This is a genomic window from Brevibacterium salitolerans (genome assembly GCF_039531405.1).
GTDB lineage: Bacteria > Actinomycetota > Actinomycetes > Actinomycetales > Brevibacteriaceae > Brevibacterium > Brevibacterium salitolerans.
Genome location: NZ_BAAAPZ010000012.1, coordinates 1 through 51,328, shown reverse-complemented (window position 1 = coordinate 51,328; position 51,328 = coordinate 1). Strand labels below are relative to the sequence as shown.

The 51,328-nt window shown below is 71.4% G+C and carries 41 protein-coding genes; 23 read left to right on the top strand and 18 right to left on the bottom strand.

Translation table 11 applies throughout. From position 1 onward, the window contains the following. Positions 1-63 precede the first annotated feature (63 nt). The 6 genes from ABD240_RS12670 to ABD240_RS12645 all read right to left on the bottom strand — a co-directional run bounded on the left by ABD240_RS12670 (position 64) and on the right by ABD240_RS12645 (position 7,341). Entirely contained in the window at positions 64-1,023 is a 960-nt protein-coding gene (locus ABD240_RS12670; RefSeq protein ID WP_344337689.1) for a 2-hydroxyacid dehydrogenase, read from the bottom strand. Then, positions 1,020-2,219, bottom strand: coding sequence for a pyridoxal phosphate-dependent aminotransferase (locus ABD240_RS12665; RefSeq protein WP_344337636.1), 1,200 nt, complete (start codon positions 2,217-2,219; stop codon positions 1,020-1,022). The genes ABD240_RS12670 and ABD240_RS12665 overlap by 4 nt, the downstream gene beginning before the upstream one ends. Before the next feature lie 159 nt (positions 2,220-2,378). Next, positions 2,379-4,169: an ABC transporter permease subunit gene (locus ABD240_RS12660; protein ID WP_425547020.1), complete on the bottom strand. Its 1,791-nt coding sequence runs from the start codon at positions 4,167-4,169 to the stop codon at positions 2,379-2,381. Positions 4,170-4,175: 6 nt separating this feature from the next. After that, positions 4,176-5,639, bottom strand: a complete 1,464-nt coding sequence (locus ABD240_RS12655) for an ABC transporter substrate-binding protein (RefSeq protein WP_344337632.1) — start codon at positions 5,637-5,639, stop codon at positions 4,176-4,178. A gap of 122 nt (positions 5,640-5,761) precedes the next feature. Next, on the bottom strand, positions 5,762-6,541 hold the full coding sequence (locus ABD240_RS12650) for an ABC transporter ATP-binding protein (protein ID WP_344337631.1): 780 nt from the start codon (positions 6,539-6,541) through the stop codon (positions 5,762-5,764). After that, entirely contained in the window at positions 6,541-7,341 is an 801-nt protein-coding gene (locus tag ABD240_RS12645; RefSeq protein WP_344337629.1) for an ATP-binding cassette domain-containing protein, read from the bottom strand. Before ABD240_RS12645 ends, ABD240_RS12650 begins: the two co-directional genes overlap by 1 nt. Positions 7,342-7,373: 32 nt before the next feature. Here ABD240_RS12645 and ABD240_RS12640 point away from each other — a divergent pair, with 32 nt between their 5' ends. Next, entirely contained in the window at positions 7,374-8,972 is a 1,599-nt protein-coding gene (locus ABD240_RS12640; protein WP_344337627.1) for an MFS transporter, read from the top strand. Positions 8,973-9,146: 174 nt separating this feature from the next. Here the strand turns inward: ABD240_RS12640 and ABD240_RS12635 are convergent, their stop codons facing one another. The 3 genes from ABD240_RS12635 to ABD240_RS12625 form a co-directional block, all read right to left on the bottom strand. Beyond that, a complete protein-coding gene (locus ABD240_RS12635) occupies positions 9,147-9,626 on the bottom strand; it encodes an SRPBCC family protein (RefSeq protein ID WP_344337625.1) in 480 nt (159 codons plus the stop codon). Beyond that, positions 9,623-10,006, bottom strand: coding sequence for an ArsR/SmtB family transcription factor (locus tag ABD240_RS12630; protein ID WP_291796223.1), 384 nt, complete (start codon positions 10,004-10,006; stop codon positions 9,623-9,625). Before ABD240_RS12630 ends, ABD240_RS12635 begins: the two co-directional genes overlap by 4 nt. A gap of 234 nt (positions 10,007-10,240) precedes the next feature. Continuing rightward, positions 10,241-11,206 (bottom strand): GTP-binding protein, encoded by a 966-nt coding sequence (locus tag ABD240_RS12625; protein ID WP_291796219.1) that lies wholly within the window; start codon positions 11,204-11,206, stop codon positions 10,241-10,243. Between the two features lie 299 nt (positions 11,207-11,505). On the opposite strand from ABD240_RS12625, the gene ykgO reads away from it, so the two are divergent. The 6 genes from ykgO (at position 11,506) to ABD240_RS12595 (ending at position 17,419) form a co-directional block, all read left to right on the top strand. Further along, positions 11,506-11,628, top strand: a complete 123-nt coding sequence (gene ykgO / locus ABD240_RS12620; protein ID WP_291796217.1) for a type B 50S ribosomal protein L36 — start codon at positions 11,506-11,508, stop codon at positions 11,626-11,628. Between the two features lie 202 nt (positions 11,629-11,830). Next, positions 11,831-13,459 (top strand): class I adenylate-forming enzyme family protein, encoded by a 1,629-nt coding sequence (locus ABD240_RS12615; RefSeq protein WP_344337621.1) that lies wholly within the window; start codon positions 11,831-11,833, stop codon positions 13,457-13,459. A gap of 117 nt (positions 13,460-13,576) precedes the next feature. After that, positions 13,577-13,786, top strand: coding sequence for a type II toxin-antitoxin system VapB family antitoxin (locus ABD240_RS12610; RefSeq protein WP_344337619.1), 210 nt, complete (start codon positions 13,577-13,579; stop codon positions 13,784-13,786). 160 nt (positions 13,787-13,946) lie between these two features. Continuing rightward, complete coding sequence (locus tag ABD240_RS12605) at positions 13,947-15,347, top strand: beta-ketoacyl-[acyl-carrier-protein] synthase family protein (RefSeq protein WP_344337617.1); 1,401 nt, start codon at positions 13,947-13,949, stop codon at positions 15,345-15,347. 247 nt (positions 15,348-15,594) lie between these two features. Continuing rightward, positions 15,595-16,869 carry an acyl-CoA dehydrogenase family protein gene (locus ABD240_RS12600; protein ID WP_344337688.1) on the top strand — a complete coding sequence of 425 codons (1,275 nt, stop codon included), beginning with the start codon at positions 15,595-15,597 and terminating at the stop codon, positions 16,867-16,869. A 112-nt stretch (positions 16,870-16,981) separates the two neighbouring features. Continuing rightward, positions 16,982-17,419, top strand: coding sequence for a nuclear transport factor 2 family protein (locus tag ABD240_RS12595; protein ID WP_291796207.1), 438 nt, complete (start codon positions 16,982-16,984; stop codon positions 17,417-17,419). 199 nt (positions 17,420-17,618) lie between these two features. Here ABD240_RS12595 and ABD240_RS12590 read toward each other — a convergent pair whose 3' ends face one another. Then, the gene (locus ABD240_RS12590; protein ID WP_344337614.1) at positions 17,619-18,977 is read right to left on the bottom strand and encodes an MFS transporter; all 1,359 of its coding nucleotides are present in this window, start codon (positions 18,975-18,977) and stop codon (positions 17,619-17,621) included. A gap of 155 nt (positions 18,978-19,132) precedes the next feature. Between ABD240_RS12590 and ABD240_RS12585 the strand changes: the two genes are divergently transcribed. Together ABD240_RS12585 and ABD240_RS12580 are read left to right on the top strand one after the other, a co-directional pair. Then, positions 19,133-19,969: a 3-hydroxybutyrate dehydrogenase gene (locus ABD240_RS12585; RefSeq protein WP_291796201.1), complete on the top strand. Its 837-nt coding sequence runs from the start codon at positions 19,133-19,135 to the stop codon at positions 19,967-19,969. A 227-nt stretch (positions 19,970-20,196) separates the two neighbouring features. Then, the gene (locus ABD240_RS12580) at positions 20,197-20,976 is read left to right on the top strand and encodes a class I SAM-dependent methyltransferase (RefSeq protein ID WP_344337611.1); all 780 of its coding nucleotides are present in this window, start codon (positions 20,197-20,199) and stop codon (positions 20,974-20,976) included. A 154-nt stretch (positions 20,977-21,130) separates the two neighbouring features. Here ABD240_RS12580 and ABD240_RS12575 read toward each other — a convergent pair whose 3' ends face one another. Then, positions 21,131-23,032 carry an acyl-CoA dehydrogenase gene (locus ABD240_RS12575; protein ID WP_344337609.1) on the bottom strand — a complete coding sequence of 634 codons (1,902 nt, stop codon included), beginning with the start codon at positions 23,030-23,032 and terminating at the stop codon, positions 21,131-21,133. Between the two features lie 237 nt (positions 23,033-23,269). Further along, on the bottom strand, positions 23,270-24,166 hold the full coding sequence (locus ABD240_RS12570; RefSeq protein WP_291796193.1) for a LysR family transcriptional regulator: 897 nt from the start codon (positions 24,164-24,166) through the stop codon (positions 23,270-23,272). 323 nt (positions 24,167-24,489) lie between these two features. Here ABD240_RS12570 and mmsB point away from each other — a divergent pair, with 323 nt between their 5' ends. From mmsB to ABD240_RS12555, 3 genes are all read left to right on the top strand, one after another. Next, entirely contained in the window at positions 24,490-25,401 is a 912-nt protein-coding gene (gene mmsB, locus ABD240_RS12565; RefSeq protein ID WP_344337606.1) for a 3-hydroxyisobutyrate dehydrogenase, read from the top strand. A gap of 250 nt (positions 25,402-25,651) precedes the next feature. Beyond that, entirely contained in the window at positions 25,652-26,749 is a 1,098-nt protein-coding gene (locus ABD240_RS12560; RefSeq protein WP_291796189.1) for an NAD(P)-dependent alcohol dehydrogenase, read from the top strand. 191 nt (positions 26,750-26,940) lie between these two features. After that, positions 26,941-28,296: an aldehyde dehydrogenase family protein gene (locus ABD240_RS12555; RefSeq protein WP_344337604.1), complete on the top strand. Its 1,356-nt coding sequence runs from the start codon at positions 26,941-26,943 to the stop codon at positions 28,294-28,296. A 117-nt stretch (positions 28,297-28,413) separates the two neighbouring features. On the opposite strand, the gene ABD240_RS12550 is transcribed toward ABD240_RS12555, so the two are convergent. The 3 genes from ABD240_RS12550 to ABD240_RS12540 all read right to left on the bottom strand — a co-directional run bounded on the left by ABD240_RS12550 (position 28,414) and on the right by ABD240_RS12540 (position 33,135). Continuing rightward, the gene (locus ABD240_RS12550; protein ID WP_344337602.1) at positions 28,414-30,117 is read right to left on the bottom strand and encodes a class I adenylate-forming enzyme family protein; all 1,704 of its coding nucleotides are present in this window, start codon (positions 30,115-30,117) and stop codon (positions 28,414-28,416) included. 82 nt (positions 30,118-30,199) lie between these two features. Further along, positions 30,200-31,366: an acyl-CoA dehydrogenase family protein gene (locus ABD240_RS12545; RefSeq protein ID WP_344337600.1), complete on the bottom strand. Its 1,167-nt coding sequence runs from the start codon at positions 31,364-31,366 to the stop codon at positions 30,200-30,202. Positions 31,367-31,482: 116 nt separating this feature from the next. Continuing rightward, positions 31,483-33,135 (bottom strand): acyl-CoA synthetase, encoded by a 1,653-nt coding sequence (locus tag ABD240_RS12540; protein ID WP_344337598.1) that lies wholly within the window; start codon positions 33,133-33,135, stop codon positions 31,483-31,485. A gap of 292 nt (positions 33,136-33,427) precedes the next feature. Between ABD240_RS12540 and ABD240_RS12535 the strand changes: the two genes are divergently transcribed. The 8 genes from ABD240_RS12535 to ABD240_RS12500 all read left to right on the top strand — a co-directional run bounded on the left by ABD240_RS12535 (position 33,428) and on the right by ABD240_RS12500 (position 44,971). Next, positions 33,428-34,243: a TIGR03084 family metal-binding protein gene (locus tag ABD240_RS12535; RefSeq protein WP_344337596.1), complete on the top strand. Its 816-nt coding sequence runs from the start codon at positions 33,428-33,430 to the stop codon at positions 34,241-34,243. Beyond that, the gene (locus tag ABD240_RS12530; protein WP_344337594.1) at positions 34,240-36,258 is read left to right on the top strand and encodes an acyclic terpene utilization AtuA family protein; all 2,019 of its coding nucleotides are present in this window, start codon (positions 34,240-34,242) and stop codon (positions 36,256-36,258) included. The genes ABD240_RS12535 and ABD240_RS12530 overlap by 4 nt, the downstream gene beginning before the upstream one ends. Further along, positions 36,255-37,511 carry an acyl-CoA dehydrogenase family protein gene (locus ABD240_RS12525; protein ID WP_344337592.1) on the top strand — a complete coding sequence of 419 codons (1,257 nt, stop codon included), beginning with the start codon at positions 36,255-36,257 and terminating at the stop codon, positions 37,509-37,511. The genes ABD240_RS12530 and ABD240_RS12525 overlap by 4 nt, the downstream gene beginning before the upstream one ends. Positions 37,512-37,647: 136 nt before the next feature. Next, positions 37,648-39,243 carry an acyl-CoA carboxylase subunit beta gene (locus ABD240_RS12520; protein ID WP_291797824.1) on the top strand — a complete coding sequence of 532 codons (1,596 nt, stop codon included), beginning with the start codon at positions 37,648-37,650 and terminating at the stop codon, positions 39,241-39,243. An 8-nt stretch (positions 39,244-39,251) separates the two neighbouring features. Then, positions 39,252-41,489, top strand: coding sequence for an ATP-binding protein (locus tag ABD240_RS12515; RefSeq protein ID WP_344337589.1), 2,238 nt, complete (start codon positions 39,252-39,254; stop codon positions 41,487-41,489). Further along, positions 41,486-42,406, top strand: coding sequence for an enoyl-CoA hydratase-related protein (locus tag ABD240_RS12510; protein WP_344337587.1), 921 nt, complete (start codon positions 41,486-41,488; stop codon positions 42,404-42,406). The genes ABD240_RS12515 and ABD240_RS12510 overlap by 4 nt, the downstream gene beginning before the upstream one ends. Before the next feature lie 22 nt (positions 42,407-42,428). Next, positions 42,429-43,316 (top strand): TetR/AcrR family transcriptional regulator, encoded by an 888-nt coding sequence (locus ABD240_RS12505; RefSeq protein WP_291797833.1) that lies wholly within the window; start codon positions 42,429-42,431, stop codon positions 43,314-43,316. Positions 43,317-43,378: 62 nt separating this feature from the next. Next, complete coding sequence (locus ABD240_RS12500) at positions 43,379-44,971, top strand: class I adenylate-forming enzyme family protein (protein ID WP_291797835.1); 1,593 nt, start codon at positions 43,379-43,381, stop codon at positions 44,969-44,971. 130 nt (positions 44,972-45,101) lie between these two features. On the opposite strand, the gene ABD240_RS12495 is transcribed toward ABD240_RS12500, so the two are convergent. From ABD240_RS12495 to ABD240_RS12485, 3 genes are all read right to left on the bottom strand, one after another. Beyond that, the gene (locus tag ABD240_RS12495) at positions 45,102-45,983 is read right to left on the bottom strand and encodes a YggS family pyridoxal phosphate enzyme (protein ID WP_344337585.1); all 882 of its coding nucleotides are present in this window, start codon (positions 45,981-45,983) and stop codon (positions 45,102-45,104) included. A gap of 52 nt (positions 45,984-46,035) precedes the next feature. Further along, positions 46,036-46,725, bottom strand: a complete 690-nt coding sequence (locus tag ABD240_RS12490) for a Fic family protein (protein WP_291797841.1) — start codon at positions 46,723-46,725, stop codon at positions 46,036-46,038. Between the two features lie 199 nt (positions 46,726-46,924). Then, complete coding sequence (locus ABD240_RS12485; protein WP_291797844.1) at positions 46,925-47,914, bottom strand: LLM class flavin-dependent oxidoreductase; 990 nt, start codon at positions 47,912-47,914, stop codon at positions 46,925-46,927. A 291-nt stretch (positions 47,915-48,205) separates the two neighbouring features. On the opposite strand from ABD240_RS12485, the gene ABD240_RS12480 reads away from it, so the two are divergent. The 3 genes from ABD240_RS12480 to ABD240_RS12475 all read left to right on the top strand — a co-directional run bounded on the left by ABD240_RS12480 (position 48,206) and on the right by ABD240_RS12475 (position 51,201). Further along, positions 48,206-50,377: an NHL domain-containing thioredoxin family protein gene (locus tag ABD240_RS12480; protein WP_344337582.1), complete on the top strand. Its 2,172-nt coding sequence runs from the start codon at positions 48,206-48,208 to the stop codon at positions 50,375-50,377. A gap of 201 nt (positions 50,378-50,578) precedes the next feature. Further along, entirely contained in the window at positions 50,579-50,809 is a 231-nt protein-coding gene (locus ABD240_RS17130) for a FitA-like ribbon-helix-helix domain-containing protein (RefSeq protein ID WP_425547018.1), read from the top strand. Further along, the gene (locus tag ABD240_RS12475; RefSeq protein WP_291796964.1) at positions 50,806-51,201 is read left to right on the top strand and encodes a type II toxin-antitoxin system VapC family toxin; all 396 of its coding nucleotides are present in this window, start codon (positions 50,806-50,808) and stop codon (positions 51,199-51,201) included. The genes ABD240_RS17130 and ABD240_RS12475 overlap by 4 nt, the downstream gene beginning before the upstream one ends. Positions 51,202-51,328: the final 127 nt, after the last annotated feature.

The following is a 51,328-nucleotide window of genomic DNA, read 5'->3' as shown; positions in this document are numbered from 1 at the left end:
CGGCGGGTGCCCTCAGCCGCGGGCTCCGTCAGCTGCGGAGCCCGCGTCGGCAGCCGGTGGGCTTCACCGGATGGGCGAGGGCGGCTCCTGTCCGCTGAGGACAGCGAGCGCATTGTCCGCGGCGAGCACCGCCATCGCGGTCCGTGTCTCCACGGTGGCCGAACCCAGGTGCGGCACCAGTGTGACGTTCTCGAGCTCCAGCAGACCGGGGTGGACCTCGGGCTCGTGCTCGAAGACGTCGAGGCCGGCGCCGGCGATGGTGCCTGCGCGCAGTGCGGAGGCCAGTGCCGCCTCGTCGACGACCGGACCTCGGGCGGTGTTGACGAGATGCGCCGAGGGCTTCATCGACTCCAGCTGCTCCGCGCCGATGAGGTGGTGTGTGGCCGGGCCGTAGGGGCAGTGCAGCGACACGACATCGGAGACGGACAGCAGCTCGTCGAGCTCGACCCGCCGGGCGCCCAGCTCCGCGGCGACCGCCGGGTCGAGCTCGCTGCGCGACTGGTAGACGATCTCCATCCCGAAGGCCTTCGCCCGCCGTGCAGTGGCCTGTCCGATGCCGCCCATGCCCACGATGCCGAGGGTCTTGCCCTGCAGGCTGCTGCCGAGCAGGAAGAACATGCCCCACTTCCACGGCCGGCCGGAGCGGATCGTCCGCTCGCCCTCGCCCAGCCGGCGCGTGGACATGAGGATGAGGCTGAGCGCGATGTCCGCCGTGGCGTCCGTGAGCACGCCGGGAGTGTTGGTCGCGGTCACTGAACGCTGGGCGCAGGCCGCTACATCGATGTTGTCGTAGCCGACGGCCACGTTCGCCACCACTCTGAGCTGCGATCCTGCCGCGTCGAGCAGTTCGGCGTCGATCTTCTCGGTGAGCAGGGACACGACGGCGTCGGCACCGGCGACGCGGCGCAGGAGCTCCGCGCGGGGGATGGAGCCCGGCTCCTGCCAGTCGTCGACCTCGTGCTCGGCGCGGAGCGCTGCGAGTGCTGCCTCGGGAATCCGTCCCGTGACGACGACCCGGCTCACGCCGTCTCGATCCACTGCCGCAGGCTGCTGAGGCCCTCGCCGATGTCCTCGACGTCGATGCCGGAGTAGGCGAGCCGGATGTACTGGCGGTCCTCGCCGGGCTGGCGCCTGCCGAAGTGCTCGCGCGTGCAGAACGAGACGCCGGTCTCGTACAGGGCTGCCGAGGCGAAGTCGCCCACGGCTGAGTAGCCCAGGCGTTCCATCGCCTCCGTGACGTCGGGGAACAGGTAGAAGGTCGACTGCGGCACTGCGACGTCCATGCCGGGGACCCCGTTCAGCAGTTCACAGGCGGCGTCGCGGCGCTCACGCAGGACGTCGAGCATCTGCGCCACGGGCTCCTGGGTGCCGCGCAGCGCCTCCACGCCCGCCCACTGCACGTAGTGCGTGGTGCAGGACTCGTCATTGGTGTTGAGGGTGCTGAACACCTCCGCGACCTCGCGCGGTGCGACCGCGCAGCCCAGGCGGGAGCCGGTCATGGCGAACTTCTTGCTGAAGGTGTAGAGGATGACCGTGCGCTCCGCCATTCCGGGCAGCGCGGCGATCGAGCTCGAGACGCCCTCGTAGCGGGTCTCGAAGTAGGCCTCGTCGGAGAGGACCCAGAGGTCGTGCTCCTGGGCGAGCTGGGCGATGGCCTCGCGCTCTGCGGCCGTCGATTCGGCGGAGATGGGATTCTGCAGGTCGTTGTAGATGATGGCTGCCGTGTTCGGGGTGATCACGGCCCGCACCTGGTCGAGGTCGATGGCGAAGCCGTCCTCCGTGGGGAGGTAGCGGTAGGGCACCGCCGTGCCGCCCAGGTACTCGATCTGCGATTCGTAGATGGGGAACCCGGGATTCGGGTAGAGGACCTCCTGCCCGGGATCCATGACCGTCTGCAGGAACTTCGTGATGACGGGCTTGCCGCCGGTCATGACGACGACGTTGTCCGGGGTGAGCTCCATGCCGCGGCGGGTGCCGATGTCCTCGGCGAGGGCCTCGCGCAGCTGCGGGATGCCGGGTCCGGGGCAGTAGCCGGTGTAGCCGTCGGCGATCGCCCTGTTCATCGCCTCGATGATGTTGGGTGCGGTCGGGATGTTGATGTCGCCGAGGTGGAAGGGGTAGACGCGGTTCCCCTTCGCCTTCCAGGCGGCCGCGGCCTGGGCCACGCTGAAGGCGGTCTCCGTGCCCAGGTTGTCGAGCCGGCGTGCGAGCTGCTGCATGATGCCCCACTTCTCATCGGGTTCTGTCTGTGCGGTGCGGGCCCCAGCCTAGTGTGAAGCTGATATATCACGCTAGCCCTCTCCTGGCCCTCACTCCATCCTCTGCGTGCACTGCTCCGTGGCGCCGCCGGTGCGGGCCTCACCCCGGCAGCGCAGTCCTCACACCGGCAGCGCGGCATCCTCTGCGGCCGCGGCGGTGTCGAGCCTCCCTCCGCGGGCACGTGCAGAGCGGTTCCGGCGCCGCCTGCGCAGGCCCGCCATCGCGACGGCGAACACGGAAGTGAGGATGAGTGCGGTGGCCGGCGCCACCGTGGTCCACGGACCGCGCTCCACGTAGTCGATGCCCTCGGAGAGCAGCAGTCCCCATTCCGGCAGCGGCGGCTGTGCGCCCAGGCCCAGGAAGCCCAGGGCCGCGAGCGCCAGCGCCACACCGGGCAGCCGCAGCATCCCGTGGCGCAGCAGGGCGGGCAGTGTGGACGGGAGGATGTGGCGCACCCAGATCTCGAACGGGGAGACGCCGGCCAGCGGCAGCCATCTGATGTGCGGCATCGCCCTGGCCTCGTCGATGAGCGCGGCCGCGTGTGTGGTGAGCGGCGGCCACGTCACCCACAGCACCGCGAGCGCGGCGCCGCCCACGGACGGACCCATGAGCGCGGCGATGATGACGCCGGCGAGGATGGGCGGGGTCGCATTCGCGATCTCCGCGGGACCGCGCGCCACCTCGCCCAACACCGCCAGCAGCAGGCCGATGACGATGGCCAGGCCGACGATCGCGAACGAGGGCGTGAGCGTGCCGATGGTGCCGTGCGCCACCCGGGCGAGCAGATCCCGCCCGCTCGCGTCCGCGCCGAAGGGCAGCTCCATGCTCGGCGCGGCGAGGCGCTCGTGCACGATGGCGTACGGATCCCGCGGCAGGCCGGTGACGAGGATGAGCAGGAGGCCGCCCAGTGCGAGCCCCGCCGTCCAGCGGGCGGCGCGGCCGTCGCCGCGGGCCTCGGGCGGAGGCGGCAGCGCCCCGGGCGGCAGGGGCCCTCCGCGCAGGAGCCTGCGCGCCACGCTCGTGAGCACGCCCACGAGCGCCGCCGCGGCGGCCATGAGCAGGACCCCTGCCTGGAGGGCCGGGAGATCCTGCGAGTTCGCCGCGCCCAGCAGATAGCGGCCGAGGCCGGGGATCGCGAAGACCTGCTCCACCGCGACGGCTCCGCCCAGCAGGCCGATGAACACGAGTCCCAGCTGGTCGATGACCGCGGCCGCTGCCCGGCGGAGCACGCCGCCCAGGATCACGGCGCCGCGCGCGCCGGCGAGCCGCCAGACATTCACCCAGCGCTCCTCCGCGACCCCGCCCACGGCGTCCGTGAGCAGACGGCCCAGCAGTCCGCCGGCCGGCACGCCCAGGGACAGCGCGGGCAGGATGACGGTGGAGAAGCCGGACCAGCCGTAGGGCGGCAGCCACTGCAGCTGCACCGCCACCACCACGAGGAGTGCGCTCGCGAGCAGGAACTCCGGCAGCGAGGTGAGCGCCACGCCGACGGGACCGGAACCGCGCTGCGGCTTGTCGCGCAGGATGCGCAGCGCCGCGGGCGTCACGAGGGCGGCGGCGATGACGAGCGCCACGACGATCGCGCACATCGTCAGCGTCGCGGAGACGCCCAGGGCGTTCCACACGCCGGGGCCGATGGGCGCACGGCTGATCCACGACTCACCCAGGTCCCCGCGGAGCAGCCCGCCCCACCAGCGCAGGGCGGTGGGCAGCGGGCCGCCCTCGAGGCCGAGCTCGGCGCGGACCGAGGCCAGCGCCTCGGGCGTGGGCTCCAGCTCGGCATAGCGGGCCCGGAGCACCGAGGCGGCGGGATCGCGCAGCGAGAGCCACGGCAGCGCACCGGCGATGAGCAGCAGGGCGACGCCGCTCACGATCCGGGAGAGGGTGCCCAGGAGGGCGCTGTTGCGCAGCACGGGTCAGTCCGCGGCGGTGAGGTGGGTCTCCGCGGTCACGAGGATGCGCTCGCGCGGGTCCCGGGCGGCCCCGGCGAGCGTGGTCTGCTCACCCTGGATGACGCGCTCGTGGAGCATGGGGATGGCCGAATCCGTCGCGAGGATGTGCGCCTCGGCGAGCATGGTGGCCCGCTGCCGCTCCTCGCCCGCGGGAGTGGCGGTCGCGGCGTTGACGGCCCGGTCCACCGGCTCCTCGCACAGCTGGGAGATGTTGAAGCCGCCGTCGCAGGTGAAGTCCGCAGCGTAGTAGGCCACCGGATCTCCGGAGTCCAGGACGGTGGCGCGGGAGAGGATGAACGCGTCGAAGGCGCCGTCGAGGGCATCGGCCTCGATGTACTGGTACTCGCGGACGTCCTGCTGGACCTCGAAGCCCACGGCCTCGAGCTGCTGTTCGAGGAGGGTGGCGACCTCCGGCAGCTCGGCCCGGTCCGTGAAGGCGCCCAGCGTGATCTCCACCCCGTCCACCTGGGCCGGGGCCTCGCGCTCGTCGAGGATCGCCTGGTAGTCCGCGTTCTCGCGCAGTCCTGCCGCCCACGGCACCGCGGGTCCCAGCAGGCCCTCGGCGACGTCCGCGCGGCCCTCGTAGACGGACTCGATGATCGCGGTCCGGTCGATGGCCTCGCGCGCCGCGGCGCGCACCGCAGGGTCCGCGAACGGCCCGGATTCCGAGTTGAGGTAGAGGGTGTTGGTGCGCGGCATCGGCACCTCGTGGATGAGCTCCGCCTCGACCGAGGCGGCCTGGCCCACCGGGATCGCCTCGGCGACATCGGCCTCGCCGGTGCGCAGGGCCGCGGCCCGGGCGGTGCCGTCGGGGACGAACTTCGCGTCGATGCCCGAGGCCTGAGCAGGCTCGCCCCAGTAGTCCTCGTAGCGCTCCAGGGTCACGCCCACGATGCCGTTGACGTCCGTGAGCTCGAAGGGGCCGGTGCCGTATCCCTGGGGGGTGATGACATCGCCGTAGGCGGCCTCGTCGAGGATCGCCAGCTGCGGGCTGGAGAGGCGGTTGGGCAGCAGCGGATCGGGCTCGTGGGTGGTGAGGGTCACCTCGTTCTCGCCGGTGGCCTCGACCGTCAGGTCTGTGCCGTCGAGGATGCGGGGGACGGGGGAGGCGTCGATCGCGTGCTGGAGGGAGTTGACCACGTGCCCGGCCGTCAGGGTCTCGCCGGAGTGGAAGGTGACGCCCTCGCGGATCGCGAAGGTCCACGTGTGCTCGTCGGTCTGCTCCCATCCGGTCGCGAGCGAGGGCAGCGCGTTGCCGTCGGCGTCGAGGATCACGAGGGTCTCCGCGGTGGAGAGGCGGGAGAGCTTGAACGCGTCGTCGCTGAGCGGGTTGAGCCCGGAGCGGGGCGGCTGCATGAACGCGACGGAGATGCGCTCGTCGGTGGCCTCGGCGCTGCCGCCGGGTGAGCCGAAGCAGCCGGCGAGCATGAGGAGCGAGGCGGGGGCGGCGCCGAGTGCGAGGAGGCGCCGGCGATTCCGGGCGGGGCGAGCTGCGGGGCGGCCGGATGCAGACCGCCGAGGTGCGGGTCGTCCAGGTGCGGGGGAGTGTGTCATCGGGTGGTGCCTTTCATCGGTGCGAGAAGGTCGTCCGCGGGCGCGGTGATCTCCACGGTGCGCGTGCAGCGGGCGGCGAACTCGGGGTCGTGGGTGACGAGGAGCAGGGCGATGCCCTCGGCCTCGACGAGGGAGAGGAGCGTTGCCGAGACCTCTGCCGAGGTGCGCGGATCGAGGGCGCTCGTGGGCTCGTCCGCGACGAGAACCGTGGGGCCGACGGCGAGAGCCCGCGCGATGGACGCACGCTGGGCCTGACCGCCGGAGATCTCGGAGGCGCGCTTGTCCAGGAGCGAGGGCTCGAGGTGTGCGAGTTCCGCGGCTCTGCTGATGCGGGCCTCGGTGTCCAGCGAGTGGTCACCGAGGCGGTTCTGGTCAGCGGGGTGGGCGCCGGGGCCGTCAGGGGCGCTGCGGCTCAGGCTGCGGATGGCGCGCTCGATCGACTGCCGGACGGTCCAGCGGGGGACGAAGGCGGCCACCGGATCCTGAGGGATCCCCTGCACCAGACCGCGCAGGCGTGTGGCTGGTCTGCGTGTGGCGGAGCACCAGTGCTCGCCGCAGACCGTGACCGCTCCGCTCGCAGGCAGGCGCAGGCCCAGGACGACGTCCGCGAGCGTCGACTTGCCCGCACCCGAGCGGCCCACCACGGCGAGCGATTCCCCGTGGTGGACGGTGAGGCTGGTGGGAGCGAGCGTCGTCCGTGACTGTCGGCCGGTGCCGTGTACGACGCTCACCTGTGCGACGGTGACGGCGGGCGTGAGCTCCGGTGCGACCGTCATCAGCCGGCCCTGCGCTCGGAGCCACCGGTGGGCCCGGCGAGGTGCGCAGGCTCGTTCCCGGGCGCCTGTGCCTCGGGGAACTCGGCCTCGGGAGCCTGCGCTCCGGTGCGGGAGGCCTCGGGCGCGGGAGCCTGCGCGGGACCGCACTGTTCCGGACGGGTCCGCTCAGCGACCTTCCCGGCCTCCACGCCGATGCGGCGCGCTCCCAGCACGTCCGCGACGACGGGGTCGTGGGTGGTGACGACCAGGGTCCGGCTCTCGCCCAGCAGGGCGAGGAGCAGGCGGAGCATGAGATCGCGCGATTCGTGGTCGAGGGCGCTGGTGGGCTCGTCGGCGAGGACGAGCGGGGCATCCGTGAGGGCGGCCAGTGCGACTGCCGCGCGCTGGGCCTGGCCGCCGGAGAGCTCCGTGGGCCTGCGCCTGCGCAGTTCGGGGTCTCCCAGCCCCACGGCATCCAGCACCTCGGCGACGCGGGCGGGGTCTGCGCCGGAGACGCGGGCGAGCTGCCGCCCCAGAGGCAGGAGGGGGTGGAGTGCGTCGAGGCCGCGCTGCGGCACGAAGCCGATGCGGGTGAGCGTGGTCGTCCGGGTGCCGGTGAAGGACACGCCCACCGGCCAGCGTCCGGTGAAGGTGCTGAGCAGGAGGGACTTGCCGCTGCCGGAGGGGCCGGTGACGGCCACGCGCTCTCCGGGGCGCAGATCAAGGGCCGGGACGTCGAGGAGACGGCGGCCGTCCGCATCGGCGAGGATCACGGCATCGCGGAGCGAGAGGAGCGGTGCGGGAGTGGTAGCGTGGAGCATGATGGAAAACGATAATGACTCGCATTAAACGTATGCAACGACGCATACATCGCGCGGAGGCTTCCGCCGGGGCGGCCTCGGGACCGGCCTCACACGCGGCAGGAGCGGTTCCCCGGGTGCCCGTGCTGCTGGGCACGCAGCTTCTCTTCAACGTGGGCTTCTATGCCGTGGTGCCGTTCCTCGCCGTCGTGCTCTCCGAGGACTTCGCCCTGGGAGGGGCCGCGGTGGGGGTGGTGCTGGGCGTGCGCACCGCCGCGCAACAGGGGATGTTCCTCCTGGGCGGGGTGCTGGCGGATCGCTGGGGCGCGCGTGCGGTGATCCTCGCCGGGTGCGTTGTGCGGATCGCGGGCTTCCTGGCGCTAGCCGGATCGCTGTGGACGGAGGTGCCGCAGCGGTGGCTGTTCCTCGTCGGCACGGTGCTCACCGGTCTGGGCGGAGCCCTGTTCTCCCCGGGCGTGAACACGCTGGTGGCGCAGGCCGAGGAACGGCGGAGTGGTGCCGCGGTGGTGCCCGAGGCCGGTGCTTCTCCTGGAGCAGGCGCGCGGGTGCGGGGCGAGGCCGATGACGGAGGCGGACGGCGCAGGCCGAGGGCGCCTCGGGCCACGCTCTTCGCCTGGCTGGGGCTGGCGGGTGAGATGGGTGCCGTGCTGGGACCGCTGCTGGGTGCCGTGCTGCTGGGCTGGGGCTTTCCGGTGGTCGCCGCCGGCGGTGCTGTGCTGTTCGTGTGCATCGCGGTCTTCCTGTGGATCGCGCTGCCGGGGCGAGGTCGCCGGCAGGAGCGGCGGCGTGTCGAGTCATCCGCAGGGCGAGGAGCTCGCAGGGACGGGGTGGCTGCATCCGAGCTCGGGAGTGAGGCACCAGCGGCCAGGGCGGCGGACCGCCGTCGAAGGGAAGCAGGCTCGAGCCGCCGTCGCGGGGGAGTGGTCGCGGATCGTCGGTTCCTCGCCTTCGCGGGCCTGCATGCCGTGGACCTCATCGCCTACAACCAGCTGTACCTCACGCTCCCGCTGGAGCTGCGGCGCGTGGGCGGGGGAGCGGCGGAGATCGGGCTGATGTTCGCCGCGGTCTCGGTGCTGACGCTGGCGCTGCAGCTGCCTGTGGCCAGACTGTTCGCCGGCACGCGGCCGGGTGTGGCGCTGCGCTGCGGCTACGCGGCGAGTGCGCTCGGCTTCGGGGTGCTGGCTGCGGGTGCACTTCTGGGCTCGGGCGGCCCGGGTGGACCGGATGAACGCGGCGATTCGGGTGGTTCGGGCGGGCTGGGCGCCCTGCTCGGCCTCGGCGGCTCCGGTGCGTTCGAGAGCATGCCCGGCACACCCGTGGACGGGCAGATGCTGGCGGTGTTCCTGGCCGTGGGGTGCCTCACGCTCGGTCACCTCATCGCCAATCCCATTGCGCTCAGCACAGTTCCCCGATTCGCCGGTCGCCGCCCCGCGGGCGCGTACTTCGGCCTGCTCTCGACGACGGGCGGCATCGGGGTGCTGGCGGGCAATGTCGTGGCCGGGCGGCTCATGGGCGATGGTGCGGCCGGTTCGTGTGCGGTGTGGGTGTTCCTGGCGGTGCTGCCGCTGGTCTCGGCCCTTCTCATCGTGAAGGTGGCGAACGGGCGGGCGGGTCGGAAGGTGCCGGACTGACAGCTCGGGCCTGCGCGCCGAGGCCGGCCTCCTCACGGCATGTGCGTGTGCGCTGTGAGGAGGCCGGCGTCTCTGCGGCGGGGAATCGCCCCGCAGGTCGTTCCGGCATGGGCCGTAGCGGAACCGGCACCCGGTGGCGGGAGAATGCCTCTGCCGCCGGGCGGAGGCAGGCCCTCAGCGGGCCGGCTGGTTTCCGAGGTGTGCGGCGAGGTTGCGCAGCGCCTCGTCCCAGCCGTCGTAGACGTATCCGTCGCCGGGGGTGCCTGCGAATCCGCGCTGGTGGAAGACCATCTCCGTCTGCTCGCCGTGTTCGGTGAAGGTGAGCGTGATGACGGACTGGGCCTCCTCCGCGCGATCGTCCGGGTCGCCCCAGGTGAAGACGAGGCGGTCCTGAGGTGCGACCTCGAGGAAGACGCCGCCGGTCGGATACTTCTCACCGGTCTCCTCGTTGGTCATGGTGTAGCGGTAGAGGCCGCCTTCGCGGACGTCGTAGGAGATCGAGTCCGTCGTGACCCCGAAGGGGTGGAGCCAGCCGGCGAGGTGCTCCTCCTCCGTCCATGCGCGCCAGACGAGGTCGCGCGGGGCGTCGAAGGTGCGGGTGATCGTGAACTCCGGGGTGGTGGGCGAGGCCGAGGCGTCTGTCTTCGTGCTCATGGCGATTCCTCCTGGGGCGTGTTCGGGGCTGGGCGGGGCGTCGGTGCCCCGGCGGCTTCTGTCTTCATGGACGCGAGGTGCGCGTCGAGTGCGTCGAGGCGCTCATTCCACTCACGGCGGTGCTTCTCGACCCAGGCCGAGGCCTCGTCGAGGGGCTCTGCCTGCAGTGAGAGGGTGCGCCACTGCGCGTGCGCGGTCCGGGTGACCAGGCCTGCGCGCTCGAGCGCCTTCAGGTGCTGGGAGATCGCCGGTGCGCTCATCTCGAACGGTTCCGCGATCTCACTGACGGTGGCCGGTCCCTGTGCCAGGCGCGTGAGGATCTGTCTGCGCGTGGGGTCTGCGAGAGCGGCGAACACCATGCTCAATGGGTCCTTCGCCACTGATGAACCATCTCCTTAATTAGTGGATACCTTAAGTATGACTGGGGATCCGGTGCTGTCAAGGGTCGAAGTTCCGGTCCTGCGAAGTTCCGGCTCCGCGAAGTTCCGGTCCTGCGGGGCCCTTTCTCGCGCGGAGGAGGGCCCGCAGAATGACCGTTGCGCGAACGCAGGTGTGCGAGTGCTGTCCGGAGGCCGGCGGTGTCCTCGGGCGCGGGAGCACCACCGGCTCGGATGTCACCGCTGGTCCGCGCCTCTCCACGCAGGGAACGGGTCCGGGTAGGTGCGCCAGGCCTCGGGGCCGGCGAGGAGCTCTGCGTCGGTGAGTGCGGCGGCATCCAGGGCCTCGGCCAGCTGACGGAGATCCAGGTCGAGGCCGATGAGCGCGAGATCCTGGCCGAGGGCGAGCGGCTCGTCGGCGGCGGTCAGCCGGCTGTCCAGGGCTGCGGGTGTGAGCGAGAAGCTGCCGCCCACCTGCCCCCACTGGGCGGTGATGTGCGGGCGCGAGCACAGCCGGCAGAAGCCGACCGAGCGCAGGAGCCGGCCTCGGCCGAGGGCCTCGTGGCTCTGCAGTGCGCGGGCGAGGCGCCTCGGGTGGAAGGGTCTCATCTGCTCGTAGCGCAGTGCGCTCACTCTGCTGTGGCGATGCTGTGGTGCGAACTCGTCGTTGAGGAGGGCGATCCATCCCGGCCGCGTCTGCTCCCGGGTGTACGGCGCTGTCGCATACCCGGCTCCGGGGTTCGGGTAGTCCGCCCGCCGCGTGACGCTCGCCAGCTCCACGTGCGCCTCGGGGCTCAGGTGGCTGGTGAGGGACCGGAGCGCGTCCTGCTCCTCGCGGCGGAGGAGGCTGCAGTTGGTGAGCACGACGGTCGAGGCGAACTCGATCTGCGTGACGATCAGCTCAGCGCGCGGAGCCGTGAGAGGCGTCCCCTCGGCGTCGCTGCGGCCGAGGGGCACGTGTGCCGTGGTGGTGAGGTCGGCGAGGAGGTGCGCGGCGTCGACGATGCAGATCAGCTCGCGCAGGCGGGTGGGGCTTCCCTCGTGGGTGTGGTCCGCGACGATGCTGCGCGCGGAGGTCTCCACGGGGTACTCCAGGACGAGGCCGGTCGAGCCGGGGACGCGGGTGTTGAGCGCGAGTGCGGAGCGGAGGGTCTCGTCCGGGTCTGCGGGGCCGGCCAGCTGACCGGCGGGGACGAGCGTCATGTGGCGGGAGGCAGCCAGGCGGCGCGCATATTCGCGGCGCTCGGGGGTGCATGCTCCGACGACGGCGATCACGTCTGTGCCACTGGTGGCGGGGACCCCGAGGTGCGGGTCCCTTGTCTCTCCCGTGTGGACCGTGGTCGGCTGCTCGGTCTCGACGTGCCTTCCTTTTCGGAGGCGCCGTCCGCTTCGGGGGTCGTCTCTGAGGGGGTTCTCGCCTGCTGCTGCCATGTGGCTCGGTTCCTTCGCCTGGAGTGTGTATTCTGAGTGATGTTGATAATCATTCCACATAGGAGGTCGAGATGAAGGTCCGCAACTCCCTGCGTTCGCTCAAGAAGCAGCCCGGAGCGCAGGTGGTGCGGCGCAAGGGGCGCACCTACGTCATCAACAAGCTCAACCCGCGCTTCAAGGGGCGGCAGGGGTGACGTTCTCGCGCTGACTCGCACCTGTTGACGCTGTGCGCACGTGTGCTCGGGTGAATGACGCCAATGGGTGCGAAGTGTCGTGACGCGACTCCGCGCGGCAGCCCGCGCAACAGAGCGTCCGTCGCAGCACGCCCGCCGCTGCTCCTTAGACTGAACACGGTCTGTTGCCGCAGGCCGCCGCACAGTCCTCGGGAGGTTGAGAGTGCCCATCACCCACGTCGTTCTGCAGACCGCGGAACAGCATCCGGACAGGATCGCGATTGCGGGTGAGGACGGACGCCTCACCTATGCGGAGCTGGTCGAGGACTCCCGGCACATGTTCGCCGCGGTCGAGTCCCTCCACCGTGCCCAGCCGGAGCCTCCTGCGCCTGCCCCGGAGACTCGCGGCATCCCCATCACGGCCGTCAGCGTGGAGTCCGCATTCCACACCTCCCGCATCGTCGCCGGACTCGCCGGGTACCGGGCGGTCTCCGCGACCCTCGACCCGCGCTGGCCCATCGAACACCGTGTGGGGGTGGTGCTCTCCACCGACATCGGCGTCATCGTCAGTGATTCCGCGGATCTCGCGGAGGCTCTCGCCGCCCGGGGCTGGACCGGCACGGTCGTCTCGCTGCAGGAGTTCCGGGAGCTCGAGGGCGGAGCCGTGCCCGCGCCGATGCCTGCCGTGCGCGGCGGCGAGGAGCCGTTCCTCATGCTGTTCTCCTCCGGCACCACCAGCAATCCCAAGGCCTTCCTCAAGACGCGCGAGCAGTACCGGGCGAACGTCGCCGTCTCCAGCGCCCACCTCGAGCCGCTGCCCGGCGTCGCGACACTGGCGCCCGGCCCCGTCTCCTACAGCCTCACGCTCTACGCGCTCATCGAGTGCATGGCGACCGGCGGCAGCGCGCACATGGCAGATCAGTTCGATGCGATCGACGCCGGTCGCCGGATCGCAGCCGTTGGCATCACCCGCGTGGTCGCCGTCCCCGCCGTCGCTCAGGGCCTCGCCGTCGCTGCTCGCCGTGACCCCGAGCGCTTCGCCTCCCTGGAGCTCGTGGTCACCGGCGGCGCGAACCTGCCGGAGTCCATCCGCACCGGCCTGGCCGAGGCGCTGCCCGGAGTGCGCCTCATCAGCTACTACGGTGCCGCGGAGATCGGCTTCATCGGTGACAGCCGTGACGGCGACGGTACGCTCATCAGCCTCTACGACGGCATCGAGGCGAGCATCCGCGACGACGCCGGGAACCCCGTGCCGGACGGTGAGCTGGGCACGCTGTGGATCCGCGCCGATGCGTGTTCGGACGGCTACCTCGCCGGAACCACGACGGAGGTGCTGCGCGGTGCGGACGGCTGGGCCACCGTCCACGACCAGGGCAGGCTGGTGCCGGCGGAGGGTGGGCAGTCTGCCGCCGAGGCCGGCCCCGGTACCGGAGGCGCCTCCACCGGAGGGGTCGCTTCAGCCGAGGCCGGAGCGGCAGGCTCCCCGGCACCTCGGCCGCGGCTGCAGCTGGTGGGACGCAGGGGCGACATCGCCGTGACCGGCGGGCACAAGGTCGCCCTGCCCGAGGTGGAGCGCGCCTTCGACGGCATGCCCGGGCTGGGAGCGGTGTGCGCGGTGGCGCTGCCGGATGCCGCGCTGGGCACCGTCGTGGCTCTCGTGGTGGAGCCGGAGAGTGCGGCCGGTGTGCCAGGAAAGGCGCAGCTGCAGGAGTGGGCGCACGCCCGCCTCGCCCCGCAGTTCGTACCGCGGCGCTGGTACGCGGTGGATCGCCTACCCCGCACGGTGGGTCAGAAGATCAGGCGTCCGGCCACTGCGGAGCTCGTGCAGGAAGGACGTGCGAGACGGCTGTGAGGCACGTCGTCCTCGCGCTTGCTGTCGCTCTGGTGCAGAGGACCAAGGGGAGAACGGCGGTGAAGAACGCAGTCATGTAATCGCTCATATGGCGAGTGAAGGGAGCAGGCGATGGTCATGACGAGTGTTGACCTGGATCCACAGCTGATCGAACGCGCGAGGGCATTGACGGGTGAGCGCTCGAACCGGGCGGTCCTCGACCTCGCACTGCGTCGCCTCATCGCGTCGAAGCAGAAGGACGCGATGATCGACGGCATCGCGGAGCTCACCGATCTGCCGGACGAACTGAATGCACCAGTCGCGAGGCCGTCCCCTCCCGCGACATGACTTCTGTCGCATCGCGAGGGTGTCCGCACTGCAGCACGAGTGCATAGAGCCGTCTCGCTGACGCACCTCGTGACTTCGCAGGGCTGGACATGGTTAGCCTGAGCTGTGCACGTGCGTGGTGCACAGGGCAGAGCGGAATCCGGACCGGCAGGAGGCGGCGATGACTGAGCGGCGACGAGTGGTCGTGACCGGCATGGGTGCGGTGACACCCAGCGGCACCAGTGCGCAGGCGCTGTGGGACTCGGTGGCCGCCGGCCGCAGCGCGATCCGCGAGCTCGAGGGCGAGCAGTACGCGGACCTGGCGGTGCGGATCGGCGGCCAGGTGCGCGACTTCGACGCCGCCGCGTACTTCCCCCGCTCCCTGGCCCGCCGGCTGAGCCCCGTGCAGCACTGGGCCGTGGCGGCCGGTGACGAGGCGCTGGCACAGGCGTGCGCCTCGGCGGCGGATTCTGCTGCAGAGAGCGCAGCGAGGTCACCGCAGGTCACCACCGTGCCCGAGGCCGGGGCCGGGAACCCGCCCGCGGTCCCGGAGGAGCTCCCCTGGGACCCGGTGCGCATCGCCGTCATCGCCGCGACCGGTTCCGGGCCCGTCGACGCCATGCAGGCCGCCACGCGTGCGCTGGACTCCGGCGGCCCGCGCGCCGTCCCGCTCACACTCGCCATCTACGGTGCCCCTGACTCCGCCGCCGCACTGCTCAGCCAGCGGCACGGGATCCTCGGCCCGGGCCAGGGGGTCTCCGCCACCTGCGCCTCGGGGGCCATCGGCCTGGGGGAGGGCCTGCGGCGCATCCGCCACGGCTATGCCGATGCCGTCCTGGTGGTCGGGATGGAGGACTGCCTCGGCGGGGTGAACCTGGCGTCGAACGCGAACATGCGCGCGCTCGCGGCGGGCTATGAGGGCGACCCGGCGGCGGCCAGCCGGCCCTTCGACGCCGCACGGTCCGGCTTCGTCATGTCCCAGGGGGCGGCGGCCGTCCTGCTGGAGTCCGAGGACTCCGCCCGCGCCCGAGGCGCCCGCATCCTCGCAGAGCTCGCCGGCTTCGGTGCCTCCTCCGATGCCCACCACCCCACCGCACCGCATCCGGAGGGCCGGGGCGCCGCAGCCGCGGTGCGCGAGTGCCTGGCGGACGCGGCAGCGATGAGCGCGGGGGACTCAGCGGGCCCGGGCGCTGGGGCTTCGCACACCGGTGCGGACGCGGGCGCCGCCTCGGTGGTCGTCGACCACATCAACGCCCACGGCACCGGCACGCCGGCCGGCGACGAGGCTGAGCTGCGCGCGCTCGAGGCGGCGCTGGGCCAGGAAGCCCGCACGGTGCCCATCAGCGCCACCAAGTCCAGCACCGGACACCTGCTCGGGGCCTCGGGCGTGGTGGAAGCGGTGATTGCAGTGCACACGCTGCGCGCGGGGCTGCTGCCGCCCACCCTCAATCTGGACGAGCCGGCGTTCGAAGGCTGGGACTTCGTGCGTGGAGCCGCGCGCAGTCAGTCGGTGCGCAGCGTGCTCTCCACCTCGTTCGGGTTCGGCGGGCACAACGGGGCGCTGCTGTTCCGGTCCGAGTGAATCTCGATGTGGACGATGAGTGGTGAAGGCTCAGGCTCTGGGCGCGAGTCTGCCGTGACGGCCGCAACCACCAGGCCGCTGATGACGGTTGCGACGATGGTTTCAACGGTGTTGCCGAGGAGTGGCATCTCCTTGTTCATGCAGGCCGTGTCGGAGGACGCGTCAGGTGGGCGGAGGTACGGGCGCGGGCGGGGCGGAGAGTAGCGTGAGCAGTGACACCACGGGCGGCGAGAGCGAGGGGACGAGGATGACGGATCGGGAGCAGCGGCACGCGGAGCTCGCGGAGCAGTACCTGCCGGAGGAGCTGTTGCAGCGCTTCCGCGAGCGTGCGGCGGTGTACGACGCGGAGAACCGCTTCTTCGACGAGGACCTCGAGGAGCTGCGTGAGCGCGGCTATCTCACCCTCTTCGTGCCCACCGCACACGGCGGTCCCGGACTGAGCCTCAACCAGGTCTCCCGGCTGCAGCAGCGCCTGGCGACGGCCGCTCCGGCCACTGCGCTCGCCGTCAACATGCACCTCATGTGCACCGGTGTGGTCAAGGCGCTGGACGACCGCGGTGACGACTCGCTGAACTGGGTGTTCGACGAGGTCATGGCGGGGGAGATCTTCGCCTTCGGGATCAGCGAGCCCTCCAATGACTGGGTCATGCAGGGCTCCACCACCACAGCGGTGCCGGACGGCGAAGGTGGGTACCGGCTCAGCGGCGTGAAGATCTTCACCTCGCTCTCCCCGGTGTGGACGCGTCTCATCGCGCACGGTCTGGACGAGACGACGGACCCCGAGGCGCCCGCGCTGGTCTACGGCTTCCTCGAGCGGACGCCGGAGGAGGCACGGGCGCAGTACGCGGCGGCGCGGGGCGTCGGGGAGAATGCGAGCGGAACGGACGGGGCCGGCGCGGCTGCCGGTGAGCCCGGCCCCGGCGACGGCATCACGGTGTCCGGCGACTGGGACGTCATGGGCATGCGCGCCTCGCAGAGCCGCGCCACGATCCTCGACGGTGCGCGGATGCCTGCACACCGGGTGGCGCGGCGGATCGAGCCCGGTCCGGTGCCGGACCTCCTCACCTTCGCCATCACGAGCGGCTTCCAGCTGCTCATCGCCTCCGTCTATGCCGGTGTGGCGAGGCGGGCGCTGGAGCTGGGTGCGGAAGGGCTGAAGGCGCGCCGCTCGCTGAAGAAGGACATGACGTATGCGGAGGTGCCGGAGTCACGCGTGCGGCTGGCGGATGCGCACCTGGAGTTCATGGCCGTCCCCGCACAGCTGGAGACGTACACGCGTGAGTTCGACGAGCTCACGGATCACGGAGCCGGCTGGCCGCTGCGGCTGGTGAGTGCCCGCATCAACGCTTCGACGGCTGCGCGCCGGTGCGCGGAGACCGCGCTCATGTGCACGAGCGGGCGAGGGTTCGGCAACGCCCACGAGCTCAGCCGCCTGTTCCGCGACGCGACCGCCGGGCTCTTCCACCCGCCCAGCGAGGATGCCGCCCGCCCCATGTACGCGGCGGCACTGCTCGACGACTGAGGCGGTGTGCCGCCGCTCCGGCGGAGCCGGGGGCGCGGTGTGCCGGCGGAGCCGGTGCGCCGGAGGACACGGTGCGCTGGAGACCGTGAGGTGCCGGAGGAGAGGGAGAGACATGGTGGGAACGGATCGTGTGGGAGCGGATCGTTCTGCAGTGCCGGAGGGGCCGGGGGACGCGGTGGACGCCTCGACTTCCGCTGGTACCCCGACCCCCGCGGAGGCGCTCGTGGAGCGGCACGTCAGCGCGTTCAACGCGAAGGACCTCGACGCACTGCTCGCGGACTTCACGGAGGACGCCCGCTGGGTCACTGGCGACTATGCGGTCCCGGCCGGAGGTCTGCGGGACTTCTTCGGGCAGGCGATGAGCGCTGTCCTTCCCACGCTCACCGTGGTGCGTGTGATCGACGGCGGGGAATCGGTGGTCGCGGAGATGACCGAGGAATGGACCTACGAGGGAGTGGTGAAGAGTGCGGCGCTCCTTGCGGTGTTCGACCTGGAGGAAGGGCGGATCGCACGCGCCAAGATCTACCGCGAGGGTTCGGCGGACGCCTGAGGGAAGGCGGCCTCGGGCGCTGCGGCTCTTCAGGGGGACCGAGCGCGCACTCGCGGGCGGGGACCGCACCTGCTGGTGGGGACCGCACCCGCTTTGTCTCCAGGACACCCGCTTCTCGGCGGAGAGAGGCGGGTGTCCTGAGGGAGAAGCGGGTGTCATCTGGTGATTAGGCGAATGCCCGTGCACGCACCCGCGAGCGTCACTCGTCCGCAGCGACAGAGACCCGCGCAGCGGAGGCCCGCGTGGCGGAGGCCTCGGCGGTGTCTGCATGTCCGGTGAGGAACCAGTTCGCGGCACCCGCGAGCACCACGACGGAGGCCGCGCACACCGGCGCCCAGAGCGCGGTGCCGGTGCCGAGCGCCTCGGCCACCTGGCCGGTGCCCGCAGCCGCGAGCGACTGCCCCACGATGACGCCGGAGCCCAGCATCGTCATGACGGTGGCCGAACGGCCCAGCGGGCTCCGGTCCGCGCCGAGCCCGTACAGCGTGACGAGCACGGGGCCCACACCGGTGCCCATGAGCGCCAGCGCGACGACGACGGCAGCCAGCGCGGTGGCGTTCGCGAGCAGGAGGCTGCCGCCCAGCAGGAGCAGGCCGAAGGTGAGCCAGCGCGCACGGAGGGAGAACCGTGCGGGCAGCCACGCCATGCCGAGAGCGAGTACGGCGGAGCCGATGCCCATGATCCCGTAGAACAGCCCTGCCCTCTCGGACTCGCCCAGGTCCGCCATGAAGGAGGTGAGCGAGGTGAGCACTGAGCCGAAGAACAGCCCCACACCGAAGATGCCCACGACCACCGTGAGCAGGACGGGACGGAAGAGCTCGCGTGCCGACGACGGTGCGGAGCCGTCCTCGCTCCGGGCGGCGGAGACGGCACGGCCGGTGGGGTGCAGGGCGAAGGCGATGACGAAGACCGCGGAGAGCGCGGCGGCGATGGCCAGCGGCGCCCACGGGGTGAGGGCGGAGGCGAGGATGCCGACCAGGAAGGGACCGAACACGAACACCATCTCGTCCGCGGCGGACTCGTAGGACATGGTCGCGGAGAGCGCCTTGGGCCTGCGAGCGGGTGCCATGCGCTCCGCGATGAGCGTCACGAGGCGCGACCGCGACATGGGTGCGACCTGCGGTGCCGTCGCACCGATCCCGAACGCCGCGAGGAGCAGCAGCGCCGGCGACGCCTGGCTGTACACGACCGCGCAGAAGACGAGGAGCAGGACGCTGTTGACCGGCGCGATGAGCAGCAGCACGCGGCGCTGGCCGAACCTGTCCGCAGCCGCCCCCAGCAGCGGACCCACCACCGCCGTGCCGACGCCCACGAAGGCGGAGGTGAGGCCGCCGAGGGAGAGGGAGCCTCGGGCGGAGACGGCCACGGTGAGCACACCCACGACCATCATCGCGAAGGGAAGGCGCGCGATGAAGGCGATGGGGAAGTAGGGGAGGCCCGCGAGGCTGAGCACGCTGGGCTGCGCTGCGCCGTTCCGGGCGGCGTCACTCAGTGCGGCACCGCCGCCTGCCGGATCGTTCGGGGCAGTGCCGACGGAGGAGGTGTGCGTCTGTGTCATGGCTCTTCGGGGGTCGGGGACGCGGTGAGAATGGTGCCGCCGCTGTCCGCCGGAATGCCGACGGCCGGTAGATACACAACTGCACCGGATTCTAGCAGGGCGGTTCGCGGCAGGGGAACGCCTCCGCGTCCGTGCCCCGGCGTATCGTTGCTCACATGACTGATCTGCTGAAGAACCGCCGTGCCCTCGTCACCGGTGCCGCCTCCGGGATCGGCCGCGCCACCGCGCTCGCCTTCGCCGCGGAGGGTGCGCACGTGATCGTCGCGGACAGGGATGCCGCCGGAGCCGAGGCCGTGGTCGCGGAGATCGCCGCGGCGGCCTCGGGTGCGGGTTCTGCAGCGACCGGGGAGGCCTCTGCTGCGGGGCCGGCCTCGGGTGCGGGTTCTGCGGAGGCCTGGGAGGTGGACCTCGCGGACACGGACGCCCTCGAGGCGCGGTTCGCCGCAGAGCCGCTCGAGGTGGACGTCCTCGTCAACAATGCCGGCATCCAGCGCATCCACCCGGTCGAGGGCTTCCCGCTGGAGGAGTGGCGGCTCATCCAGCGGCTCATGCTGGAGTCACCGTTCGTCCTCACGAAGGCGGCGCTGCCGGGCATGTACGCGCGCGGCTGGGGCCGGATCATCAACCTCTCGTCCGTCCACGGGCTGCGGGCCTCGGCGAACAAGTCCGCCTACGTCGCCGCCAAGCACGGGATCATGGGACTGACCAAGACGACGGCGCTGGAGGGCGGCCCCAAGGGCGTGACCTGCAACGCGATCAACCCCGGCTACGTCATGACGCCCCTGGTGCAGAACCAGGTGGCGGACCTCGCCGCTCAGCGTGGCATCAGCGAGGACGCGGTGCTGGACGAGGTCTTCCTCGAACACTCAGCGGTCCCGTCGCTGCCGGTGCCCGACGACGTCGCCGCGATCGCCGTGCTGCTCGCCTCCGAGGCCGGCCGCGCCATCAACGGAGCCGCGCACTCGATCGACGGCGGCTGGTCCGCTGCGTGAGCGAACGCGCCGGGGGTGCGAGCGGGAGAGCCACCGGTGCGCATCCCTCCGCCGAGGGGCCGGTCAGCGCGGACACCGGTGCGGTGAGTGCGTCACGTGCCCCAGTGCAGGCTGCCGCAGCGTGCTCGGCAGCTGAGGGGTCTGAAGGGGAGAGCTTCTCCGCAGATCTTCCTGCGGAGAATGCCTACGACCGCAGAGCCGAGGAGTACACGCAGCTCCTGGGATCCATGGATGCGACCGCAGAGGCCGATCGCGCGCTCGTGGGCCGCTGGGCGGACTCCTTGCGCAGGATTGTGCCCACCTCACGTGACGTCTGTGTACCGGACGTGGTGGGCGTCCGGTGCGCAGACGTCACTTCCGACGGCCGGCAGGACGAGGACGGCGCGCCGCTGCTTCTCGATGTGGGCTGCGGCCCCGGGCACTGGACTGCGTGGCTGGATGCGCGGCTTGCTGATGGGTGTGAGCGCTCGGCGGGCGCAGCCGACCACCGTGCCGGTCCGGCCGAGGCCCCGGCCGGCAGGGTTGATCATCCCGCCTCTGCGGTCGCAGACGTGCCTCTGCTGCGCACCGGCGAGCCCGAGAGGCAGGGCTCGCCGAGGATCCATGTCGTCGGCATCGATCCTGCGCCCGCCTTCCTCGCCCTCGCGCGGAGCAGGTTTCCCTCCACTGCATTCCGCCTCGGGCGGGCTGAGGAGCTGGGAGAGTCGGACGCGAGCGTGCAGGGGATCCTCGCCTGGTACTCCCTCATCCACACCGCTCCCGAGGCCCTGCCCGCCGCTCTCACCGAGTTCGCCCGAGTGCTGGTGCCCGGGGGCAGCCTGCTCATGGGCTTCTTCGAGGGGCCGCGGTGCGAGCCTTTCGACCACGCGGTGACGACGGCCTGGTTCTGGCCGGTCGGGGAGCTCTCCACCGTGGTCGCGGAAGCTGGTTTCGTCGTGGAGGAGCCCCATACCCGGCATGACGCGGGAGCGCGGCCGCACGGAGCACTCCTGGCCCGGCGGCGCTGAGCGCACCACCCTGAACGCACCGCACCGCCCCCGGCCCCCGAGAGCCTCGAAGTTACGTCTGCGTAGCGGCCGTGGTGGGCGGCCGCTACGCAGACGTAACCTGAGGGTTTGGGTGTGAGCCCTTCCGGGCTCGGAAGCGTGACGTGCCGGGTGCTCAGAGGACGGCGTCGTCGAGGTCCGCGAAGGTCCGGTCCAGGCTCTCCAGCAGATCGAACTGCGGGTGCACCCGCGGCAGCTCGTGGCTGAAGAAGTACCGGGCAGCGGCGCGCTTGCCGGCGTAGAAGGCGGTGTCATCGGCACCGGATGCACGGCTGGCCGCGCTCCCCGCAGACGAGTCCGCACCGCTCGCGGTGGCACCCGCATCGGTGCCACCGGAGGTTGCGCTGTCACCCGTGCGGGCCTCGGCGGCGTCCGCCGCGAGCGCCTGCTCCAGCCACAGCCAGGCCATGACGGTGTGGCCCACGGCCTCGAGGTATTCCCACGAGTTCGACTGCGCCTGCAGCGGATCCCCGTCCGCCCACAGCGTCGCGGTGACGGACTCCGTGCGCGCCAGTGCGGTCTCCAGTGCGGCGGCCTGCTCTGCCCAGGCGGTCCCCTCCGCCTTCGCGGTCGTCGCGCGGATCGTCTCGGCCAGCAGCCGCAGTCCGGCGCCGCCCTTCATGCGGACCTTGCGGCCCAGCAGGTCGAGGGACTGGATGCCGTCCGTACCCTCGTGGATGGGGTTGAGTCGGTTGTCGCGATAGAGCTGCTCCACGTCGTGGTCGCGCGTGTACCCGGCGCCGCCCAGCACCTGGATCGCGAGGTCGTTGGCCTTGAGGCACCAGCGCGAGGGCCACGTCTTCACGAGCGGAGTGAGCACGTCGAGGAGGAGGTCGGCGCGCTCGCGGTCGGCGGCCTCGGGCGCGGTCTGGGACTCGTCCAGCAGCCTGGCCGCGTAGAGGACGAGGGCCATGCCGCCCTCCACGTAGGACTTCGAGGCCAGGAGCATCCGGCGGATGTCCGGGTGGCGCACGAGGTGCACGGGCGGAGCCGCCGGATCCTTGTCCTCGAGCGGGCGGCCCTGGATGCGGTCACGGGCGTACTCCAGGGCGGCGAGGTAGCCGCGATAGCCCAGCGCCACAGCGCCGGAGCCCACACCGATCCGCGCGCCGTTCATCATGTGGAACATGTACGCGAGGCCCTTGCCGCGCTCGCCCACGAGATGCCCTACGGCACCGCTCTTGCCGCCGGGCGTGAACGCGCCCTCTCCGAAGTTCAGCAGCGTGTTGGTGGTCCCGCGCCAGCCCATCTTGTGGTTGAGCCCGCTGAGCACCACGTCATTGCGCTGGCCCACGCTGCCGTCGTCATTCACCAGCTTCTTGGGCACGATGAACAGCGAGAGGCCCTTGACGCCCGGCGCATCGCCCTCAGCGCGGGCGAGGACGAGGTGCACGATGTTCTCGCTGAGCTCGTGCTCGCCGCCGGAGATCCACATCTTCTGGCCGTGCACGCGGTAGGTGCCGTCGTCCTGGGGGACGGCACGGGTGGAGACGTCGCTCAGCGAGGAGCCCACCTCCGGCTCGGAGAGGCACATGGTGCCCGTGAAGCGGCCCTCCAGCTCCGGGACGACATAGCGCTCGATCTGCTCCGGCGTGCCGTGGGCCAGGAGGAGGGCGGCATTGCCCATCGAGAGCATCGCGTAGCTGGAGGTGGCGATGTTCGCAGCCTGGAACCAGGCGAAGCAGGCGCGGGAGACGGTGTGGGGCAGCTGGATGCCTCCGTACTCCTCGTCGACGGCACCCGTGAGCAGGCCGGACTCCGCGAACGTGTCCAGAGCGGCCTTGACCTCCGGGATGATGTGGACCGTCTCGCCGTCGAACGTGGGCTCGTTGAGGTCGTTCTTGCGGTAGTGCGGGGCGAAGTGCTCGCGTGCGATGTCCTCGGAGACCTCGAGGAGCGAGTCGAAGGTCTCGCGGGAGTGGTCCGCGAAGCGCTCCCGCTCCGTGAGCGCGGAGACGTCGAGCCAGTCGTGGAGCAGGAAGCGCAGGTCGCGGCGGGACAGGATCGATTCGGTCATAGGGGCATCAGCCTTTCGCGGACGAACAGCATTGGTCGGTCACGCCTATCGAATGAGCGTTAAGTACCACTGTAGCGGGAGGGTGCGGCGGATTCGGCGGGGTGGAAGCGGCGGTGGGGCGTCCTGGCACCGGCTGTGTGCTCAGCCGCCCGCGTATGGGTGGGTGGCTGTGAGGGTTCACGGGTTCACGGAGCGCGAGAGGCGAGCACAGCAGCACAGCACCGCCGCGCCGCATCCTCAGCGCAGTGCGGCGAGGACGTGCTCCACCACCGGGCTGCGCAGCGCCTCCGGCCGCACCGACGCCCAGTACTCCATGACCTTGTCGAACTCCGGCAGCACGCGGACCAGGGAGTCGTCGCCCTGCGCGGCGTACACCGGCAGGAGGCCGATCCCCACGCCCATCTGCGTGGCCTGCAGCTGCGCATTCACCGAGTTGGAGCGGAAGTAGCCGGCCGTCTCCGGCAGCGACTCCGCCGCGTTGAGGAGACCGTCGACCTCCAGCGAGTGCTCCGGATAGTAGATGAGCCGGCGGTCCGCCAGCGCCTCCTCCGTCTCCGGCTCCCCGTGGCGGGCGAGGTAGGACGGCGCGGCGAAGAGGCCCAGGGAGTACGAGCGCAGGTAGTGGGCGGTGGAGTGGCGCGTGTCCGGACGGCCCACCACGATCTCGATGTCCATCCCGGAGCGGTAGCGGCGGGCGCGCTGCGTGGCGGTCTGGAGCTCCACCTGCAGGCCCGGGTGGTTGCGCTGCAGGCGGCTGAGCGCCGGCATGGCGAAGGTGCGGACGAAGCCCTCCGGCGCGGCGATGCGCACGGTCCCGGACAGGCGGCGTCCCGCGCCGCCCTCCTCCGGGGCGGGCCCGGCGACGGAGGCGAGGGCGGTCTCCACGGCCTCCGCGGCGGGCAGCAGCTGCCTGCCGCGCGCGGTGAGCTCCCAGCCCTCGGGGGCCTGGGTGAGCACGCGGTCCGCCACCGCCTTCTCCAGGGAGGCGATGCGGCGGGAGACCGTCGTGTGGTTGACGCCGAGGCTGTGGGCGGCCGCCGTGTACTTGCCCAGCCGGGCGACGGCGAGGAGGGTGAGGAGGTCATCCGGCGCGATGCGGGGGCCGGAGGCCGACGGCACGTGCGAGCTGGTCATGGAGGCATCGTATCCGTGGGGCCGCGGTGGGTCTGCGCTGACGCACCGGCGCAGGGGCTCGCGGAAGGATGCGCAGACGCCGGCCGCCGCACGCGCGTGCCGGACGGAGGCGGGCCTGCTGCGAGGCTCCGGCACGGCACGAGGCCGGCGGCTCATCTGCACCGGTGCACACCTCCGGTGCGGAAGCGGATCCTCCTGACGGCCGCCCGGGCCGCGCGCAGGGGCGCGGTGTGTGACGGCGGGCATATTCTGGGGGTGTCAGCCGCACGGCCCGGAGCCGAGCCGGAGCGGCACGGAGGAACAGGCGAGTGCAAGGAGGCATCATGGCGAACATCGGCTGGATCGGACTGGGCAACATGGGCCGCCCGATGACGAAGAACCTCATCGCGGCAGGTCACACGGTCAAGGGCTTCGACGTCGTCCCGGCGGCGGTGGAGGCGGCAGCCGCGGACGGCGTGCAGGCGGCGGGATCCATCGCCGAGGCCGTGGCCGGCGCGGACTTCGTCTTCAGCATGCTGCCCAAGGGCGAGCACGCCCGCAGCGTGTACTTCGACGCCGGCGGCGTCTTCGACTCCGCGTCCACGGACACGCTGCTGGTGGACGACTCGACGATCGACGTCGACACCGCGCGGGCCCTGCACGCCGGTGCCCGCGAGCGCGGCTTCCGGTTCATCGACGGGCCGGTCTCCGGCGGTGTGGGCGGCGCGCAGGCGGGGACGCTCACCTTCATGCTCGGCGGCGCGGATGCGGACGTGGAGGCGGTGCGCCCCGTGGTCGAGGCGATGGCCGGCAACATCTTCCACGCCGGCGGCGACGGAGCCGGGCAGGCCGCCAAGATCGTCAACAACATGCAGCTGGCCATCAGCCTCCAGGGCGTGGTCGAGGGCGCCGTGCTGGCCCAGCGCTTCGGACTCGACCCCAAGGTCTTCTTCGACATCGCGAAGGTGTCCTCCGGCGACTCCTGGCCGCTGCGCAACTGGTACCCCGTCCCCGGAGTGGTCGACATCTCCCCGGCGGAGAGGGAGTTCACCGCCGGCTTCTCCACCATGCTCATGCACAAGGACGTGGGCCTGGCGCTCGCCGGCGCGGAGTCCGAGGGCCTGGACCTGCCCGCCGCGAGCCTCGTCCACGAGAAGCTGCAGAAGCTCATCGACGAGGGCTGGGGGGACCGGGACACCTCCGTCCTCATCCGCAACATCGACGAGAACGCGAAGGGCCTGCCCGAGGCGCCCTGAGCGAGCGCTTCTGACGAGAGGGTGCGCCCCGCGCGGTTCCACGGCGAACTGCGCGGGGCGCACTTCTGTGCACTGCGCGGGGCCGGGGAGTGGGGCAGGGAGTTGGCCGGCACTCCCGCAGGTGAGGAACGAGACAGCCGCGAGCCCTGCCCGCGGACCGCGCCGAGGTCTAGAGTCATGCACGCAGACGAATACGACGATCCGCACGCCGACCGCGGATTCCCGAGCCGGTGTGCTTGAGGAGGCGGAGATGAAGACGCGTGCAGCCGTGGTGGTCGAAGGCGGCAAGGACCTGGAGATCCGCGAGGTCGAGCTCGACGATCCCCGTCCGGATGAGATCCGCGTGAAGATGGTGGCGTCCGGCATCTGCCACACGGATGCGATCTTCCGTGACCAGTGGCACCCCATCGAGCTCCCCGCCGTGCTGGGGCACGAGGGCTCGGGCATCGTCGAGGAGGTCGGCAGCGCGGTCACGGACCTTGCTCCCGGCGACCGCGTGGTGCTGGGGCCGGCGTTCTGCGGCCAGTGCGCGCAGTGCTTCGCAGGGCACCCCATGTACTGCGAGAAGTTCGGCGAGCGGAACTTCGCCGGTGTGCGCGGAGACGGCTCCCGGGCCTTCAGCGACGAGAACGGCCCGGTGGGCTCGCACTTCTTCGGCCAGTCCTCCTTCGCGGAGCACTCCAACGTCGTGGCCAGCGGTGCGATCAAGGTCGACGAGGAGGTGCCGCTCGAACTGCTCGGACCCCTGGGCTGCGGCATCATGACCGGTGCGGGCTCCGTGCTCAACGTCCTGGACGTGAAGGCGGGCGACTCGCTCGCCGTGTTCGGCACCGGCGCGGTCGGCATGGCCGGCGTGCTCGCCGCGAAGGCGGCCGGCGTCTCCACCATCATCGTCGTCGACATCGTCGAGTCCCGCCTCGAGTTCGCCCGGGAGCTCGGTGCCACCCACACCGTGAACTCGAAGGAGCAGGACCCGGTGGAGGCGATCATGGAGATCACCGGCACCGGCGTCCAGCACGCGCTCGACACCACCGGTGTGCCCGCGGTCTTCAACCAGATGACCAACTCGCTGCGCATCCTCGGGCACGGTGTGCTCGTAGGGGCCTCCAAGGTGGGCACGCAGGCCTCCATCGACGTGGGCACTCGCCTGGCCTCCGGCATCCGGGTGAGCCTGGTGATCGAGGGCGATGCCGTCCCGCAGGAGTTCATCCCGCGGCTCATCGCGCTCCACAAGACCGGCGTCTTCCCGTTCGAGAAGCTCACCCGCACGTATCCGCTCGAGGAGATCAACCGCGCGTTCGCGGACTCCGCGGAGGGGACCACGCTCAAGCCCATCGTCGTCTACTGAGCGACGCCGCGGCCGGCGGCTGAGCGCACAGCCGCCGGCTCCCGAGGCGCCGGCCCGCTCGCAGACCCGCTCACCGGGCGCGCACCGGCCCCCGGCGAGTGGGAACCACCCTGTGAGAAGGGGGCCGAGGCCGGTGTCCTCCCGGTGTAGTGTCGGCCCCAGCTATCGCATCACATGGAGGTGATCCGCCTATGTCCGCATGGGACCCGAACGAGATCCGACGAGTCCACGAACTCCAGCAGCGCAGCAAGTGGAGGGTGGGGAACACCACCGCGGAGCAGCGGGTGGAGAAGCTGGGGAGGCTCCGCGAGGTGCTCCTCAGCCGCGCCGACGACGTCGATGAGGCCCTGCACCGGGACCTGCGCCGCACCAAGGAGAAGTTCGCGGACGGCTTCACCGGCGCCGGGACGGAGCTGGGCGGTGTGCTCGCGGAGATCGACGGGATCATCGCGCACCTCGCGGAGTGGATGGAGCCGCAGGCCGTGCCCGTCTCATACCCCGGCACCGAGGCGTTCGTCCAGTACGAGGCCCGCGGCCAGGTGCTCCTGTACGGTCCGTGGAACTACCCCTTCCTGCTGACCTTCCAGCCGCTGGCGGCGATCATCGGTGCCGGCAACGTCGCGATCGTCAAGCCCAACGAGCTCGCCCCGGCCACCTCCGCGCTCGCGGCGGAGATCATCCGGGCGGCGTTCTCCGAGGACGAGGTGGCGGTCTTCGAGGGCGGAGTGGACCTCGCGAACGCGCTCTCCGAGCTCCCCGTCGACCACGTCTTCTTCACCGGCAGCCCTGCTGTGGGCAAGGTCGTCATGGCCGCCGCGGCGAAGCACCTGGCCTCCGTCACGCTGGAGCTGGGCGGCAAGTGCCCCGCGGTCATCGACGGCACCACGGACCTCGACGCGGCCGCGCAGGCGCTCATGATCGGCAAGATGTCCAACGCCGGCCAGATCTGCCTGGCGCCGGACCACGTGTACGTGAAGCGGGCGCTGCGCGACGAGTTCGTGGACCGCTTCATGGGCGCGGTGCAGGACCGCGTCTACAACGGCGACGAGATCAACCTCGACCGCTTCTCCCGCATCGTCGACGAACGGAACTTCGACCGGGTCGCAGGCTACATCGACGATGCCGTGGAGCGCGGTGCCAAGCTGATCGGCAGCGGCCGGCGCGACCGCGAGACGCTGACGGTGGAGCCCTGCGTCCTCCTCGACGTGCCCGAGGACGCCGCCGTCATGCAGGACGAGATCTTCGGCCCGGTGCTGCCGGTGTTCGCCTACGACGAGCTGGGCGAGGTGATCGACGGCATCCGCAGCCGCACCAAGCCGCTCACCATGCACGTCTTCACGGCGGACCCCGAGGCCGAGGCCCGGGTGCTCGCGGAGACCTCCTCCGGCGGAGTGAGCATCAACGGCTGGGCGGGCAACTACCTCGAGCCCAATCTGCCCTTCGGCGGTGCCAACCACAGCGGGATCGGCGCCTACCACTCGATCCACGGCTTCCGGGAGCTCTCCCACGCCCGTGCCGTGGCGAAGCGCCCGATCGTCCAGGACTGAGCGGACGCACGAGGCCGCACGGATCGCTGAGATCCGCGCGGCCTTTCCGCCGGTGCTCCGGCCCCTGCTCCCGCCGGTGCTCCGAACCATGCTCCTCAGGCGCTCCGGCCGGCCCCCTCAGAACTGCTGGCGCAGCACGTTCTTCCTGATCTTCCCGGTGGTGGTCTTGGGCAGCGCGTCCACGAACTCCACCCGCTTGGGCGTCTCGAAGCCGCTGAGCTTCTCCCGCACGTGGGCGAGGATCTCCTCCTCCACCTGTGCCGCGCGCCGGCTGCGCTCCTGAGCACTCACGCTCCCATCCGCCACCGAGCCCTCGCCCTCCAGGGGCGGCACGCGGTCGCTGAGCACCACGGCCGTGACGGCCTCGCCCCAGTGCGCGTGCTCGGTCCCGATCACGCAGCACTCGACGACTCCCGGCGCATCCGCGACGATGCGCTCGACCTTCATCGAGGACACGTTCTCCCCGCCGGTCTTGATGATGTCCTTGACCCGGTCCGTGAACCAGACGACGCCCTCCTCGTCCAGGTGCCCGAGGTCCCCGGAGTGGAACCAGCCGTGCCGGAAGGACTCCTCGTTGGCGTCGGGCCGGTTCCAGTAGCCGAGCGTGACGTGGCCGCCCCGGTAGACGATCTCACCGGTCTCGCCGGTGGGCAGGAGCTCGCCGTCGGGGCCCATGATCTGCACGCGCACGGTGGGCATGGGCATGCCCCACGAGCCGTTCTTCCCGTGCCGGTGCTCGGGCCGCTGGAAGGTCGTCGCGGGGATCACCTCCGTCTGCCCGGAGCCCAGCACGATCTTGGCGTTGGGCATCATCGCGTCCATGCCCGCGAGGATCCGCTCCGGCATCTGTGCCATCGCGTACATGGCGGTGTCCATCGCACTGAGGTCGCGCGGCCGCTTGGCGTGTTCGGCCACGAGCGCGCCCCACATCATCGGCAGGCCGGTGAAGGTCGTCACGCGCTCGCGCTCCAGCGCGTCGATCGCGGCGACGGGATCGAAGCCCTGCTGGATGACGAGCGTGCCGCCGGTGAACAGGACGGGCTTGGCCAGGGTGTTGAGTGCGGTCACGTGGAACATCGGGAGGACGAGGAGCATGGTTCCCGGCGTGCGTCCCCAGTCCCCGCCGAGCAGGAGCGCGTTCGTCATCGCGCCCATGACGACAGCACTGTGTGCAGCCAGCGCGCCCTTGGGGTTCGCGGTGGTCCCGGAGGTGTAGAGGCACTGGACGACGTCGTCGCTGCCGATGAGGATCCGCAGTTCCTCGCCCACCTCGGCGGCGAACAGCTCCGCGAGGTCGACGGTCCGGGCTCCGGGGAGGCCGGAGTCGAGCGGGGAGGCGCCCGAGGCCTCGGCCGCCTCCGCCGCGCCCGCCGTCCGCCGCACCACGACGGTTTCCACCTCCGCACCGGCCGCCGCAGCCGCGGTCAGCAGGGGCAGCAGGGCCTCGTCGATGACGACGGTGCGGGCCTGGGCGTCCGTGAGTATCCAGGCGATGTCCTCCGGCGCGAGGCCGTAGTTGACGGGCAGGGCCACCCGCCCGGACTTCGCGATGCCGAAGTAGACGGGGAGGAACTCGTAGCAGTTCGTCATGAGCACGGCGACGGGCTCGCCCTGTTCCGGCGCGTGGGGGAGCGCGAGGATGCCGCGGGCCACGGCCTCGGAGTCGTGCTCGAGCGTGGCGTAGTCGATGCGGCGCTCGCCGTCCACCACGGCGATGTTGTGCGGCAGTCTGTCCGCCGTGCGGGTGAGGGCGTCGCCCACGGTGTTGCGGCGTGCGAGGTTGAGGTCCTGGGGGTCGACTCTGCTGGTGTCCGCGCGCATGGAGGGTCCTTTCCTGGGAGGGGGAGTCCTGGTCCTGGGAGGGGGAGTCCTGGAGGGATGAGTCCCTGAAGGGGTGGTGGGTTCAGAGGTCGTAGCCGTCGAGCTTCGCCAGCACCTGCAGCATGACCTCGTCGGCGCCGCCGCCGATCGAGACGAGACGGCTGTCGCGGTAGAAGCGGCTGGTCCAGTTCTCCTCCATGTAGCCGAGGCCGCCGTGGTACTGGACGGCCGCGTCCGCGACCTCGCGGAGCAGCCTGCCCGCGGTGAGTTTGCCGACGGTCGCCTCGCGGGTGATGTCCTCACCGGCGCCCAGCTTGCGGCACATCTTCTCGTTGAGCGCCCGGAGCAGGTCCAGCTGGGCGGAGAGCTCGGTGAGGCGGAAGACGGGGTACTGACGGGTGGCCAGCGGAGCGCCGAACACGGTGCGCGTCTGCAGGTAGTCCCGCGTCCGCTCCAGCGCCTGGGCGGCGGAGCCCGCGGCGGAGAAGCACGCGGAGAGGCGCTCGATGACGAACTGCTGCATCTGCTGCTGGAACCCGCGACCGGGGGTGCCGATGGTGTTCGAGACGGGCACGCGCGCATCCTCCAGCCGCAGCTCCACGGTGTCGGAGGAGCGGTTGCCCAGTTTGTCGAGGACGCGCACCACCTCGAAGCCGGGGGTGTCCCGGGGCACGATGATCTGGCTCATGCCGCGGTGTCCGCCCTCGTCGGAGGTGCGCACGAGCATGCAGAACCAGTCCGCCTGAGCGCCGTTGGTGATGAAGATCTTCTGGCCGGTGATCACCCAGTCGTTGCCGTCGCGGCGGGCGCGGGTGGACAGTCCGGCGACGTCGGAGCCGGAGCCCGGCTCCGTGACGGCGATCGCGGCGACCTGCTCTCCGCGCAGGGCGGGACGCAGGTACGCCTCTTTGAGCTCCGGGGTGCCGAAGCGGGCGAGCGAGGGTGTGGCCATGTGCATCTGCACGTTGATCGCCATGCTCACGCCTGCCGCACCGCAGCGGGCGAGCTCCTCCGCGAGGACCATCTGGTACTCCAGCGGCGCGCCTTCACCGCCGTCCTCCGGGCTGTAGCCGAGGCCGAGCAGGCCGTGCTCCGCCAACCGGGGGAACAGCTCGTGGGCGTCGAACGCGCCCGCAGCCTCCCACTCGTCGATCCGGGAGGCGATCTCCTTCTCCAGGATCGCCCGCACGCTGGTGCGGAACTCCTCGATGTCCTCGGTGTCCGTGTTCGTGTGTGCCTCTGCTGTCACTGTGATGTCCTCTCCGGGGTGTGATTCACGGTCTGTGCGGGGGTGGGGGTGTCCGGCCGGGGTGGGCGCGCGACGGGTTCCATAGGAGGAGGGCAGCCCCCGCGTCTGCGCGGGTCTCAGCGGCTCACCATCGACTCCTGTCCGCCCACCGCGGAGCGCAGCTCGACCTTGCGGACCTTGCCGGTGGCGGTGCGGGGGAGGGCGTCCGTGAAGACGAAGCGCTTGGGGACCTTGAAGCCGGCGAGCCTCTCCCGGGCGAACGCGGTGAGCTCGGCGGCGAGGGCCTCGTCCGCGGCTGCCCCTGCCCCGCCGGCCGCCCCGGTCTCGTCATCCACCGCGCCCGAGGTCGTCCCCGCCGAGCCTGCGCTCTTACCCGCGCTCGCCTCGGCGCGGACGACCACCGCGGTGACCGCTTCGCCCCACTGCGCGTCCGGCGCGCCGATCACGGCGACCTCCGCGACGGCGGGATGGCCGTAGAGCACCTGCTCCACCTCGATGGGGTAGACGTTCTCACCGCCGGTGATGACCATGTCCTTCTTCCGGTCCACGAGGTGGTAGAGGCCGTCAGCGTCCACGCGGGCGAGGTCCCCGGTGTGGAACCAGCCGTCCCGGAACGCCTCCGCGTTCGCATCCGGGCGGTTCCAGTAGCCGGGGGAGACGGAGGGGCCGCGGACGAGGAGCTCGCCCACCTCTCCGACGGGCACCTGCTCGCCTGCGGCGTCCACCACGCGGAACTCCACGTGCGGCATGGGCCGGCCCACGGACCCGGCGTGGGAGCGCACGAACTCCGAGGGCAGCATCGAGGCCGCCGCCGCGGTCTCCGTGAGGCCGAACCCCTCCGTGAAGGCCACGCCCTTGGCCAGCAGGCCCTCGATGACGGGCAGGGGACACGGGGCACCGCCGGAGATGGCGACGTCCAGGCTGGACACGTCGTGTCTGTCCGTGGCCCCGGACTGCAGGACGGCGCCCCACATGACGGGCACGGCGAAGGCCTTGGTGACGCGGTGCCTTTCGACCGCGGCCGCCCACGTCTCCGGGTCGAAGGACTCCAGCACCACGGTGCAGGCACCCCAGTACGCGCCGGGGAGCGTGTACACCGCGAGCGCGCCGATGTGGAACAGCGGTGCGACCGCGAGGTTGACGTCCAGCTGGTTCAGTCCGCGTTCGATGCTGTTGTGGTACAGCGAGACCCAGAAGAGGTTGGAGTGGGTGAGGATCGCGCCCTTGGGCCTGCCGGTGGTGCCCGAGGTGTACATGAGCACCACGGGCGACTCCGGGTCGACCTCGGGCAGGTCCGGGGCATCGGGGCCCGCAGCGGAGTCCAGCAGCGCGTCGAAGCCCGCGCGGACGCCGTCCCGGCGCTCCTGAGCGGTCGCCAGGGTGAGGATCTCCCGGACCTCGGAATCCTCCGCGGCGGTCCGGGCCGTCTCCTCCAGCGAGGTGGTGGCGAACAGGAGCGTGGCGCCGGAGTCCTTGAGGATGAACGCGATCTCGCCAGCCGTGAGCCGGAAGTTCAGCATCACCGTGATCGCACCCAGCTTGGCGACGGCGAAGACGAGCTCCAGCATCTCCGGGCAGTTGAGGCTGAGGACGGCCACGCGGTCGCCGGGGCCCACGCCCCGCTCCCGCAGCGCGGTGGCCAGGTGCGTGGTGCGCTCCTCCAGGTCCGCGTAGGTGACGAGACGGCCGGTGTCGCCGTCGACGAGTGCGGGACGGTCGGGGATGCGATGGGCGTGGATGGCGGGCCAGGTGCCCAGGGGGACGCTCACGGGATTCTCCTTCGAATCGAGGATGCGCGGGAGCCTGCGGACGATGCCGCAGCGCGGGTCGCGGCCCCGTGGGCTGCGCTTCGCCGCGCATGACGACCCGGGTCCGCACTGTGATGCAGGCAACACGCTAGGGCAATCCATGAAAACAATCAATCCAGATTGATCGTTCATCTGAACTGTGCCACAGTGAGTGGCGAACGGCACGGACGGATCACCGCACTGCGAGGACGCGGGGCGGACGCCCGCCGGCCTCACCGAGTCGACGCTGACCCACCCAGAGGAGCACCTCCGCATGGACCTCACCACCGCACTCGACCTGCTGGAACAGGAGACCGCGCAGCTCGACGCCCTGGTCTCCGGCCTGCCGCCCGCACAGTGGGAGACGCCCACCCCGGCGGCGGGCTGGACGGTCGCGGACCAGATCGCGCACCTGCACTGGACGGACACGGCAGCGCTGCAGTCCGTGACCGGTGATCCCGCCTTCGACGAACTCCTGCGTGCTGCGGCACAGGCAGGAGCCTCCGGGTTCGTGGACAGTGAGGCCCATCGCCTGGCCGCACTGCCGCAGGAGGAGCTGCTCGCGGCCTGGCGTCAGGGGAGGGACCGGCTCGCCGCGGCACTGCGGGAGGCCGACCCGGGGGAGCGGCTGCGGTGGTTCGGGCCGCCCATGCGCCCCCTGTCGATGGTCACCGCCCGGATCATGGAGACCTGGGCGCACGGTCTGGACGTCCACGACGCGCTCGCCGTGCCCAAGCCCGCCGGGCCGGCTCTCGCGGCGGTCGCCCGGCTGGGCGTGCGCACGCGCGGCTTCTCCTTCGCCTCCCGCGGACTCGAGGCCCCGGAGGCCGAGGTGCGGGTGGAGCTGGAGCTGCCGGGGAAGGAGCCGCTGGTGTTCGGGCCCGCCGAGGCCGCGGACCGGGTGACGGGCACCGCCTGGGGCTTCGCCGCGGTCGTCACGCAGCGGCGGAACCTCGCGGACGTGGAGCTCGCCGCCGAGGGCGAGGGTGCGCAGGCGTGGCTGGAGATTGCGCAGGCCTTCGCGGGAGGCCCCACGCAGGGGCCGGCGCCGGGAGAGCGTGTGACAGCCGCAGCGGGAGGTGCACGATGAGCGCACACACGGACGGCACGGCGCAGCACGGCCGCCCCCTGCGGGTGGGCAACGTCTCCGGCTTCTACGGCGACCGCCTCTCCGCCTGGGAGGAGATGCTGGAGGCCGGCGTGGACGTCATCACCGGCGACTACCTCGCGGAGCTCACGATGCTCATCCTCGCCCGGCAGAAGGCCAAGGACCCCCAGGCCGGCTATGCCAGGACCTTCCCCGCGCAGCTGCGCGGGGCGCTGCAGCGGATCGTCGCGGCGGGCACCCGCGTGGTTGCGAACGCCGGGGGGATGAACCCGCAGGCGCTCGCCCGCCTCATCCGGGAGCAGGCGGCGGAGGCGGGATTCGACGTGCCGGTGGCGTGGGTGGACGGAGACGACCTCACGGACCGCGCCGAGGAGCTGGGGCTGGGCACGCCCCTGGCGGCCAACGCCTATCTGGGCGGCTGGGGCATCACGGAGGCGCTGCGGGGCGGCGCCCAGGTGGTGGTCACCGGCCGGGTCACGGACGCCGCTCTCACCACCGGCCCGGCCGCGTGGTTCCACGGCTGGAGCCGGGACGACCACGACGCACTGGCCGGGGCGATGGCCGCGGGCCACGTGATCGAATGCGGCATGCAGGCCACGGGCGGGAACTTCTCCTTCTTCCGCGAGATCGCGGACCTCCGCCGGCCCGGCTTCCCCCTCGCAGAGATCGCCGCGGACGGCTCCTCCGTCATCACCAAGCCGGCGGGCACCGGCGGAGCGGTCACGGCGGAGACGGTGCTGTCCCAGCTGCTCTACGAGGTGGGCGGAGCGCGCTACGCCGGCCCGGACGCCACCCTGCGGCTCGATTCGATCCGGCTCACGGACCTCGGCGAGGACCGCGTGCGGATCAGCGGCGTCCGCGGCGAGGCGCCGCCGCCGGACCTCAAGGTCTCCGTCACGGAGGTGGGCGGCTTCCGCCAGGAGATCGTCTTCCAGCTCACCGGCCTGGACGCGGAGGCGAAGGCGGAGCTGATCCGCAGTCAGTTCGAGTTCGGCCTGGAGGCCGCTGGACTGCCGCGGCCGGCGCAGATGGCGTGGAACCTCGCGCGCACGGACCGGCAGGACGCCGTACAGCAGGAGGAGGCGACCGCGCGGCTCACCCTCGTGGCCCGCGACCCCGACCCCAAGACGGTGGGCCGGTCGTTCGCGAACCTCGCCGTGGAGTTCGCCCTCGGCTCCGTGCCCGGGTTCTTCACGGGAGCTCCGCCCGGGGAGGCTTCCGTCTACGGCCGCTTCCGTCCGGAGTCCGTGCCGCAGGACGTGCCGGTCCACACCGTGCACCTCCCCGACGGGACCGAGGCCGTCATCGACCCACCCGCGGACACCCGGGCGCTCTTGTCCACGGAGGCGGACGTGCGCAGCGCAGGGACGCCCGAGGTGGGTGAGGCCGGCTCCGCGGAGAGCGGCGAGGGCACAGGAGCAGGGTCTGCCCCTGCGACGACCGGGACCGGTCCGGACGGCCACACCGGTGCCGGCCTCGGCGACAGCCCAGGTGGCGAGAGCGACCCCGGGAGCGCGGAGGACTCCGGCCTCGGTGGTGGGGCCCCTGCACCTGCGACCCCCGCGTCCGCGAACCCTGTGGGCACGGTGCGGGTGCCGCTGGGGCATCTGGCCGGCGGGCGCAGCGGCGACAAGGGCGGCAGTGCGAACATCGGCCTCTGGGCCCGCACGGATGCGGTGTGGCAGTGGCTGCGCGCGGAGCTCGCGCCCGCCCGGCTCCGCGAGCTGCTGCCGGAGACGGCACACCTGGACATCGACAGGGTGGAGCTGGAGGGGCTGCGGGCGCTCAACTTCACCGTCCACGGGCTGCTGGGCGAGGGCGTGGCCTACCGCGCACGCTTCGACCCGCAGGCCAAGGGGCTGGCGGAATGGCTGCGGAGCAGGCGCGTCGACGTTCCCGCGGACCTGGTGCCCGCAGCTCTGGTGCAGCCGGACGGGTCCACCGCCGGCCCGGTTCCCCTCGACGACTTCTTCACACAGGAAGGCACAGCGCAGTGACCCACACCTACACGCACGAGCTCGCAGGCGATGAGGAGATCGCGGCGCTGGCGGAGACGACCGCCGGCTTCGTCCGCACCCACGTCCTCCCCCACCAGGACGAATGGGAGGAGGCGGGTGAACTCCCACGCAGTCTCCACGAGCAGGCCGGTGCCTTGGGTCTCCTGGGCGCGGCTTATCCGGAGGAGGTGGGCGGCGGCGGAGGCGGCGTGCGCGCGAGCGTGGCCGTGACGGAGGCCGCTCACCAGGCGGGCATGTCCGGCGGGACGTTCGCCTCGCTCTTCACCTCCGGGATCAGCCTCCCCCACCTCGTGCAGGCGGGCACTCCCGAGCTCATCGACGCCTACGTCCGGCCCACGCTGGAAGGGAAGCTCATCGGCTCCCTCGCGCTCACGGAACCCGGCGGCGGCTCCGATGTGGGCGGGCTGCGCACCCGCGCGGAACGGGACGGCGACCACTACGTGCTCACCGGGGAGAAGACCTTCATCACCTCCGGCGTTCGCGCGGACTTCGTCGTCACCGCCGCACGGACGGGCGGACGCGGCTCCAAGGGCGTCTCGCTCATCGTGGTGCCCACGGACACGCCCGGCTTCACGGTGGCGAAGCGGCTGCGGAAGATGGGCTGGCACGCCTCCGACACCGCAGAGCTGCACTACGACGGCGTGCGCGTGCCGGTCTCCCTCCGCGTGGGCGAGGAGAACGTCGGCTTCGCCTACATCTCCCAGGCGTTCGTGAGCGAGCGGCTGGGGCTGGCGGCGCAGGCCTACGGCGGCGCCCAGCGGGCCCTCGACCTCGCCCTCCAGTGGTGCCGGGACCGGGTGACGTTCGGCCAGCCCCTCATCACCCGCGATACCGTCGTGTCCACGCTGGCGGAGATGACGCGGCGGATCGACACGGCGCGCGTGTACACGCGTGAGGTGGCGCGCCGCTGGGACACGGCGGCGCAGAACCGGGCGAGGGCGGCCTCGGGCGGGGCCGGCATGGGCGGGACGGAGGCGGGTGCGGAGCTGCTGAGCGCCGGCCAGGGCGATGAGCTCGACCTCGTGGCCGCCGCCTGCTTCGCCAAGAACACCGCGGTCGAGGCCGCGGAGTGGACCGTCAGCCAGGCCGTGCAGCTGTTCGGCGGCATGGGATACATGGCGGAATCCGAGGTGGAGCGGATCTACCGCGACACGCGGATCCTGGGGATCGGCGGGGGCACCACGGAGATCCTCACCACCCTGGCGGCGAAGCGCCTGGGGTACACGGGATGACGGGCCGGGCGCTGAGGGCAGGCCGTACGCAGGTACTGGCCCACTTGGGACGAGAAGACGCCCCGGCGGCGCAGGGAAGAGGCCGTGCGCAGGTACTGGCCCACACGGGACGGAACGACGAACAGGGGCACACAGCATGACTGCACTCACGACCGCAGTGGACACCGGGGCGGAGGAGTACGCGGCTGCGGCTGCGGCGATGCGCGCCAAGCTGCAGGAGCTCGACGAGGTCAACGCGCAGCTCGCCGCCGCGGGCGGGGAGAAGGCGGTGGAGCGCCACCGCAAGCGAGGAAAGCTCACTGCCCGGGAGCGGATCGACCTGCTCGTGGACCGCGATGCGCCGTTCCTCGAGCTGTGCCCGTACGCCGCGTGGGGTTCGGACTTCCCGGTGGGCGCCTCCGTGGTGGGCGGGATCGGCGTGGTCTCCGGCGTGGAGTGCATGATCGTGGCCAACGACCCCACGATCGCCGGCGGCACCACCAATCCGCGCACGCTGAAGAAGCAGCTGCGGCTCAAGGACATCGCGATGGAGAACCGGCTGCCGATGATCAGCCTGGTGGAGTCCGGCGGCGCCAATCTGCCCACGCAGAGCGAGGTGTTCATCCCCGGCGGCGCCACCTTCCGGCACCTCGCGGAGATGTCCAAGGCGGGCATCCCCACCATCTCGATCGTGTTCGGGAATTCGACGGCGGGCGGCGCCTACCAGCCGGGCATGAGCGACCACGTCGTCATGATCGAGCAGCAGTCCAAGGTGTTCCTGGGCGGCCCGCCGCTGGTGAAGGCCGCGACCGGTGAGGTGAGCGACGACGAGTCCCTGGGCGGTGCTCAGATGCACGCGCGCACCAGCGGGCTGGCCGACTACCTCGCCCGTGACGAGCAGGATGCCCTGCGCATCGGCCGGAGGATCGTGGCGCGGCTCAACCATCGCAAGGAGGGGCCGGCGCCCGGACCGGTCGCCGCCCCCCTGCACAGCGGCGAGGAGCTGCTGGGCATCGTGCCGGAGGACCTGCGGATCCCCTTCGACCCGCGCGAGGTTCTCGCCCGGGTGGTCGACGGGTCCGACTTCGACGAGTTCAAGCCCCTCTACGGCTCCGGCATGGTGACGGGCTGGGCGCGCATCCACGGCTACCCGGTGGGGATCGTCGCGAACTCCAAGGGCGTGATCTTCAGCGAGGAGGCGCAGAAGGTCACCCAGTTCATCCAGATCGCCAACCGGCAGCGCACCCCCCTTCTCTTCCTCCACAACACCACCGGCTACATGGTGGGCCGGAAGTACGAGGAGGGCGGGATCATCAAGCACGGCTCGATGATGGTGAACGCGGTCTCCACTTCCACGGTGCCGCACATCTCGCTGCTCATCGGCGCCTCCTACGGTGCCGGCCACTACGGGATGTGCGGACGCGCCTACAACCCGCGCTTCCTCTTCGCGTGGCCCTCTGCCAAGTCTGCGGTGATGGGAGGGGCGCAGCTGGCGGACGTCGTCACCTCGGTGGCCAAGGCCTCGGCGGAAGCGCGCGGTCTGCCCTTCGACGACGAGAAGAACGAGCTGCGGCGCGCGGCGATCGAGAAGCAGATCGAGGCGGAGTCCCTGCCGCTGTTCCTCTCCGGGATGGTCTACGACGACGGCATCATCGACCCCCGGGACACCCGCACCGTGCTGGGGCTCTCGCTCTCCGCCATCGCGACCGGACCCGTCGAGTCCGACCGCACCTACGGAATCTTCAGGATGTGATCGCCGGTATGACTGCTCAGCCCTCTCCCCTCACCCGGGTCCTCGTCGCCAACCGCGGCGAGATCGCCCGCCGTGTCTTCGCCACCTGCCGGGCCCGCGGGATCGGCACCGTGGCCGTGTTCTCCGATGCGGACGCGGACGCCGCCTTCGTCTCCGAGGCGGATTCCGCCGTGCGCCTGCCCGGCACCTCGCCCGCGGACACCTATCTGCGCGGGGACCTCGTCGTCGAGGCCGCCCTGAGTGCGGGCGCGGACGCCGTGCACCCCGGTTACGGCTTCCTCTCCGAGAACGCGGACTTCGCCCGGGCCGTGCTCGCGGCCGGTCTCACCTGGATCGGTCCCACGCCCGAGTCGATCGAGCAGATGGGATCCAAAGTCGAGTCCAAGCGGCTCATGGCCGAGGCCGGTGTGCCGGTGCTCACGGAGCTGGAGCCCGAGGTCATCACGGAGGCGGATCTGCCGGTGCTGGTCAAGGCCTCCGCGGGCGGCGGCGGCCGCGGCATGCGCGTGGTCGAGCGGCTCGCGGACCTGCGCGAGACCGTGGAATCGGCCTCGCGGGAGGCCGCGAGCGCCTTCGGCGACGCCACGGTGTTCTGCGAACGCTACATCCCGGAGGGCCACCACATCGAGGTCCAGGTGTTCGGGGACTCCCACGGCCGGGTGTGGGCGGTGGGGGAGCGCGAGTGCTCGGTGCAGCGCCGCCACCAGAAGGTCGTCGAGGAGGCGCCGGCACCTCTCGTGGAGCGCCACGGCTCCGCGATGCGGGCCAGGCTCTACGAGGCGGCGCGCAGTGCGGCGGAGCGGATCGGCTACGTGGGTGCGGGCACGGTGGAGTTCCTCGCCGCGGACGACGGCTCCTTCTACTTCCTTGAGATGAACACCCGCCTGCAGGTGGAGCACCCGGTCACGGAATGCACCACCGGGATGGACCTCGTGGGCCTGCAGCTGGACATCGCCGCCGGCGGTGCGCTCACGGGGGAGGAGCCTGAGTCCTCGGGTCACGCCATCGAGGTGCGCCTCTACGCGGAGGACCCGGACGAGGACTGGCAGCCGCAGTCCGGTCCGGTCCATGCCTTCGCGGTGCCGGGGGCGGACGTCGCCTTCGCGGTTCCGGGCGCGGGCGGGGTGCAGGGTTCCGGCCCGCAAGGTGTGGGTCGGCAGAGCTCCGGTCTGCAGGGGCCGGCGCTGCGCCTCGACGCCGGACTGGAGGCGGGGGAGACGATCACGACGTTCTACGACCCCATGATCGCCAAGGTGATCGGTGTGGGCCCCACCCGGCAGGCGGCCGCGCACGTGCTGGCCTCCGGTCTGGAGTCGATGCGCTGGGACGGGCCCCGCACCAATGCTGACCTGCTCGCGGCGGTGCTGCGGGAGCCGGGGTTCCTCGCGGGGGAGACGACGACCCGGTACTTCGAGGACCATCCCGAGGTGTTCGGCTCCGGCGCGGATGAGACGGCGGTGGCCGCCGCGGCGGTCGCGGCCGCGGTGGCCTCGGGTGCGGCAGCGGCGGCAGGTGCGGTCGCAGGGCCCGGGGACGTGCTGGTGTCCACGGCGGGCACGGGTGCGGTGAGCGGCGAGGAGGCGCTCGCACTCGCGATCGCACAGGACCACCCCCGGCCCGCGGTGGGCGGCTGGCGGCTGTTCCACGCGGACTGGCGCTCACGCACCTTCACCGTCGACGGTGAGGAGATCACCGTCGAGTACCGCCAGCGGCGGGACGCCTGGGAGGTGAACCCGGAGAGCCTGCCTGCAGGCGCGGACATCCGCGTCGTCGCGGCGGCTCCCGGCAGTGTGCGGCTCAGCGTGGACGGCGTCGAACGCCGGTACGCGGTGTCCCGGCGCGGGCGCAGCGTCATGGTGTCCTCCCCCGCGGGGGCGCTGCGGCTCGAGGAGGCGCCGCGCTACACGGATCCCAGCGCGGTCGCAGCACCCGGCAGCCTGCTCGCACCCATGCCGGGCACCGTGCTCCGCGTGGGTGCGGAAGTGGGGCAGACCGTCTCCGCCGGTCAGCCCATCGTGTGGCTGGAGGCGATGAAGATGGAGCACACCATCAGCTCGGACGCGGACGGGGTGCTCGTGGAGCTGCGTGTGAGTGCCGGGGACCAGGTGGACGTGGGCACGATGCTCGCGGTCATCGAGGACCCGGATGCGGAGGGTGTGCATGCGGAGGGCGCCGGCACCGCGGGCAGTGCTGGTGCTGCGGGCAGTGCTGACGGCGCGGATGCGACTCGGGGAGGACGGTCATGAGCCCGGTGCGCTACGAGGTGAGCGGTTCGACGGCGACCCTGGTGCTCGACGAGCCGCGCAACCGCAACGCGATCACGCCGGAGCTGCTGGAGGGGATCGCCTCCGGGCTGAGGGCCACGGAGGAGGATGCGCGCATCCGCGCCGTCGTCCTCACGCACACGGGCAACACCTTCTGCGCGGGTGCGGACCTCAGCCGGGGGAAGCGGGGGAAGCAGGACAGCGCGGGCGCGGCCTCGGCTGAGGGCGATTCCGCCGATCCTGCTGATCCCGCCGCGGAGCAGCGGGAGCGCGGGCGGGCGGCCGCGGACGTGTGCCGGGCTCTGCTGGAGTCCCCCAAGCCGGTCATCGCCGCGCTCGACGGGCATGTGCGTGCCGGCGGCATGGGGTTCGTCGCCGCCTGTGACGTGGTGCTGGCGGGGCCGCGCGCCACCTTCGGCCTGAGCGAGGTGCGGATCGGAGTGGTGGCGGCGATGATCGCTCCGCTCGTACTCGCGCGGTTGGGTGACAGGACGGCGGCGGAGTGGTTCCTGCGCGGAAGTGCGGTGTCTGCTGCGGAGGCCGCCTCGGCAGGCTTCGTCACCCGCGCGGTGCCGGCGGGCGCCGAGGCGGCAGGCGGGGTGTCGGGTGGTGCCGGAGCGGCACGGACCGCGGCCTCGGCGGCGGACGCACCCCCGGCCTCGGCCTCTCCGGTGCTGGCAGAAGCGCTGGAGGAGGTGCTCGGGGACCTGCGGAAGGCGGCACCGGCGGCGCTCGCGGCTTCGAAGCGGCTGGTCAACAGACGTGTGCTGCGCCGCGTGGAGGAGGAAGGGGAGGAGATGCTCGACCTGTCCGCCTCGTTCTTCCTCAGTGACGACGCCCGCGCGGGGATGGGCGCGTTCCTCGCGAAGGAGGCCCCGCCGTGGGTCGTGGGCGAATGAGCGCCGCCTACGATGAGGGGTCATGACCACCACGACGCGCCGCGACCCCGCCTCCGCTGACAGCACCGCCCACGAGGACGGTGCGGACGCGGGCGGCGTCGTGGACGCGCGCGCTCAGGTGGGAGAAGGCGAGGCGCCGGGCAGCCGCGTGCAGGCGGGCGGCCAGGGGGCGGCCAGCGGCCAGGCAGGCGGACAGGCACCGGTCGGCGGCGTGCGTGCGCCGCAGCAGGACCGGAGCCGGGCGACCCGGGCGCGGATTCTGCAGTCGACCGTCGAATGCCTGGCGACGCGCGGCTGGCAGGCGACCACCACCTCGGTCGTGGCCGAGCACAGCGGCGTGAGCCGGGGTGCCCTGCAGCACCACTTCCCCACGCGCGAGGGCCTGCTGCTGACCGCGCTCGAGCACATGTTCGAGGACCGGGTGACCCGCTACTTCGCACCGCAGGAGGGCGAGGGGTTCGAGAGCGATGCCGAGGACCGCGTCGCACCCGCTGCAGAGGCAGGCGGCGGCGTGTCCGAGGAGGCGGGCGGCGATCCCGAAGGACTCCCCGGCGGGGACCGGTTCGAGCAGCTGGTCGAGCAGGTCCTCGACTACTACACCTCCGACCTGTTCAAGGCGGCCCTGCAGATCTGGACGGCCGCGGCGGCCGAACCCTCGCTGCGGGAGAGGATCCTGCCGCTCGAGCAGAAGTTCGCGAAGGACGTCTACGACATGGCGGTGCGCACGCTGCGCGCGGACGTGAGCGATGAGCGGACGCATCGCCTCATCCAGACGACTCTCGACCTGGCACGCGGGCTGGGGCTGGCGGACGTGCTCAGCGACGACTCCGCGCGCAGGCGCAAGATCGCCCGGTTCTGGGCGGAGGAGCTGCGCTCGATCAGGCGGACGGACGGTTCCAGCCCGGGCTGACGACGGCGTCGCCCGGTGCCGGCGGCTCATCCGAGAACTCAACGAGGAGGAAGACGATGATGATGACGGCAGTTGACATGACGATCCCGCAGGTTCTCGATGCGCAGGCGGAGCGCTTTCCGGAGAGGGAGTTCGTCCGCATCGTGGGGAAGGACGAGGTGCTCACCTTCCGCGGGCTCGCCGAGGAGTCGAAGGGCTTCGCACGCGCTCTCGCGGCGAGGGGAGTCGGCCCCGGCGACCGCGTGGCGGTGGCGGCCGAGAACGGGCGGGAGTGGCTGGTCGCGTTCTTCGGAGTGCTGCGCCTCCGGGCGATCGCAGTGACGATCAATCCGCTCTACCGCGAGGGCGAGCTCATGCACATGCTCGCGAGCACCGGGACGAAGGCGGTGGTCTCCTCTGCACGCTCAGGCGAGTACAGCCTTGCGGGCTTCTACGCCGAGGCCGAACTGCCCGAGCTCGAGACGGTGGTGCTCATCGGCGAGGATTCGGATCTCCGACCGGGGCAGGTGTCCTTCGAGCAGGTGTGCAGCACCGGTGCGGGGCTCTTAGCTCCCGCGGAGCCGCCCGCACCCGCGGAGGGTGCTGAGGGCGGTTCCGCCGGCGATGCTGCTGTCATCCTCTTCACCTCGGGCACCACGGGCAGAGCGAAGGGCGCGGTGCTCACGCACGCGAGCCTTCTCGCCTCCGCCGCTGCGCAGGTGGAGGAGTTCGGGTTCGGGGAGGAGGACCGCCTTCTCGGGATCATGCCGCTCAACCACGTGGGCGGGCTCACCTGCACCGTCCTCAGCGGTCTGCTCGCCGGCACCGTGATCGAGATGCTGCCCCGGTTCCATCCGACGGTCGTTGCGGATCTGCTGGTGGCCGGACGGCTGTCGGTCATGGTGGGCGTGCCGACGATGCACATCATGGTCCTCCAGGACGAGAGGCTGAAGGTCGCACGCCTCTCAGCGGTGCGGCTCTGTGTGATCGGCGGTTCCAACGTCGAGTCCGCCGTCGCGGCCGCTCTCGCAGAGCGGTTCCCCAACGCGAGGCTCGCCAACCTGTATGGGCTGTCCGAGACCTCCGGTGCCTGCGTGATCTCGCCCGCAGGCGTCTCACACGAGGAGCTGTCCGCGTCGATCGGTGCTCCCATCGGTGCCTTCCGCGCACAGGTGGCGGATGAGCTGGGTCGCCCGCTGCCTGCAGGAAGCCCCGGGGAGCTGCAGATCTCAGGAGGCTGCGTGTTCCAGGGCTACTGGGGGCTGCCGGAGGCGACGGCGGAGACGCTCACCCCCGATGGCTGGCTGAGCACAGGGGACATCGCGGTGATGAGCGAGTCCGGCCGCATCTCCCTGCGCGGCCGCAGCAAGGAGATGTACGTGCGCGGCGGCTACAACGTCTACCCGGCTGAAGTGGAGAACGTCATCTCTGCGGTCCCCGGGGTGGGCATGGTCGCGGTCGTGGGCACGACGGATGAGAAGTACGGTGCGACCGGCAGGGCGTACGTTCAGCGAGCCGGAAATCGGCCTGGCCCTGACGGGGTGAACGAAGAGGAGATCCTCGCCGCCTGCCGGACGGCGCTCGCGGAATACAAGGTTCCGGACTCCGTCGTGTTCGTCGAGTCTCTGCCCCTCACCCCTTCGGGCAAGATCCGCAAGACGGACCTCGGAGGCTGAGCCACCTCGCCTGCAGGCCTCAGCGCAGGTCTGTGCTGTGGCTGTGTCGGCTCGCGCCGTGCCGGTCTGTGCCGGAGATGGTCCGCGCCGTGCAGCCTTGGTCCGCACTGGGATCGGCACAGAACGAACCTCAGCTCCGCGCTCCGAACACGCTCGAACCCACCCGGACCATCGTCGCGCCCTCGGCGATCGCGAGTGCGTAGTCGCCGCTCATCCCCATCGAGAGTGCGGTCGCGTCCGCCGGCAGAGCGCCGGTCTCGCGGAGGCGCTGGGAGAGTTCACGCAGGTCGGCGTACGAGGGACGGATCTCCGCTTCCGTGGCGCCGGGGAAGCCGATCGTCATGAGCCCGCTGATCCGCAGGTGCGGGAGGACGCGCACCTGCTCGGCCAGGGCCTCGGCGTCCGCGGGCGCGACCCCGGACTTCGACTCCTCGCCGGAAGTGTTCACCTGGAGCATCACCTCGAGCACGGGTGCCACGGCCCCCGCGGGGGCGATGCCGCTGGTGATGTGGTCGGCGTGCTCCGCACCCGAGGCCGTGCCCGTGGTGGTGCCCAGGCTCTGGGCCGGCGACGTTCCGCGGACGGTTCCCGGCGCCTCGGCGGCGAGAGCTGCGGCGCCCTCGTGCAAGAGGGTCTCGATCCGCGCACTGAGCTTCTGCGCCACTGCGACGTCGTCGATCGACTGCACGCAGGCGGCCCCGGCACGCAGCGTGTGGTTGACCTTGTTCTTCTGCAGGAGGCCGATGAGGTGCGCCTCGTGCGGCACGTCGGCCAGGTCCGGGGCCTTCGCCACGAGCTCCTGGACGCGGTTCTCCCCGATCAGCGTGAACCCCGCCTCCAGAGCGACCCGGATCCGTGCGGCCGGCTGGGTCTTCGTGGCGAGCAGGATGCGGACGGCCTCGGGCGAACCGTGCGCCTCGTTCGCAGCCGTTCGCACCTTCGCCGCGACTTCGTCGAGCCGGTCGCGGATCGCCTGTGCTTCAGCGGGCTGGAGTGCGTCAACGTCAGTCATGGTCCGCATTGTCTCAGAGCGGAACACGTGCTTCGCCGTGGTGTCTGCGGTATCAGCTACCCCTGTGCCGCGTTCGGCGAGAGCCGATCTCGTCGAGGGAGACGAGGCCGTCCTGTCGCAGGAGCGCGGCCACAGGCTCATGATCGTCGAAGATGTACGCGCGAGCGAGCAGATCGTTGAAGCGCTCCGCCGGTTTCAGGCTGGTCTCGGAGACGGGAATCGTGAGCAGAGTACCAGTGCCGTGGCCGATGAGATGGGCATTGGCGGCGAAGAGCGCAGAACGCTTGTTGCCGTCCTGGAACGGCTGCGCCTTGGCCACTTCGATGAAGAGGTCGATGGCCGCGGCAACAGGATCCTCGCGGGCAAGGCTGCCTTCGATGAGGGCCTGCAGTCCGTCACGGTCGATTGCGACCGGTTTGTGCCGTCCGTAGACGGTGGTGACGCCGATGCCCATCGTCGCAGTCCGGAACTGGCCGGGATGGAGCGATCCCGAGCGCGTGATCCGGGAGTTGAGGCTGATGAGCAGATCGGCGTCGACGGGCGCCCCCGCTCGTTCGAGCACGGTCGTCGCGACATCGCGGAGGTCCTGCAACAGGAACAGGTCCTGCTTGGAGTTGATGCCGTCTGTGCTGTTCGAAGCGAGGAAGCGCTCAGTGCTGAGCCGATTGCTCGACAGGCCGTCGAAGACCTTGCCCGCGGAGTAGACCACGCCAGTGAGGTCGGTGAGGGTGAGACCTTCCACGGTTCCTCCTTCATGCGGTTTCATGCAGTCTGCGATCGGGGGCGCCGGGCTCATCTTCCCATGCCGCAGCCTCACAGCAGCGTTTCGCACCTTCTGACGGTGTGCACACGTGTGTACATGTGCACACCGTCAGAAGGTGCGAAACGCTGTCCAGGGCGCCAGGCGTCAGCACCTACCGGACCTCAGCACCCGCCGGACCTCAGAACCAGTGCTCGGCCAGCAGGCGGAGGGACCGCTCCCGCACCGCGGAGTCGTAGGCGTACGTCGTGAGGATCAGTTCGTCCGCACCTGTCCGCTCGACGAGCTCCTGCAGCTGGTGCACCGCCGTCTCCGGGGCTCCCACCGCCTTGATCCGCAGCATCGCCTGGTCGCGGCCACCCTGTGCGGCGAGTTCGGCCGGGTCCACCGGTGGCTGGAGTCTGCGGCGCTGACCCCGCTGGATGTCGAGGAACATCTGCTCCAGCACCGTGAACTCCCGCTCGGCCTCCGCGTCCGTGGGCGCCACCATGACGTTCACGCCGGCCATGACGTATGGCTTCTCGATCTGCGCGGTGGGTGCCTCCGTGGTGAAGGAGTTCCGGTAGACCGCGATCGCCTCGTCCAGCTGATCCGGGGCGAAGTGGGAAGCCACGGAGAACGGCAGGCCCAGCTGGCCGGCGATGGAGGCGCCGTTGACCGTGGAGCCCAGCACCCAGATGGGCACCTCCGTCCCGGCGGACACAGCGGAGCGGATCGGCACGCTGTGGGCCTGCCCCTCGGGCCCGAACCACCCCTGCAGATCGAAGATGGACTGCGCGAACGCCTGCGGCTCCGCCGAGGAGCGGTTGAGCGCCTGCGCCGTCATCATGTCCGTGCCCGGCGCGCGGCCCAGCCCCAGGTCGATCCTGTCCCCGTGCATGTTCGCCAACGTCCCGTACTGCTCCGCCACCATGAGCGGTGCGTGGTTGGGCAGCATCACGCCGCCGGAGCCCACCCGGATACGCTCCGTGGCCGCCGCGGCCGCGGAGATCAGCAGCGCGGTGGCGCTGGCGGCGAGGTTGTCGGTGTTGTGGTGCTCGGCGAACCACAGCCGGTGGTAGCCGAGCTCGTCCGCGAGCCGCGCGCCCCGCACGGAGGCGGCGATGGCCTGACGGGCGGTCTCGCCCTCGGAGATGGAGACGAGGTCGAGGATGCTGAGGGGAACGGACACGGTGGGGGCCTTGCTTTCCTGGATGCGGATTCGTTGTTGCGCGCGGGTGTGGGCCTGTGCCGGCCGCTGCCGAGGCGCGCTGCTTCTGTCCCCGCAACAACCCCGGACGACGGTTCCCGTATTCCGGACGACGGGGATGAGCGCTGGATCCGGACGACCATCGTCCACGGCGCTGTCTCCTGTGTGCCATGCGGCGGGGGTGCAGCTCCAGGACGGACCCCGCGCTCTCCATGTGAACCACCGTGACCGCCTCCGTTCCTCCGGTTCGCAGGGGATGGGAGAATCATCCGCATGACCGCTCAGCAGCACTCCGCGTCTTCCGCCCCCACCGCGCCCGGCGAGGCACGGGCCACCTCGGCTGAGGAAGCCCCGTCCGCCTCGGCCCCCCGCTCCCGCGGCCCCCGCCTCCGCGCCCCGGAGCTCACCGGACGCCGCTGGATCAACACCGGCGGGCAGGAGCTGAGCCTTGCGGACCTGCGCGGCAAGATCGTGCTGCTGGACTTCTGGACGTTCTGCTGCATCAACTGCCTCCACGTCCTCGACGAGCTGCGTCCGCTCGAGGAGAAGTACGGGGACGTGCTCGTCACCATCGGCGTGCACAGTCCCAAGTTCGAGTTCGAGCGCACGGTGGAGGCCGTCGACCAGGCCGTGGAGCGCTATCAGGTGGAGCACATCGTCCTCGACGACCCGGACCTCGTCACCTGGCAGGCCTACACCGCCCGCGCCTGGCCCACGCTGGCGCTCATCGACCCGGAGGGCTACCTCGTCGCCTCGCTGTCCGGTGAGGGGCACTCGGCCGGCCTCGCGTCTCTCATCGAGGACCTCGCCGCCGAACACGAGGCCAAGGGCACCCTGCACCGCGGCGACGGTCCCTACGTCCCGCCGGCGCCGGCCGAGCGCGACCTCTCCTACCCCGGCAAGGTCATCCGCCTGCACGACGTCCCCGGCCACGAGGGCAACCTCCTCGTCGCGGACTCCGGCCACCACAGCCTCGTCGAGTACGACCCCACCGGAGCGCGGATCCTCCAGCGGATCGGCACCGGGGAGCGCGGCAGCACTGACGGCGGGCTTGCGGAGGCGCAGTTCTCCGAGCCCGGTGGCCTCACCGAACTCTCGCGGGAGCTTGCGGAACAGCTGGGGTACGACCTCGTGGTCGCTGACACCGTGAACCATCTGCTGCGGGGCGTCCGGCTGGGCGTTGCGCCTACGGAGGCCGGTGCCGAGGCCGGCTCGCCTGCCGCGGCTGACTCCGCCGAGGCCGCCTCCCGGCGGGAGTCCGGCTCCGTCACCACGCTGGCCGGCACCGGCGCGCAGTTCATGGTGGGAGCCAACGACAACGTCACCGACGAGCCCGGAGCTCAGGCACCCTTCGACGCCCCGGCGACCGGCATCAAGCTCTCCAGCCCCTGGGACGTCCTGTGGGTGCCGCAGACCCAGAAGGTCGTCGTCGCGATGGCGGGCAACCACACCCTCTGGGAGTTCGACCCGCTGACCGCGCGCATCCGCCAGCTCGCCGGCACCATGAATGAGGGCCTGCGCGATGCCGATTCCGGCGAGACCGCGTGGTTCGCCCAGACCTCGGGCCTCGCGCTCGCCGCCGACGGCTCGGTCCTGCTCGCGGATTCGGAGACCTCCGCCCTGCGCACGCTGGACCCGGCCTCGGGCGCGGTGTCGACGCAGGTGGGAGTGGGTCTCTTCGACTTCGGCTTCCAGGACGGCCCTGCCGCCGAGGCCCGCCTCCAGCACCCGCTGGGAGTGGCCGCGCTGCCGGACGGCTCCGTGGCGATCGCGGACACCTACAACGGTGCCGTGCGTCGCTACGACCCGGTGAAGAACGAGGTGACGACGCTGGCGCGCGGCCTCGCCGAGCCCAGCGACATCCTCGTCGTCCGCGCGGGAGACGAAACCGGACCCGCGGGAGCCGGTGCCTCCGGTGTGGGCACGGCGGCCTCGGGCACGGGCACTCCCAGGGGTGAGGGCGCAGGTGCAGGCGAGGCCCACCTGCTCGTGGTGGAGTCCGCGGCGCACCAGCTCACAGCGGTGACCATCCCCAAGGAGGCGCAGGTCGTGGCGGAGGGCGCACAGCAGTCCTCGCGTCCGGCCACGGAGATCGGGACGGGGCACCTCGACCTCGAGGTGGCGTTCACGGTGCCCAAGGGGCAGAAGCTCGACGACCGCTGGGGCGACCCCACCCACCTCCAGGTGTCCTCGACCCCGCCGGAGCTCATCGCGGAGGGGGCCGGCGGCGAGGACGGGCTCACGCGCACCGTCCGGTTCAACCCGGAGATCACCTCGGGAGTCCTGCACATCACGGTGCGCGCGGCGGCGTGCGACGGTGAGCCCGGCGGGGAGATCCCGCTGCACGCGGCCTGCCACCTCTACCAGCAGGACTGGGGCATCCCGGTGAATCTGGTGGACGGCGGCGAGACGGCGCTCCGTCTGGACCTCCGCGGCACGGACTGAGGCTCTTTCCTCTGGACGGTCTGGCATCTCCGGGTCCCAGAACCCCGGGCCCGGGCCCACTGGAACCCCGAGCCCTCCGGCCCCCTCCTCCGCAAGTTACGTCTGCGTAGCGGCCGCTCAGCACGGCCGCTACGCAGACGTAACTTGCGGGAGGCGTGCAAACTCTTGTGCATGTGATTCTGATGAAGGCATCATTGAAGCATGACGATGATACAAGTGCGCAACGTGCCTGACGACCTGCATCGCAAGCTCAAAGTGCGTGCGGCGGCGGAGGGGATCACACTCTCGGACCTGGCGTTGAATGAGCTGAGACGTGCCGTCGCGGCACCGAGCCCCAGTGAGTTGCGGGCGAAGTTCGCTGCACGTCCGATCCGTCCCTACAACGGCGAGACTCCCGCAGAGTCGACGCGGGCGGAACGCGATTCGAGGTGATCGTTCTCGACACGTCGGCAGCGGTCGAACTGCTTCTGGCGCTCCCGCTCTCGCATCGTGTCGCGGCCAGGCTGGAGGACGCACAGTGGCAGATCGCTGCACCCCAGCTCATCGTCGTCGAGACGCTGCAGGTGCTTCGCAGGCGCGTGGCGGCAGAGATCTCCACGCTGGAGGAGGCAGAGGAAGCGCGGGCTCTGCTTCAGGATCTGAATATCCGCTACTTCGACCACACACTCCTCGCGGAGCGGACGTGGCAGCTGCGTTCCAACCTGAGCGCGTACGACGCGAGCTATGTCGCACTGGCCGAACTTCTCGATCTGGAGCTGCTGACGACGGATGCGCGCCTCGCGCATGCCCCCGGGCACAGTGCGCGGGTCCACCTGATCACGTGAACCCCGTGCGGCTCCGCCCCGCAAGTTACGTCTGCGCAGCGGCCGTGATGGGCGGCCGCTTGTGATGTCTCAGGAGTTTGGTGACAGTTCTGCCTCAGGACTTCGGTGACACTTCATCTCTCAGGAC

Coding starts and splice junctions, on each gene's coding strand:
- ABD240_RS12665 (WP_344337636.1), bottom strand. CDS start 2,219: ATGCAGCAGCTCGCACGCCGGCTCGACAACCTGGGCACGGAGACCGCC.
- ABD240_RS12655 (WP_344337632.1), bottom strand. CDS start 5,639: ATGCTCGCCGGCTGCTTCGGCTCACCCGGCGGCAGCGCCGAGGCCACC.
- ABD240_RS12650 (WP_344337631.1), bottom strand. CDS start 6,541: ATGACGGTCGCACCGGAGCTCACGCCCGCCGTCACCGTCGCACAGGTG.
- ABD240_RS12645 (WP_344337629.1), bottom strand. CDS start 7,341: ATGCTCCACGCTACCACTCCCGCACCGCTCCTCTCGCTCCGCGATGCC.
- ABD240_RS12640 (WP_344337627.1), top strand. CDS start 7,374: ATGCAACGACGCATACATCGCGCGGAGGCTTCCGCCGGGGCGGCCTCG.
- ABD240_RS12635 (WP_344337625.1), bottom strand. CDS start 9,626: ATGAGCACGAAGACAGACGCCTCGGCCTCGCCCACCACCCCGGAGTTC.
- ABD240_RS12625 (WP_291796219.1), bottom strand. CDS start 11,206: ATGACGCTCGTCCCCGCCGGTCAGCTGGCCGGCCCCGCAGACCCGGAC.
- ykgO (WP_291796217.1), top strand. CDS start 11,506: ATGAAGGTCCGCAACTCCCTGCGTTCGCTCAAGAAGCAGCCCGGAGCG.
- ABD240_RS12610 (WP_344337619.1), top strand. CDS start 13,577: ATGACGAGTGTTGACCTGGATCCACAGCTGATCGAACGCGCGAGGGCA.
- ABD240_RS12605 (WP_344337617.1), top strand. CDS start 13,947: ATGACTGAGCGGCGACGAGTGGTCGTGACCGGCATGGGTGCGGTGACA.
- ABD240_RS12600 (WP_344337688.1), top strand. CDS start 15,595: ATGACGGATCGGGAGCAGCGGCACGCGGAGCTCGCGGAGCAGTACCTG.
- ABD240_RS12595 (WP_291796207.1), top strand. CDS start 16,982: ATGGTGGGAACGGATCGTGTGGGAGCGGATCGTTCTGCAGTGCCGGAG.
- ABD240_RS12590 (WP_344337614.1), bottom strand. CDS start 18,977: ATGACACAGACGCACACCTCCTCCGTCGGCACTGCCCCGAACGATCCG.
- ABD240_RS12585 (WP_291796201.1), top strand. CDS start 19,133: ATGACTGATCTGCTGAAGAACCGCCGTGCCCTCGTCACCGGTGCCGCC.
- ABD240_RS12580 (WP_344337611.1), top strand. CDS start 20,197: ATGGATGCGACCGCAGAGGCCGATCGCGCGCTCGTGGGCCGCTGGGCG.
- ABD240_RS12575 (WP_344337609.1), bottom strand. CDS start 23,032: ATGACCGAATCGATCCTGTCCCGCCGCGACCTGCGCTTCCTGCTCCAC.
- ABD240_RS12570 (WP_291796193.1), bottom strand. CDS start 24,166: ATGACCAGCTCGCACGTGCCGTCGGCCTCCGGCCCCCGCATCGCGCCG.
- mmsB (WP_344337606.1), top strand. CDS start 24,490: ATGGCGAACATCGGCTGGATCGGACTGGGCAACATGGGCCGCCCGATG.
- ABD240_RS12560 (WP_291796189.1), top strand. CDS start 25,652: ATGAAGACGCGTGCAGCCGTGGTGGTCGAAGGCGGCAAGGACCTGGAG.
- ABD240_RS12555 (WP_344337604.1), top strand. CDS start 26,941: ATGTCCGCATGGGACCCGAACGAGATCCGACGAGTCCACGAACTCCAG.
- ABD240_RS12550 (WP_344337602.1), bottom strand. CDS start 30,117: ATGCGCGCGGACACCAGCAGAGTCGACCCCCAGGACCTCAACCTCGCA.
- ABD240_RS12535 (WP_344337596.1), top strand. CDS start 33,428: ATGGACCTCACCACCGCACTCGACCTGCTGGAACAGGAGACCGCGCAG.
- ABD240_RS12530 (WP_344337594.1), top strand. CDS start 34,240: ATGAGCGCACACACGGACGGCACGGCGCAGCACGGCCGCCCCCTGCGG.
- ABD240_RS12520 (WP_291797824.1), top strand. CDS start 37,648: ATGACTGCACTCACGACCGCAGTGGACACCGGGGCGGAGGAGTACGCG.
- ABD240_RS12515 (WP_344337589.1), top strand. CDS start 39,252: ATGACTGCTCAGCCCTCTCCCCTCACCCGGGTCCTCGTCGCCAACCGC.
- ABD240_RS12510 (WP_344337587.1), top strand. CDS start 41,486: ATGAGCCCGGTGCGCTACGAGGTGAGCGGTTCGACGGCGACCCTGGTG.
- ABD240_RS12505 (WP_291797833.1), top strand. CDS start 42,429: ATGACCACCACGACGCGCCGCGACCCCGCCTCCGCTGACAGCACCGCC.
- ABD240_RS12500 (WP_291797835.1), top strand. CDS start 43,379: ATGACGGCAGTTGACATGACGATCCCGCAGGTTCTCGATGCGCAGGCG.
- ABD240_RS12495 (WP_344337585.1), bottom strand. CDS start 45,983: ATGACTGACGTTGACGCACTCCAGCCCGCTGAAGCACAGGCGATCCGC.
- ABD240_RS12480 (WP_344337582.1), top strand. CDS start 48,206: ATGACCGCTCAGCAGCACTCCGCGTCTTCCGCCCCCACCGCGCCCGGC.
- ABD240_RS17130 (WP_425547018.1), top strand. CDS start 50,579: ATGACGATGATACAAGTGCGCAACGTGCCTGACGACCTGCATCGCAAG.